This window comes from Ramlibacter sp. bp-362 (assembly GCF_054956735.1).
Genome location: NZ_JBUDXE010000005.1, coordinates 1 through 56442, shown reverse-complemented (window position 1 = coordinate 56442; position 56442 = coordinate 1). Strand labels below are relative to the sequence as shown.

The 56442-nt window shown below is 69.2% G+C and carries 48 protein-coding genes (1 of these 48 only partly in view); 22 read left to right on the top strand and 26 right to left on the bottom strand.

Going from position 1 to position 56442, the window contains the following annotated elements; translation table 11 throughout:
- On the bottom strand, nt 1-807 hold the 5' portion of the coding sequence (locus ACY0MJ_RS08100) for an AAA family ATPase (RefSeq protein WP_462637855.1). It extends 114 nt beyond the left edge of the window; 807 of the gene's 921 nt are visible here — the first part of the coding sequence; the start codon lies at nt 805-807; its stop codon lies off the left edge, out of view.
- Nucleotides 808-851: 44 nt separating this feature from the next.
- On the opposite strand from ACY0MJ_RS08100, the gene ACY0MJ_RS08095 reads away from it, so the two are divergent.
- Genes ACY0MJ_RS08095 through ACY0MJ_RS08085 form a run of 3 tightly spaced genes read left to right on the top strand, consistent with a single transcriptional unit; the run spans nt 852 to nt 3875 of the window.
- Nucleotides 852-1805 (top strand): histone deacetylase family protein, encoded by a 954-nt coding sequence (locus ACY0MJ_RS08095; protein ID WP_462637854.1) that lies wholly within the window; start codon nt 852-854, stop codon nt 1803-1805.
- A gap of 40 nt (nt 1806-1845) precedes the next feature.
- On the top strand, nt 1846-2631 hold the full coding sequence (locus ACY0MJ_RS08090; protein WP_462637853.1) for an enoyl-CoA hydratase: 786 nt from the start codon (nt 1846-1848) through the stop codon (nt 2629-2631).
- The gene (locus ACY0MJ_RS08085; protein WP_462637852.1) at nt 2628-3875 is read left to right on the top strand and encodes a mechanosensitive ion channel family protein; all 1248 of its coding nucleotides are present in this window, start codon (nt 2628-2630) and stop codon (nt 3873-3875) included. Before ACY0MJ_RS08090 ends, ACY0MJ_RS08085 begins: the two co-directional genes overlap by 4 nt.
- A 142-nt stretch (nt 3876-4017) precedes the next feature.
- Here the strand turns inward: ACY0MJ_RS08085 and ACY0MJ_RS08080 are convergent, their stop codons facing one another.
- The 3 genes from ACY0MJ_RS08080 to ACY0MJ_RS08070 all read right to left on the bottom strand — a co-directional run bounded on the left by ACY0MJ_RS08080 (nt 4018) and on the right by ACY0MJ_RS08070 (nt 6908).
- Nucleotides 4018-5310 carry a TRAP transporter large permease gene (locus ACY0MJ_RS08080; protein ID WP_462637851.1) on the bottom strand — a complete coding sequence of 431 codons (1293 nt, stop codon included), beginning with the start codon at nt 5308-5310 and terminating at the stop codon, nt 4018-4020.
- On the bottom strand, nt 5307-5795 hold the full coding sequence (locus ACY0MJ_RS08075; RefSeq protein ID WP_462637850.1) for a TRAP transporter small permease: 489 nt from the start codon (nt 5793-5795) through the stop codon (nt 5307-5309). Before ACY0MJ_RS08075 ends, ACY0MJ_RS08080 begins: the two co-directional genes overlap by 4 nt.
- 96 nt (nt 5796-5891) lie before the next feature.
- The gene (locus ACY0MJ_RS08070; RefSeq protein ID WP_462637849.1) at nt 5892-6908 is read right to left on the bottom strand and encodes a TRAP transporter substrate-binding protein; all 1017 of its coding nucleotides are present in this window, start codon (nt 6906-6908) and stop codon (nt 5892-5894) included.
- Nucleotides 6909-7154: 246 nt separating this feature from the next.
- On the opposite strand from ACY0MJ_RS08070, the gene ACY0MJ_RS08065 reads away from it, so the two are divergent.
- Genes ACY0MJ_RS08065 through ACY0MJ_RS08050 form a run of 4 tightly spaced genes read left to right on the top strand, consistent with a single transcriptional unit; the run spans nt 7155 to nt 11610 of the window.
- Nucleotides 7155-7904 (top strand): electron transfer flavoprotein subunit beta/FixA family protein, encoded by a 750-nt coding sequence (locus ACY0MJ_RS08065; RefSeq protein ID WP_462637848.1) that lies wholly within the window; start codon nt 7155-7157, stop codon nt 7902-7904.
- Nucleotides 7905-8837 (top strand): electron transfer flavoprotein subunit alpha/FixB family protein, encoded by a 933-nt coding sequence (locus ACY0MJ_RS08060; RefSeq protein WP_462637847.1) that lies wholly within the window; start codon nt 7905-7907, stop codon nt 8835-8837.
- Nucleotides 8838-8839: 2 nt separating this feature from the next.
- Entirely contained in the window at nt 8840-10630 is a 1791-nt protein-coding gene (locus tag ACY0MJ_RS08055; protein ID WP_462637846.1) for an acyl-CoA dehydrogenase, read from the top strand.
- Nucleotides 10630-11610: an NAD(P)H-dependent flavin oxidoreductase gene (locus tag ACY0MJ_RS08050; RefSeq protein WP_462637845.1), complete on the top strand. Its 981-nt coding sequence runs from the start codon at nt 10630-10632 to the stop codon at nt 11608-11610. The genes ACY0MJ_RS08055 and ACY0MJ_RS08050 overlap by 1 nt, the downstream gene beginning before the upstream one ends.
- On the opposite strand, the gene ACY0MJ_RS08045 is transcribed toward ACY0MJ_RS08050, so the two are convergent.
- Together ACY0MJ_RS08045 and ACY0MJ_RS08040 are read right to left on the bottom strand one after the other, a co-directional pair.
- Nucleotides 11588-12601, bottom strand: a complete 1014-nt coding sequence (locus tag ACY0MJ_RS08045; RefSeq protein WP_462637844.1) for a cytochrome d ubiquinol oxidase subunit II — start codon at nt 12599-12601, stop codon at nt 11588-11590. The two genes, ACY0MJ_RS08050 and ACY0MJ_RS08045, sit on opposite strands and share 23 nt — an antisense overlap.
- 10 nt (nt 12602-12611) lie before the next feature.
- The gene (locus ACY0MJ_RS08040) at nt 12612-14000 is read right to left on the bottom strand and encodes a cytochrome ubiquinol oxidase subunit I (protein WP_462637843.1); all 1389 of its coding nucleotides are present in this window, start codon (nt 13998-14000) and stop codon (nt 12612-12614) included.
- Nucleotides 14001-14078: 78 nt separating this feature from the next.
- Between ACY0MJ_RS08040 and ACY0MJ_RS08035 the strand changes: the two genes are divergently transcribed.
- A complete protein-coding gene (locus ACY0MJ_RS08035) occupies nt 14079-15191 on the top strand; it encodes a PA0069 family radical SAM protein (RefSeq protein ID WP_462637841.1) in 1113 nt (370 codons plus the stop codon).
- 46 nt (nt 15192-15237) lie between these two features.
- On the opposite strand, the gene ACY0MJ_RS08030 is transcribed toward ACY0MJ_RS08035, so the two are convergent.
- From ACY0MJ_RS08030 to ACY0MJ_RS07955, 16 genes are all read right to left on the bottom strand, one after another.
- Nucleotides 15238-15786, bottom strand: coding sequence for a hypothetical protein (locus ACY0MJ_RS08030; protein ID WP_462637840.1), 549 nt, complete (start codon nt 15784-15786; stop codon nt 15238-15240).
- A 75-nt stretch (nt 15787-15861) separates the two neighbouring features.
- Complete coding sequence (gene dnaJ, locus ACY0MJ_RS08025; RefSeq protein ID WP_462637839.1) at nt 15862-17001, bottom strand: molecular chaperone DnaJ; 1140 nt, start codon at nt 16999-17001, stop codon at nt 15862-15864.
- A gap of 57 nt (nt 17002-17058) precedes the next feature.
- Nucleotides 17059-18999 carry a molecular chaperone DnaK gene (dnaK, locus tag ACY0MJ_RS08020; protein WP_462637838.1) on the bottom strand — a complete coding sequence of 647 codons (1941 nt, stop codon included), beginning with the start codon at nt 18997-18999 and terminating at the stop codon, nt 17059-17061.
- Nucleotides 19000-19107: 108 nt separating this feature from the next.
- The gene (gene grpE / locus ACY0MJ_RS08015) at nt 19108-19650 is read right to left on the bottom strand and encodes a nucleotide exchange factor GrpE (RefSeq protein WP_462637837.1); all 543 of its coding nucleotides are present in this window, start codon (nt 19648-19650) and stop codon (nt 19108-19110) included.
- 192 nt (nt 19651-19842) lie between these two features.
- A complete protein-coding gene (locus ACY0MJ_RS08010) occupies nt 19843-20193 on the bottom strand; it encodes an FKBP-type peptidyl-prolyl cis-trans isomerase (RefSeq protein ID WP_462637836.1) in 351 nt (116 codons plus the stop codon).
- 20 nt (nt 20194-20213) lie between these two features.
- On the bottom strand, nt 20214-21380 hold the full coding sequence (locus tag ACY0MJ_RS08005; RefSeq protein WP_462637835.1) for a fumarylacetoacetate hydrolase family protein: 1167 nt from the start codon (nt 21378-21380) through the stop codon (nt 20214-20216).
- Entirely contained in the window at nt 21380-21697 is a 318-nt protein-coding gene (locus ACY0MJ_RS08000; protein WP_462637834.1) for a winged helix-turn-helix transcriptional regulator, read from the bottom strand. The genes ACY0MJ_RS08005 and ACY0MJ_RS08000 overlap by 1 nt, the downstream gene beginning before the upstream one ends.
- 87 nt (nt 21698-21784) lie before the next feature.
- On the bottom strand, nt 21785-22264 hold the full coding sequence (locus ACY0MJ_RS07995) for a MarR family winged helix-turn-helix transcriptional regulator (RefSeq protein WP_462637833.1): 480 nt from the start codon (nt 22262-22264) through the stop codon (nt 21785-21787).
- Between the two features lie 2 nt (nt 22265-22266).
- Nucleotides 22267-23994, bottom strand: a complete 1728-nt coding sequence (locus ACY0MJ_RS07990; protein WP_462637832.1) for an acyl-CoA dehydrogenase family protein — start codon at nt 23992-23994, stop codon at nt 22267-22269.
- Nucleotides 23994-24740 (bottom strand): ABC transporter ATP-binding protein, encoded by a 747-nt coding sequence (locus ACY0MJ_RS07985; protein WP_462637831.1) that lies wholly within the window; start codon nt 24738-24740, stop codon nt 23994-23996. The genes ACY0MJ_RS07990 and ACY0MJ_RS07985 overlap by 1 nt, the downstream gene beginning before the upstream one ends.
- Entirely contained in the window at nt 24740-26509 is a 1770-nt protein-coding gene (locus ACY0MJ_RS07980; RefSeq protein WP_462637830.1) for a branched-chain amino acid ABC transporter ATP-binding protein/permease, read from the bottom strand. Before ACY0MJ_RS07980 ends, ACY0MJ_RS07985 begins: the two co-directional genes overlap by 1 nt.
- Entirely contained in the window at nt 26509-27546 is a 1038-nt protein-coding gene (locus tag ACY0MJ_RS07975) for a branched-chain amino acid ABC transporter permease (protein WP_462637829.1), read from the bottom strand. The genes ACY0MJ_RS07980 and ACY0MJ_RS07975 overlap by 1 nt, the downstream gene beginning before the upstream one ends.
- A gap of 157 nt (nt 27547-27703) precedes the next feature.
- A complete protein-coding gene (locus tag ACY0MJ_RS07970; protein WP_462637828.1) occupies nt 27704-28840 on the bottom strand; it encodes an ABC transporter substrate-binding protein in 1137 nt (378 codons plus the stop codon).
- Between the two features lie 35 nt (nt 28841-28875).
- Complete coding sequence (locus ACY0MJ_RS07965; RefSeq protein ID WP_462637827.1) at nt 28876-29640, bottom strand: SDR family NAD(P)-dependent oxidoreductase; 765 nt, start codon at nt 29638-29640, stop codon at nt 28876-28878.
- Nucleotides 29637-31517 carry a feruloyl-CoA synthase gene (locus ACY0MJ_RS07960; RefSeq protein ID WP_462637826.1) on the bottom strand — a complete coding sequence of 627 codons (1881 nt, stop codon included), beginning with the start codon at nt 31515-31517 and terminating at the stop codon, nt 29637-29639. Before ACY0MJ_RS07960 ends, ACY0MJ_RS07965 begins: the two co-directional genes overlap by 4 nt.
- On the bottom strand, nt 31514-32290 hold the full coding sequence (locus ACY0MJ_RS07955) for a crotonase/enoyl-CoA hydratase family protein (protein ID WP_462637825.1): 777 nt from the start codon (nt 32288-32290) through the stop codon (nt 31514-31516). The genes ACY0MJ_RS07960 and ACY0MJ_RS07955 overlap by 4 nt, the downstream gene beginning before the upstream one ends.
- A gap of 104 nt (nt 32291-32394) precedes the next feature.
- Between ACY0MJ_RS07955 and ACY0MJ_RS07950 the strand changes: the two genes are divergently transcribed.
- A complete protein-coding gene (locus tag ACY0MJ_RS07950; protein ID WP_462637824.1) occupies nt 32395-33258 on the top strand; it encodes an amidohydrolase family protein in 864 nt (287 codons plus the stop codon).
- Nucleotides 33255-35075, top strand: coding sequence for an AMP-binding protein (locus ACY0MJ_RS07945; protein WP_462637822.1), 1821 nt, complete (start codon nt 33255-33257; stop codon nt 35073-35075). The genes ACY0MJ_RS07950 and ACY0MJ_RS07945 overlap by 4 nt, the downstream gene beginning before the upstream one ends.
- A 118-nt stretch (nt 35076-35193) precedes the next feature.
- On the opposite strand, the gene ACY0MJ_RS07940 is transcribed toward ACY0MJ_RS07945, so the two are convergent.
- The gene (locus tag ACY0MJ_RS07940; protein ID WP_462637821.1) at nt 35194-35802 is read right to left on the bottom strand and encodes a DsbA family protein; all 609 of its coding nucleotides are present in this window, start codon (nt 35800-35802) and stop codon (nt 35194-35196) included.
- Between the two features lie 152 nt (nt 35803-35954).
- On the opposite strand from ACY0MJ_RS07940, the gene ACY0MJ_RS07935 reads away from it, so the two are divergent.
- The 7 genes from ACY0MJ_RS07935 (at nt 35955) to ACY0MJ_RS07905 (ending at nt 44991) form a co-directional block, all read left to right on the top strand.
- A complete protein-coding gene (locus tag ACY0MJ_RS07935) occupies nt 35955-36842 on the top strand; it encodes a glucosamine kinase nucleotide-binding domain-containing protein (protein WP_462637820.1) in 888 nt (295 codons plus the stop codon).
- Entirely contained in the window at nt 36839-37972 is a 1134-nt protein-coding gene (gene nagA, locus ACY0MJ_RS07930; RefSeq protein WP_462637819.1) for an N-acetylglucosamine-6-phosphate deacetylase, read from the top strand. The genes ACY0MJ_RS07935 and nagA overlap by 4 nt, the downstream gene beginning before the upstream one ends.
- Nucleotides 37962-38972, top strand: coding sequence for an SIS domain-containing protein (locus tag ACY0MJ_RS07925; protein WP_462638179.1), 1011 nt, complete (start codon nt 37962-37964; stop codon nt 38970-38972). The genes nagA and ACY0MJ_RS07925 overlap by 11 nt, the downstream gene beginning before the upstream one ends.
- A gap of 192 nt (nt 38973-39164) precedes the next feature.
- Complete coding sequence (locus ACY0MJ_RS07920; RefSeq protein WP_462637818.1) at nt 39165-41087, top strand: PrkA family serine protein kinase; 1923 nt, start codon at nt 39165-39167, stop codon at nt 41085-41087.
- A 70-nt stretch (nt 41088-41157) separates the two neighbouring features.
- The gene (locus ACY0MJ_RS07915; RefSeq protein ID WP_462638178.1) at nt 41158-42435 is read left to right on the top strand and encodes a YeaH/YhbH family protein; all 1278 of its coding nucleotides are present in this window, start codon (nt 41158-41160) and stop codon (nt 42433-42435) included.
- Entirely contained in the window at nt 42435-43979 is a 1545-nt protein-coding gene (locus ACY0MJ_RS07910; protein WP_462637817.1) for a SpoVR family protein, read from the top strand. Before ACY0MJ_RS07915 ends, ACY0MJ_RS07910 begins: the two co-directional genes overlap by 1 nt.
- Nucleotides 43980-44115: 136 nt before the next feature.
- Nucleotides 44116-44991, top strand: a complete 876-nt coding sequence (locus ACY0MJ_RS07905; RefSeq protein WP_462637816.1) for a DMT family transporter — start codon at nt 44116-44118, stop codon at nt 44989-44991.
- Between the two features lie 27 nt (nt 44992-45018).
- Here the strand turns inward: ACY0MJ_RS07905 and ACY0MJ_RS07900 are convergent, their stop codons facing one another.
- Nucleotides 45019-46452 (bottom strand): UDP-glucose dehydrogenase family protein, encoded by a 1434-nt coding sequence (locus ACY0MJ_RS07900; RefSeq protein WP_462637815.1) that lies wholly within the window; start codon nt 46450-46452, stop codon nt 45019-45021.
- A gap of 151 nt (nt 46453-46603) precedes the next feature.
- Between ACY0MJ_RS07900 and ACY0MJ_RS07895 the strand changes: the two genes are divergently transcribed.
- A complete protein-coding gene (locus ACY0MJ_RS07895) occupies nt 46604-48043 on the top strand; it encodes an HlyD family efflux transporter periplasmic adaptor subunit (RefSeq protein ID WP_462637814.1) in 1440 nt (479 codons plus the stop codon).
- On the top strand, nt 48040-50733 hold the full coding sequence (locus tag ACY0MJ_RS07890; protein WP_462637813.1) for a glycosyltransferase: 2694 nt from the start codon (nt 48040-48042) through the stop codon (nt 50731-50733). Before ACY0MJ_RS07895 ends, ACY0MJ_RS07890 begins: the two co-directional genes overlap by 4 nt.
- Here ACY0MJ_RS07890 and ACY0MJ_RS07885 read toward each other — a convergent pair.
- Nucleotides 50669-51976, bottom strand: a complete 1308-nt coding sequence (locus ACY0MJ_RS07885) for a hypothetical protein (RefSeq protein WP_462637812.1) — start codon at nt 51974-51976, stop codon at nt 50669-50671. The genes ACY0MJ_RS07890 and ACY0MJ_RS07885 overlap by 65 nt on opposite strands.
- A gap of 157 nt (nt 51977-52133) precedes the next feature.
- Here ACY0MJ_RS07885 and ACY0MJ_RS07880 point away from each other — a divergent pair, with 157 nt between their 5' ends.
- Complete coding sequence (locus ACY0MJ_RS07880) at nt 52134-53036, top strand: SDR family oxidoreductase (RefSeq protein WP_462637811.1); 903 nt, start codon at nt 52134-52136, stop codon at nt 53034-53036.
- 88 nt (nt 53037-53124) lie between these two features.
- Here the strand turns inward: ACY0MJ_RS07880 and ACY0MJ_RS07875 are convergent, their stop codons facing one another.
- Nucleotides 53125-54240, bottom strand: a complete 1116-nt coding sequence (locus ACY0MJ_RS07875) for an integron integrase (RefSeq protein ID WP_462637810.1) — start codon at nt 54238-54240, stop codon at nt 53125-53127.
- 292 nt (nt 54241-54532) lie between these two features.
- On the opposite strand from ACY0MJ_RS07875, the gene ACY0MJ_RS07870 reads away from it, so the two are divergent.
- Together ACY0MJ_RS07870 and ACY0MJ_RS07865 are read left to right on the top strand one after the other, a co-directional pair.
- Nucleotides 54533-55324, top strand: coding sequence for a serine protease family protein (locus tag ACY0MJ_RS07870; protein WP_462637809.1), 792 nt, complete (start codon nt 54533-54535; stop codon nt 55322-55324).
- A gap of 88 nt (nt 55325-55412) precedes the next feature.
- Nucleotides 55413-56297 (top strand): DUF3825 domain-containing protein, encoded by an 885-nt coding sequence (locus ACY0MJ_RS07865; protein WP_462637808.1) that lies wholly within the window; start codon nt 55413-55415, stop codon nt 56295-56297.
- The last annotated feature ends 145 nt before the right edge of the window (nt 56298-56442 follow it).

The window sequence follows — 56442 nt, the reverse complement described above, 5'->3', positions numbered from 1 at the left end:
GTCGTCGGGGGCGACGTAGTCGCGGCCCGACAACAGGGCCTGGGCCTTGGCCGCGCGGATCACGGCGATGCCGGCCCGGGGGCTCAGGCCTTGCAGGAACCAGCGGCCGGAGCGGGTGGCCGCCACGAGGTCCTGCACGTAATCGAGCAGCGGGTCGGCCGCGTGCACCTGCAGCACCTGCTGCTGCAGCGCCTGCAGCTCGAGCGGCGACAAGGTGTTGTCCAGCCGCTCCACCATCTCGCGCCGGTCCGCGCCGGCGAAGAGGTCGCGCTCCGCGGCGCGGTCCGGGTAGCCCAGCGAGATCCGCATCAGGAAGCGGTCCAGCTGCGACTCGGGCAGGGCGAAGGTGCCCAGCTGGTCGTGCGGGTTCTGGGTGGCGATCACGAAGAAGGGCGAAGGCAGGGCCCGCGTCTCGCCTTCCACCGTCACCTGCTTTTCCTCCATGGCTTCCAGCAGCGCGCTCTGGGTCTTGGGGCTGGCGCGGTTGATCTCGTCGGCCAGCAGCACCTGGGCGAAGATGGGGCCCGGATGGAAGACGAAGGTCTCCTTCCCGCGCTCCCACACGGAGACGCCGGAGAGGTCGCTGGGCATCAGGTCGGCGGTGAACTGCACGCGGGAGAACTGCAGGCCGAAGGCGCGCGCCAGCGCGTGCGCCAGGGTCGTCTTGCCCACCCCCGGGACGTCTTCGATCAGCAGGTGCCCGCCCGCGAGCAGGCAGGCCACGCAGTCCCGGACCTGCGCGGGCTTGCCGACGATCACCGTGTTAAGCTGGTCGAGGAGCGTTTTGAGTTTTTGTCGTGCTTCCATGAAGCACGACCTTATCCGAAATTTCGGCGAGTCCGAGGCGAGCGATGCACAAGACCGGCTATTTCACGCATCCGGATTGCAGGAAGCACGACATGGGCCGCGGCCATCCCGAGTGCCCGGAGCGGCTGGATGCGATCGAGGACCGGATGATCGCCTCGCGCCTGGCCGACGCCGTGGACCGGCGGGAGGCGCCGCTGGCCAGCCCCGACCTGCTGGAGCTGGCGCACAGCCGCATGCACGTCGCCTCCATCCTGGGCTTGGCCGAGGAGCTGGAGGCGCAGGAGGCAGCGGGCGGCCGCGACCTGATGCAGATCGATCCCGACACGGCCATGAACCGCCACAGCTGGAACGCGATGCTGCGCGCGGCCGGCGCCGCCATCGCCGCGACCGACGCCGTCATGGCCGGCGAGCTGGAGAACGCCTTCTGCGCCGTGCGCCCGCCGGGCCACCATGCCTGCCGCGAGCGCGCCATGGGCTTCTGCGTCTTCAACAACGTGGCGATCGCCGCGCGCTACGCGCTGGAACGCCACGGCCTGAAGCGCGTCGCGGTGGTCGATTTCGACGTGCACCACGGCAACGGCACCGAGGACATCCTCTCGGGCGACGAGCGCGTGCTGATGGTGGGCATCTTCCAGCACCCGTTCTACCCCTACAGCGGCTTCGGCGCGCACGCGGACAACATGGTCAACCTGCCCGTGCCCGCGTACACCAAGGGCCCGCAGATCCGCGAGCTGATCGAGAAGCACTGGCTGCCGCGGCTGGAGGAATTCAAGCCCGAGATGCTCTTCGTGAGCGCCGGCTTCGACGCCCACCGCGAGGACGACCTCGGCCAGCTGGGGCTGGTGGAGGCGGACTACACCTGGATCACCGAGCGGCTCAAGGACGTGGCGCAGCGCCACGCGCAGGGCCGCATCGTGTCCTGCCTGGAAGGCGGGTACAACCTCGACGCGCTGGGACGCAGCGTCGAGGCGCACGTGCGCGCCCTGGCCGGCGTCTGAGCGCCGCGCGAAGAACACGGGAAGACGGAGAGGAGCCGAGATGGAGGAGCCGCTGATCGAGGCGCGCGACGGCCGCGGCGTGGTCACGCTGACCATGAACCGGCCGGCGAGCTTCAACGCGCTGAGCGAGGAGATGCTGGCCGCCCTGCAGGCCGCGCTGGACCGGCTGGCCGGCGACGCATCGCTGCGCGCCGTGGTGCTGGCCGGCGCTGGCAAGGCGTTCTGCGCCGGGCACCACCTGAAGGAGATGATCGCCGAGCCGCGGCTGGACTACTACCAGGCGCTGTTCGCGCAGTGCAGCCGCATGATGCTGGCGATCCAGGCGCTGCCCGTGCCGGTGATCGCGCGCGTGCACGGCATCGCCACCGCCGCCGGCTGCCAGCTGGTCGCGCAGTGCGACCTGGCGGTCGCGTCCACGGAGGCGCGCTTCGCGGTGAGCGGCGTCAACTACGGCCTGTTCTGCTCCACGCCCAGCGTGCCGCTGCTGCGCAACGTGGCGCCCAAGCAGGCGATGGAGATGCTGGTGACCGGCGAGTTCATCTCGGCGCAGGAGGCGCAGGAGCGCGCGCTGGTGAACCGCGCGGTGGCGCCGGAGCAGCTCGACGCGGAGATCGAGCGCCTGCTCGCGAGCATCCTCGCCAAGCCGCGCGTCGCGCTCGCCATGGGCAAGGAGCTGTTCTACCGCCAGCGCGAGATGGGCATCGCCGCCGCCTACCAGCTGGCCGCGCAGACCATGGCCGCGAACATGATGGACGGCTGCGCGCTGGAAGGCGTCACCGCGTTCACCGAGAAGCGCAAACCCGGTTGGGCGGCCGCCGGGAAATGAGGGACTTCGAACAGCTCCTCGACAACCTGGGACACCGCGGCATCGGCTGGGAAGCGTTCACGCTCCTGGCCTGCTTGGCCGCCGCCTACGGTATCTGCTGGCTGACGGGCCGGCGCAAGGCGGAGGACTCGGTGCTGTTCGGCCGCCACCTCGTCGACGGCGTGCTGTTCCCGCTGCTGGCGCTGGCCTTCACCTATTCCGCGCGCGTCGCGCTCGGCGGGCTGCAGCTCGTGCCGCTGCTGCGCCTGGCCGTGCCCGTGCTGGTCACGGTGGCCGTGATCCGCCTGGTGGCCCGCGTGATGCCGCTCGTGTTCCCGCGCTGGAAGCCGGCCCGCCGGCTGGAGCAGGGCGTGTCGTGGCTGGTCGGCATCGGCGCGGTGCTGTGGATCCTGGGCCTGTTGCCGCCGGTGCTGGCGGAGATGGAGGCCATCCGCTTCAACTTCGGCAAGACGCGCATCAGCCTGCTCTCGATCGTGCAGGGCCTGCTGTCCTCCGGGCTGGTGATGGTGCTGGTGCTGTGGATCTCCGCGGCGCTGGAGCGCAACGTGCTGCGCGACGCGGTGACCGACCTGTCCCTGCGCAAGGTGGCGGGCAACGCCGTGCGCGCCGTGCTGCTCACCGTCGGCTTCCTGTTCGCGCTCTCGGCCGCCGGCGTGGACCTGACGGCGCTGTCGGTGCTGGGCGGCGCGCTGGGCGTGGGCATCGGCTTCGGCCTGCAGAAGCTGGCCGCCAACTACGTCAGCGGCTTCGTGATCCTGGCGGAGCGCAGCCTGCGCATCGGCGACACCGTGAAGGTGGACGGCTTCGAGGGCGTGGTGGCGGACATCAAGACCCGCTACACGCTGATCCGCGCCGGCGACGGCCGGGCGGCCGTGGTGCCGAACGAGAAGCTGATCTCCGAGCGGGTGGAGAACCTCTCCATCGCCGACCCGCGCATGGTGATCGGCACCGACGTGACCGTGGGCTACGAGAGCGACGTCGACCAGGTGCAGCGCCTGCTGACCGACGCGGCGCTCGGCACGCGGCGCGTCCTGGCCGACCCGCCACCCTCGGCGCGCCTGGTGAAGCTGGGGGCCGACGGACTGGAGTACCGCCTGCTGTTCTGGATCGACGACCCGCAGAACGGCCAGCTGAACGTCAAGTCGGACGTGAACCTGCGGGTGCTGAAGGCCTTGCGGGAGGCGGGGGTGGACATTCCGTATCCGCAGAGGGTGGTGCGGATCGTCGGCGAGGAGCAGCGCTGACCGAGGCTGCGGCGGGCGCCCAGGGAGAACGCAGAGGACGCAGAAGTTTCGCAGAGGGCGCAGAGGAAAAACGAATCAGGAAATTCTCTGCGTTCTCTGCGTAACCTTTGCGCCCTCTGCGTTCTCCTCTGCGCGATCCGGCCTACTTCATCAACGACGGCAACCAGAGACTCAGCTGCGGGAACGCGATCAGCACCGCCAGCATGACCACCATCACCAGCACGAAGGGCCAGCAGCCGCGGAAGATCCTGGCGAGGCCGACGCCCGGGAGCAGGGCGTTGATCACGAAGAGGTTCATGCCCACGGGCGGGGAGATCAGGCCGATCTGCACGATCATCACGATCAGCACGCCGAACCAGATCGGGTCGAAGCCCAGCGAGGTGACGATGGGGAAGAACAGCGGGATGGTCAGCAGCACCATCGTCAGTTCCTCCATCACCGTGCCCAGCACCACGTAGATCGCCATCATCGCCACGATGATCATCGTGGGCGACAGGCCCAGGTGCGTGATCCAGTCCTTCAGGTCCATCGGCAGGGTCGTGAAGTTCACGAAGTTGGCGAAGAGCGTCGCGGCGATCAGCAGCGTGAACAGCATGGCCGTCGTCCGCGCCGATTCCACCAGCACCTGGTACAGCACGCGCCAGGACAGCCGGCCGCGCAGCAGCGCGAACAGGAAGGCGCCGAAGGCCCCGAAGCCGGCGCCCTCGGTGGCCGTGAAGAAGCCGCCGTAGATGCCGCCCAGCACCACGACCACCAGCACGAGCACGCCCCAGATGCCGCGCAGGGCGCGCCAGCGTTCCGGCCAGGGCGTGAACACGCCCGGCGGCGCGTGTTCGGGGTCGCGCGAGGTGACGACCACGATCGCGAGCATCAGCATGGCCGCGCTCAGCACGCCCGGGATCACGCCGGCGGCGAACAGCTTGCCGATGTTGGTCTCGGTGATGATCCCGTAGATCACCATGATGGTGGACGGCGGGATCATGATGCCCAGCGTGCCGCCCGCGGCCATCGCGCCGGTGGAGAGCGAGTCGCTGTAGCCCAGCTTGCGCATGGACGGATAGGCCACCTTGCTCATGGTCGCCGCCGTCGCGATCGAGGAGCCGCAGATGGCCCCGAAGCCGGCGCAGGCCGCCACCGTCGCGTGCGCAAGGCCGCCGCGCACGTGGCCCAGGAAGGCGTAGGCCGCCTGGAACAGCTCGTGGGCGAGGCCCGCGCGGGCGACGAAGTTGCCCATCAGGATGAACAGCGGGATCACTGACAGCGTGTAGGCGAAGCCGGTCTCGTGCACGACCTGCGCGGTGCTGGCGAGCGCCGGCACCCAGCCGCGCGTGAGGCCGATGCCCACGAAGCCGACCAGGCCCATGGCGAAGGCCAGCGGCACCCGCAGGATCGCGAGGCCGAAGATGGCGGCGAATCCGATCAGTGCTTCGGTCACAGCGCCACCCCCTCGCCCTCGGCGCGTTCGACGGGTTTCCTGCCCACGAGCGCCAGGTGCACCAGCCCGGTGATGCCGCAGAGCACCGCCATGCCGTAGATGAAGGGCGCCTTCAGGATGGTGAGCTGCGCCGTCGTCTCGCCGGTTTCCATGAACTGGCCGCCGGTGCGCCACATCAGCCAGGCCAGGCCCAGCAGCATCACCGCGCACAGCAGGTTCACCAGCACGGATTGCGCGCGGCGCACCCAGGCGGGCAGGTAGGGGTCGAGCGAGTCGAACTCGACGTGCTCACCGCGGCGCGAGACCAGCGGCAGCGCGCCGAAGATCACCACCACCATCAGCAGCTCGGTGACCTCCAGCGAGCCGGTGATCGAGTGCGAGAGCAGCTTGCGCCCCAGCACGTCGAAAAAGGTCAGGGTCATGATCGCGAACAGCGCGATCCCGGACAGGAGCCCGCAGAGCAGGTCCAGCAGCTTGTAGATCAATCTCGGTCCTTCTTGTCTTCAGGGGTGCCCATGGCAAAAGCGGCACCCCGGGGACCTCCCCGGTTGCCGCCTTTGTACCAGAAGGGCGAAAAGGACTTACTTCGACTGCTTCGCGATCTCGGCGCGCAGGTCGGCGAGCACCTTGGCGGCGTTCTTCAGGCCCTTGGCCTCGGCTTCCTTCTCCCAGCGCGCTTCCAGCGGGGCGGTCCTGGCCTTGACGTCGGCGACGAACTTCGCATCGGCCTTGGTCACCTGCACGTTGTTCGCCTGCATGAGCGCGAAGGCGCGGCGGTCCACCTTGTCCCAGTGGCGGCCGATGATGCGCGCGGCCACCTCGCCCGAGGCGGCGTCGATCACCTTCTTCTCGTCGGGGCTCAGGCTGTTGTACTTGGCCGGGTTCATCATGAACACGAAGCTGGTGTTGTACAGGCCGCCGGGGAAGGTGGTCGCGTACTTGATCAGCTTGTCGAGCTTGAAGGACTCGATCGACTCGGACGGGAACAGCGTGCCGTCCATGACGCCGCCGGACAGCAGCTCGTAGGACTCGGGGGCGGGCTTGAGCGTCACGTTCATGCCCAGCGCCTTGGAGATCTCGTTGACCATGCCGCCGCCCACGCGCCACTTCATGCCCTGCAGGTCTTCCAGCTTGGTCACGGGGCGCTTGGTGTTGAACACGATGCCGGGGCCGTGCGTGAAGAAGGCCAGCACGTGCACGCCCTCGTGCTCCTTCAGGAACTCGGGGTGCTGCATCGCCACCTTGTTGAAGGCGACGGACAGCGGCTCGGCGGCGTCGCCGAGGAAGGGGAATTCCGCCATCTGCGTCAGCACGAAGCGGCCGGGCGTGTAGCCGTGCACGGTGAAGGACACGTCGGCGAGGCCGTTCTTGATGGCGTCGAAGGTGCCGGGGGGGCCGGCCACGGCGCGCGGGAGCTGGTTGCAGCGGATCTTGCCCTTGCTGTTCTTCGTGACCAGGTCGCACCACTCCTTCTGCGCGAGCGTCAGGGCGTGCGTGGGCGGCACCCAGCTGGAGGTGGTGAGGACGGTGTCCGCGCGCACGGGCGCGGCAGCGCAGAGCAGCGTGGTGGCGGCGAGCCAGGCGAGAGAGTGTTTCATGCCAACGAACTCCTGATTTTTCGGTGCGCCGACTGTACGACCGGCTGAGCCACGCGCCGGTCCTGAGTTACCCGCATGAATCGGCGGGAACTTCGCCGCGCCGGTCCCTCGCGAACCCTATAATCGAAAAGCGAACGGTCGTTCTTTTTTGCCCCGACCCCGGGCGAACCCGAGGGGGCCCGGCGCCCCCGCATAGAATTTCCCGTTTACGTACACGTCAATTCGATAACTCCAGGAGTGCCCAGCATGAAGGTCCTTGTCCCGGTGAAGCGGGTGGTGGACTACAACGTGAAGGTCCGCGTCAAGTCGGACCAGAGCGGTGTGGACATCGCGAACGTCAAGATGAGCATGAACCCCTTCGACGAGATCGCGGTGGAAGAGGCCGTGCGCCTGAAGGAAAAGGGCGTGGCCACCGAGGTGATCGCCGTGTCCTGCGGCGTGCAGCAGTGCCAGGAGACCCTGCGCACGGCGATGGCGATCGGCGCCGACCGCGCGATCCTGGTGCAGACCGACGAGGAACTGCAGCCGCTGGCCGTGGCCAAGCTGCTGAAGGCGCTGGTGGACAAGGAGCAGCCGGGGCTGGTGATCCTGGGCAAGCAGGCGATCGACGACGACTGCAACCAGACCGGCCAGATGCTGGCGGCGCTGGCCGACCTGCCGCAGGCGACCTTCGCGAGCAAGGTCGAAGTGGCCGACGGCCAGGCCAGGGTCACGCGCGAAGTCGACGGCGGCCTGGAGACCATCTCCGTGAAGCTGCCGGCGGTGGTGACGACCGACCTGCGCCTGAACGAGCCGCGCTACGTGACGCTGCCCAACATCATGAAGGCCAAGAAGAAGCAGCTGGACACGGTGAAGCCCGAGGACCTGGGCGTGGACGTCAAGCCGCGCCTGAAGACCCTCAAGGTCACCGAGCCGCCCAAGCGCGGTGCCGGCGTGAAGGTGCCCGACGTGGCGACCCTGGTGCAGAAACTCAAGACCGAAGCGAAGGTGATCTAAGTGGCAGCGCTCGTCATTGCAGAACACGACAACGCGGGCATCAAGCCCGCGACCCTGAACACCGTGACGGCCGCTGCGGCCTGCGGTGGTGAAGTCCACGTGCTGGTGGCCGGCGCGAACAGCGGCGAAGCGGCCAAGGCCGCCGCGCAGGTCGCCGGCGTGGCCAAGGTGATCCACGCCGACGGCGCGCAGTTCGAGCACGGCCTGGCCGAGAACGTGGCCGCCCAGGTGCTGGCCATCGCCGGCAACTACAGCCACATCCTGTTCCCGGCCACGGCCAGCGGCAAGAACGTCGCCCCGCGCGTCGCCGCGAAGCTCGACGTCGCCCAGGTCTCCGACATCACCAAGGTCGACAGCCCCGACACCTTCGAGCGGCCGATCTACGCCGGCAACGCCATCGCCACCGTGCAGAGCGCGGACGCGGTGAAGGTGATCACGGTGCGCACGACCGCCTTCGACCCGGCGGCCGCCACGGGCGGCAGCGCCGCCGTCGAGAGCGCGAGCGCGGTGGGCGACAGCGGCAAGAGCAGCTTCGTGGGCCAGGAGATCGCCGCGAGCGACCGCCCCGAGCTCACCGCCGCCAAGATCATCGTCTCGGGCGGCCGCGCGCTGGGCTCCAGCGAGAAGTTCCAGGAAGTCCTGGAGCCGCTGGCCGACAAGCTGGGCGCCGCCATCGGCGCCTCGCGCGCCGCGGTGGACGCGGGCTACGCGCCCAACGACCTGCAGGTGGGACAGACCGGCAAGATCGTCGCGCCGCAGCTGTACATCGCACTGGGCATCTCCGGGGCCATCCAGCACCTGGCCGGCATGAAGGATTCCAAGGTGATCGTCGCGATCAACAAGGATCCCGAGGCGCCGATCTTCAGCGTGGCAGACTACGGGCTGGAAGCGGACCTGTTCCAGGCCGTGCCGGAACTGGTGAAGGCGCTGTAGCCATGACCTACCGCGCTCCCGTCAAGGACATGCTGTTCGACATCGAGCACCTCGCCGGCATCGAACGCATCGCGCAGATGCCCGGCTTCGAGGAAGCCGGGCTCGAGACGGCGCGGGCCGTGCTGGAGGAATGCGCGCGCTTCAACGAGCAGGTGGTGGCGCCGCTCAACGTCGAAGGCGACCGCAACCCCTCCAGCTGGCAGGACGGGCGCGTGGCGACCACGCCCGGCTTCAAGGAGGCGTACGCGCAGTACGCCCAGGGCGGCTGGCAGGGCCTGCAGCACCCGGTGGAGTTCGGCGGCCAGGGCCTGCCCAAGACCATCGGCGCCGCCTGCGGCGAGATGCTCAACTCCGCCAACTTGAGCTTCGCGCTGTGCCCGCTGCTCACCGACGGCGCCATCGAGGCGCTGCTGACGGCGGGCTCGGACCAGCTGAAGTCGGTCTACCTGGAGAAGCTGGTCACCGGCGAGTGGACCGGCACCATGAACCTGACCGAGCCGCAGGCCGGCAGCGACCTCGCGCTGGTGCGCAGCCGCGCCGAGCCGCAGCCGGACGGCAGCTACAAGGTCTTCGGCACCAAGATCTTCATCACCTACGGCGAGCACGACATGGCGGACAACATCGTCCACCTGGTGCTCGCGCGCATCCCCGGCGCGCCCGAGGGCGTGAAGGGCATCAGCCTGTTCGTCGTGCCCAAGTTCCTGGTCGACGCCGACGGCACGCGCGGCGCGCGCAACGACGTGCAGTGCGTGAGCATCGAGCACAAGCTGGGCATCAAGGCCTCGCCGACGGCGGTGCTGCAGTACGGCGACCGGGGAGGCGCGACCGGCTACCTCGTGGGCGAGGAGAACCGGGGCCTCGAGTACATGTTCATCATGATGAACGCCGCGCGCTACGCCGTGGGCGTGCAGGGCATCGCGGTGGCCGAGCGGGCCTACCAGAAGGCGGTGGCGTACGCGCGCGAGCGCGTGCAGTCGCGCCCCGTGGACGGCTCCGTCGCCGGTCCCGCGGCCATCATCCACCACCCCGACGTGCGCCGCATGCTGATGTCCATGCGCGCGCAGACGGAGGGCTGCCGCGCGATGGCGACGGTCGCCGCCGCCGCCTACGACGCGGCGCACCACCATCCCGACGCCTCGGCGCGCAAGGAGAACCAGGCCTTCTACGAATTCCTGGTGCCGCTGGTCAAGGGCTGCAGCACCGAGATGAGCGTGGAGGTCACCTCGCTGGGCGTGCAGGTGCACGGCGGCATGGGCTTCATCGAGGAGACCGGCGCGGCGCAGTACTACCGCGACGCCCGCATCCTCACCATCTACGAAGGCACGACGGCGATCCAGGCCAACGACCTCGTGGGCCGCAAGACGGCGCGCGACGGCGGCCAGGTGGCGCGCGCGATCGCCGCCCAGGTGGAGCGCACGGAGCGCGAGCTGGCCGAGCGCGGCAGCGACGACGCCCGGGCCGTCGCGAAGCGCCTGGGCGCCGCGCGCCAGGCCTTCCTCGACGTCGTCGACTTCATCGTGCAGCAGGGCAAGGCCTCGCCGAACGCCGTGTTCGCCGGCTCCGTGCCCTACCTGCTGCTGGCGGGCAACCTGGTGGCCGGCTGGCAGCTGGCGCGCTCGCTCGCCGTGGCGGAAGACCTGCTGAAGAAGGGCGAGGACGCCGAATTCATGCGCGCGAAGATCGCCACCGCCCGCTTCTACGCGGACCACGTCCTCGCGCGCGCGCCCGGCGTGCGCGACAGCATCGTCGAGGGCGCCGACAGCGTCACGGCGCTGGCGCTGGAGGCGTTCTGATGCGCGCTTCGAAGCTGCCCCCGGTGCTCGCGCAGCTGCGCTTCCCGGTGATCGCCTCGCCGATGTTCATCGTCAGCAACCCGAAGCTGGTGATCGAGCAGTGCAAGGCCGGCGTCGTCGGCTCCATGCCGGCGCTGAACGCGCGACCCGCGGCGCAGCTGGACGAGTGGCTGCACGAGATCGAGGAAACGCTCGCGGCGCACGACCGCGCCCACCCCGACCGGCCGGCCGCGCCCTACGCGATCAACCAGATCGTGCACAAGAGCAACGACCGGCTGGAGCACGACATGGAAGTGGTCGTGCGCCGCAAGGTGCCGATCGTCATCACCTCGCTGGGCGCGCGGCCCGACGTCAACGAGGCGATCCACTCCTACGGCGGCATCGTGCTGCACGACATCATCAACAACACCTTCGCGCGCAAGGCGGTCGAGAAGGGCGCCGACGGCCTGATCGCCGTGGCGGCCGGGGCCGGCGGCCATGCGGGCATCAAGAGCCCGTTCGCCCTGGTGCAGGAGATCCGCGAGTGGTTCGACGGGCCGATCGCGCTGTCGGGCGCCATCGCCAACGGCGGCGCCGTGCTCGCGGCGCAGGCGCTGGGCGCGGACTTCGCCTACGTCGGCTCGGCCTTCATCGCCACCGAGGAGGCGCGCGCCAGCGAGGGCTACAAGCAGGCGATCGTCGAGGGCAGTTCCGACGACATCGTCTACTCGAACCTGTTCACCGGCGTGCACGGCAACTACCTGAAGGCGAGCATCCGCGCGGCGGGCCTCGACCCGGACAACCTGCCGGAAAGCGATCCCAGCAAGATGAGCTTCGGGGGGGACGGTGCCAGGAAGGCCTGGAAGGACATCTGGGGTTCGGGCCAGGGCATCGGCGCCGTGAAGGGCGTGGTGCGCACCGCCGACCTCGTCGCGCGGCTGCAGCGCGAATACGACGAGGCGCGCGAGCGCCTGGGGCTCACGAGCCCGGTCCGTAGCTGAGCGCCGAGGCCTTGCCCCAGAACACGCGGTACATGAAGACCGTGTAGGCGATGATGGCCGGCAGCGTCACGGCCAGGCCGACGAAGATCACCACCAGCGAGTCGTGCGCGGCGGCCGCCTGCCACACGGTCATGCGGTCGATCACGATGTAGGGGTAGATGCTGTAGGCCAGTCCCAGGAAGGACAGCACGAAGATCAGCACCGTCGCCGCGAACACCACCCAGCCGTAGCCGGCGCGCACGACGTTCTCGTGCGTGGCGACGTGGAAGATCGCGAAGAAGGCGGCCGCGCAGGCCACCGGGATCGGCAGCAGGCCGATCAGCTGCGGCAGCGCGAACCAGCGCTCGAACACGTTCGGGCTCACCATCGGCGTCGCGAGCGAAATGCCGACCAGCGCCAGCCCCATGGGCCACAGCACCCAGCGCGCCCAGCGCACGGCGCGGGACTGCAGCTCGCCCTCGGTCTTCATGATCAACCAGCCCGCGCCCAGCAGCGCGTAGCCGGTCGGCAGCGTCACGGCGATCCCCAGCGCGAACAGCTGCGGCCAGGCGCCGCGGTCGAAGCCGGTGAGATAGCTCCCCAGCATCCAGCCCTGCGCGGCGGCCGCCATCAGCGAGCCGGCGGAGAACAGCCAGTTCCACATCGTCTTGTGCACGTCCCGCGCCTTCACGCGGAAGTCGAAGGACACGCCGCGCAGCACCAGGCCGACCAGCATCACCGCCACCGGCAGGTACAGCGCCGACAGCACCACGCCGTGCGCATAGGGAAAGGCGATCAGCAGCACGCCGATGCCCAGCACCAGCCAGGTCTCGTTGGCGTCCCAGAACGGCCCCACGCTGGAGACCATCACGTCCTTCTGCGCCTCGTCGGCCAGCGGCAGCAGCAGGCCGACGCCGAGGTCGTAGCCGTCGAGCACCACGTAGGCGAGCAGCGCCAGGCCCATGATGGCCATGAACACGAGCGGCAGCAGGCGGGTCCAGTCCAGTTCCATCGGTCCTTCCTCAGGCCGGCCCGCCGACCGGCTCGCCCGGCTTGGGCAGGTGCGGCGCGTCCTGCGTGGGCATGGCCGGGTGCTGCGACATGTACATCAGCACGCCGACGTAGGCGATCAGCAGGAAGACGTAGAGCGCGATGTAGGCGACCAGCGTGGACAGCACCAGCCCCGGCGCGTGGTCGCCCACCAGCTCCGAGGTGCGCAGCAGGCCGTACACCAGGAAGGGCTGGCGGCCGATCTCGGTGACGCACCAGCCGGCGATGGTGGCCACCCAGCCGGAGAATGTCATGAGCATCAGCACCTGCAGGTGGCGCCGCGGCCAGGGCGTGCCGTCGTGCGCGCCCGCGCGGCGCCGGCCATGCAGCGTCCACGCCGACCACCAGGCGACGGCCAGCATCAGCAGCCCCATGCCGACCATGATGCGGAAGGCCCAGAACACGGGCGCGACCGGCGGGTGCGCGTCGGGGAATTCGTCCAGGCCCTTGAGCTCCGCGTTCCAGTCGTGCGCCAGGATCAGGCTCGCGAGCTTGGGCACCTGCACGGCGTAGTCGGTGCGCTTCTCCTTCTCGTTCGGCCAGCCGAACAGCGTGAGCGGCGCGCTCTTCTCCGTGTGCCAGATGCCCTCGATCGCGGCGATCTTGGCCGGCTGGTGCTCCAGCGTGTTGAGGCCGTGCAGGTCGCCGGCGAAGATCTGCAGGGGCACCGCGACCGCCGCCGTGAGGATGCCCGCGCGCAGCGCCTTGTGCGTGCCGCCGTTGGCCGTGCCGCGCAGCAGCTGCCACGCCGACAGGCCCGCGATCAGGAAGGACGTGGTGACGGCGGAAGCCAGCAGCTTGTGCGCCAGCCGGTAGGGGAAGGAGGGATTGAACAGGATCGCGATCCAGTCCTGCGCGTGGTAGACGCCGTCCACGACCGTGTAGCCCACCGGCGTCTGCATCCAGGAGTTGAGGCTCAGGATCCAGAAGGCCGAGACCGTGGTGCCGGTGGCGACCATCAGCGTCGCGAACAGGTGCACGCGGTCGGACACGCGCGAGCGGCCGAACAGCATGATCCCCAGGAAGGTCGCCTCCAGGAAGAAGGCGGTGAGCACCTCGTAGCCCAGCAGCGGCCCGGCGATGTTGCCCACGTGCTCCATGTAGCCCGGCCAGTTGGTGCCGAACTGGAAGTGCATGGACACGCCCGTGACCACGCCCACGGCGAAGGTCAGGGCGAAGATCTTGGTCCACAGGTAGTACGCCTCTTCCCACTCCTGCGCCTGCTGCGTGCCCCGCACCCGGTCGTGCCGGAAGCGGAAGTACAGCAGGAACCACGACAGCGCGATGTTGATCGTCGGGAAGAGGATGTGGAAGCCGATGTTCGCGGCGAACTGGATGCGCGACAGCATCAAGGTGTCCATGGCCGCGATTCTGGGCGGATCGCGGGATTTCGGGGTGGCCGTCTACCGCCCCGGCCGGAATTGCGCGATACTGGATGGATGGACAGTATCGACCGCAGCACGGACACCCGGGTGGCCGAGCAGCGCATCCCCCTGGAGGCCATCAAGGGCCGGGGCAGCGCGACGCGGCTGGCGCACCGCTTCGAGCGCGACGCCCGCGAGGACTTCGACGACGGCTGGGAGCGCAGCGAGGAGGAAGCCGCCGCGATCCCGCAGACCGAGGTGATCTGGGAGACCGCCCGCAGCGTCATCGCCCGCAACGACTCGCCTGACATCCATTTCGACCGCTCCATCAACCCCTATCGCGGCTGCGAGCACGGCTGCATCTACTGCTACGCCCGGCCGACCCACAGCTACCTGAACCTCTCGCCCGGGCTGGACTTCGAGACCAAGATCATCGCGAAGCGCAACGCGGTGGAGCTGCTGCGCACGGAATTGGGCCGGAAGGCCTACGAGCCGGCCATGATCGCCATCGGCACCGCCACCGACTGCTACCAGCCGGTGGAGCGCGAGCTGCGCCTGACGCGCGGGATCATCGAGGTGCTGCAGGAAGCGCGCCATCCCTTCGCGCTGGTCACCAAGTCGAGCGGGGTGGAACGCGACCTCGACCTGATCGCGCCGATGGCGCAGCAGGGGCTGGCCGCCGTCTACGTGACCATCACCACGCTGGACGCCGAGCTCGCGCGCCGGCTGGAGCCGCGCGCCGCGGCGCCGCACCGGCGCCTGCGCATCCTGCGCACGCTGGCCGAGCACGGCGTGCCCTGCGGCGTGAGCCTGGCGCCGCAGATCCCCTTCCTGAACGACGACATGGAGCAGGTGCTGGAAGCCGCCTGGGACGCCGGCGCGCGCGAGGCCTTCTACCACGTGCTGCGCCTGCCCTGGGAGGTGGCGCCGCTGTTCCGGCAGTGGCTGGAACTGCACTATCCGCAGCGGGCGCAGCGCGTGATGCACCGCATCCAGGAGATGCGCGGCGGCAAGGACTACGACAGTGACTTCGCCACGCGCATGAAGGGCTCGGGGACCTGGGCCGTGCTGCTCAAGCAGCGCTTCGACAAGACCGCGAGGCGCCTGGGCTTCAACGGCAAGCGGCTGCACTTCCGCACCGACCTGTTCCGCCCGCCGGGCGCGGCCGGCCAGGGCGCCTTGTTCTAGCTGGCTTGATCCCTCTCCCGCTCGCGGGAGAGGCCGGGGTGAGGGCTCAGGCGAGCAGCAGCAAGCCCGCACCGAACACCAGCGCCGCGAGAAAGGCGCCCCACAGGTTCGCCCTCAGCTGCGCCGGCCCCGTCAGCCGGCGCACCTGCATGTTCCACACGGCGACGATGGGCACGACCGCGAGCACCGCGACCAGCACCAGCGGCTGCCAGCGCATGAAGCTGGTCCAGGCCGGCATCCAGGTGCGGGGCGGCCCCTGCCACAGCGTCTCCACGGGCAGCTGCTGGCTCCAGAGGCCGGCCGCGAACAGGCCGGCGCCGATCAGCGCCAGCGTGATGACCGGCTTGAGCGTGCGCCGCCAGCCGAGCAGGCTGAAGACCAGGCCGCTCGCGCCGGCGATGACCAGGATGGAGGCCAGGGCGCCGCGCACGTCGCTGCTGGCGCCGGTGAGCAGGCGCCACAAGCCCACGTTGCAGGCCAGCGCGAGCCACAGGCTGGCCAGGACCACCAGCCGCGCCGGATGCGGGCGCACCCGGGCTTCGCCCGGCATGAGCAGGGTCGAGTAACCGGTGGTCCGGAACAGCCGCAGGGCCATGTCGGGATTGTCGCGCTGGCGCTGGCCGGGGCCTAGCGCGGGGCGGGGCAGTGTTCCCCGCCCACCACACCCGGGTCAGGCCGAGAAGAAGCCTTTCAGCTTGTCGGCCCAGGATTCCTCGTTCGGCGAATGGCGGGGACCGCCCTTCTTCAGCGAGTCGTCCAGCTCCTTCAGCAGCTTGCGCTGGTGCTCGGTGAGCTTCACCGGCGTTTCCACGGCGATGTGGCAGTACAGGTCGCCGGGGTAGCTGGATCGCACGCCCTTGATGCCCTTGCCGCGCAGGCGGAACTGCTTGCCGGCCTGCGTGCCCTCGGGGATGTCGATGGCCGCCTTGCCGTCCAGCGTGGGCACCTCGATCTCGCCGCCGAGGGCGGCGCGCGCGATGCTGACCGGCACCACGCAGTGCAGGTCGTCGCCGTCGCGCTCGAAGATGGGGTGCTTCTTGAGCCGGATCTCGATGAACAGGTCGCCGGGCGGGCCGCCGTTGGTGCCCGGCTCGCCGTTGCCGGCGCTGCGGATGCGCATGCCGTCGTCGATGCCGGCGGGGATGCGCACTTCCAGCGTCTTCTGGCGCTTCACCTTGCCCTGGCCGTGGCAGGTCTGGCAGGGCTCCGGAATGATCTTGCCCGTGCCGCGGCAGTGCGGACACGTCTGCTGCACGCTGAAGAAGCCCTGGCGCATCTGCACGACGCCGGCGCCATGGCAGGTGGAGCAGGTCTTGGCCTGCGTGCCCGGCTTGGCGCCGCTGCCGTGGCAGGTCTCGCATTCGTCCCAGGACGGGATGCGGATCTGCGCATCCTTGCCCTTGGCCGCATCCTCCAGGCTGATCTCCATCGCGTACGACAGGTCGCTGCCGCGATAGACCTGCCGGCCGCCGCGGCCGCCGCCGCGCGCCTGGCCGAAGATGTCGCCGAAGATGTCGCCGAAGGCCTCCGCGAAGCCGCCGAAGCCTTCCGCGCCCGGGCCTCCGCGCATGTTCGGGTCGACGCCCGCATGGCCGAACTGGTCGTAGGCCCCGCGCTTCTCCGGGTCCGAGAGCATCTCGTAGGCTTCCTTGGCCTCCTTGAACCGCGCCTCGGCGTCCTTGGCCGTGTCCCCCTGGTTGCGGTCAGGGTGGTACTTCATCGCCAGCTTGCGATAAGCCTTCTTGATCTCCTCCTCGGACGCGTTCTTGGGAACGCCCAGGACTTCGTAGTAATCGCGTTTCGTGGCCATGTGTTCTTTTGAAAAGGGACCAGGGGCCGTCGTGGCCCCTGGTCCCCCGGCTATCCCTTAGCCCTTCTTGACTTCCTTGACTTCCGCGTCCACGACGTTGTCGTCGTTCGCCGGTCCGGACGAAGCACCCGCCTGGGCTTCCGCGCCCGGCGCGGCGCCGGCGCCGCCGGCGGCTTCCTGGGCCTTGTACATCTGCTCGCCCAGCTTCTGGCTGGCGGCCATCAGCGCGTTGGTCTTGGCCTCGATCTGCTCCTTGTCCTCGGACTTGAGCGTCTCTTCCAGCTCCTTCGCGGCGGCCTCGATCTTCGACTTCTCGGACGCGTCGATCTTGTCGCCGTACTCCGCCAGGCTCTTGCGCACGCTGTGCACCATCGCCTCGCCCTGGTTGCGGGCCTGCACCAGCTCCAGCTTCTTCTTGTCCTCGGCGGCGTTCTGCTCGGCGTCCTTCACCATCTTCTCGATCTCGCCTTCGGTCAGGCCCGAGTTCGCCTTGATGGTGATCTTGTTCTCCTTGCCCGTGCCCTTGTCCTTGGCGGACACGTGCAGGATGCCGTTGGCGTCGATGTCGAAGGTGACCTCGATCTGCGGCAGGCCGCGCGGCGCCGGCGGGATGCCTTCGAGGTTGAACTCGCCCAGCAGCTTGTTGCCGGACGCCATGTCCCGCTCGCCCTGGTAGACCTTGATCGTCACCGCCGGCTGGTTGTCGTCGGCCGTCGAGAAGGTCTGCGCGAACTTGGTCGGGATCGTGGTGTTCTTCTTGATCATCTTCGTCATCACGCCGCCCAGGGTCTCGATGCCCAGCGACAGCGGGGTGACGTCCAGCAGCAGCACGTCCTTGCGCTCGCCCGAGAGCACCTGCCCCTGGATGGCGGCGCCGACGGCGACGGCCTCGTCGGGGTTGACGTCCTTGCGCGGCTCCTTGCCGAAGAACTCCTTGACCTTCTCCTGCACCTTGGGCATCCGCGACATGCCGCCGACCAGGATCACGTCGTTGATGTCGTTGACCGACACGCCGGCGTCCTTGATCGCGGTGCGGCAGGGCTCGATCGTGCGGGCGATCAGTTCGTCGACCAGCGCTTCGAGCTTGGCGCGCGTCAGCTTGATGTTCAGGTGCTTGGGACCGGACGCGTCCGCCGTGATGTACGGCAGGTTGATGTCGGTCTGCGTGCTGTTGGACAGCTCGATCTTCGCCTTCTCGGCGGCTTCCTTCAGGCGCTGCAGGGCGAGCACGTCCTTGGACAGGTCCACGCCCTGTTCCTTCTTGAACTCGCCGATGATGTAGTCGATCACGCGCTGGTCGAAGTCCTCGCCGCCCAGGAAGGTGTCGCCGTTGGTGGAGAGCACCTCGAACTGCTTCTCGCCCTCGACGTCGGCGATCTCGATGATCGAGATGTCGAAGGTGCCGCCGCCCAGGTCATAGACGGCGATCTTGCGGTCGCCCTTGCCGTGCTTGTCCAGGCCGAAGGCCAGGGCTGCGGCGGTAGGCTCGTTGATGATCCGCTTGACGTCCAGGCCCGCGATGCGGCCGGCGTCCTTGGTGGCCTGGCGCTGCGAGTCGTTGAAGTACGCGGGCACCGTGATCACGGCCTCGGTGACCTCTTCGCCCAGGTAGTCCTCGGCGGTCTTCTTCATCTTGCGCAGCACCTCGGCGGAGATCTGCGGCGGCGCCAGCTTGCGGCCGCGCTCCTCGACCCAGGCGTCGCCGTTGTCGGCCGCGACGATCTTGTAGGGCATCAGGTCGATGTCCTTCTGCACTTCCTTCTCGGTGAACTTGCGGCCGATCAGGCGCTTCACCGCGTAGAAGGTGTGCTTGGGGTTGGTGACCGCCTGGCGCTTGGCCGAAGCGCCCACCAGGATCTCGCCGTCTTCCTGGTACGCGACGATCGAAGGCGTGGTGCGCGCGCCCTCGGAGTTCTCGATGACCTTGACGTTGTTGCCTTCCATGATGGCAACGCACGAGTTGGTCGTGCCCAGGTCGATGCCGATGATCTTTGCCATATCTCTCTCCTTGTCTGTCTCTGTCTCGTTCCGCCCTCGAAAGGCTGTGAACCGTCTGTGCGTCAGTTGTGGATAAGTTCCATCGATTCAAGGCCGCGCTTCCGCGCCTCAGCGCGGGGCGGACACCGTCACGAGGGCCGGGCGCAGGATGCGGTCGGCGATGGAGTAGCCCTTTTGCAGCACCGTCACGACGGTGTTGGGCTCCTGCTCGGCGGGCACCACGGAGATCGCCTGGTGCTGGTGCGGATCGAAACGCTCGCCGGCGGCCGGGTTGATCTCGACGACCTTGTTGCGCTCCAGGGCCTGCTTCAGCTGGCGCAGGGTGGCCTCGGCGCCGGCGCGGATCTGCTCCGCCGTCTGGTCAGCGTGGGCCAGGCCGGCCTCGAGGCTGTCGCAGACCGGCAGCAGGCTTTCCGCGAAGCCTTCCACGGCGTACTTGCGGGCCTTCGCCAGCTCCTCCTCGGAGCGGCGGCGCACGTTCTGGATCTCGGCCTGGGAACGCAGGTACTGGTCGGCCAGCTCGGCGTTCTTCGCACTGAGGCTGGCGACCTGGGCCTGCCAGTCCTGCTCGCCGGTGTCGTTCGCGGCGGCGTCCTGGACGGGAGCGGTCTCCTGCGGCTGGTCGCTGTCGGTGGGCACTTCGTTGGACATGGGCAATAGGGGGGCTTCGTGTTCTCTGGGGGACGCGCTGGAGCTTGGGGCGGGGAGGGGGTTTTCAAGCCGGGGGCTTGAAAAATACCGGGTTGCGGTGGGGTTCGCTGCGCTCACCGCCACCCTACGAACTGCCGGCAACAGGACCCCCGTAGGGTGGCGGTGAGCACAGCGAACCCCACCGCCGACGAATCACCGCGTTTCGAGCAGCTCGACGTCGAACTTCAACGTGGCGTTCGGCGGGATCACCCCGCCCGCGCCGCGGGCGCCGTAGCCCAGTTGCGGCGGGATCAGCAGCGTGCGCTTGCCGCCCACCTTCATGCCGGCCACGCCTTCGTCCCAGCCACGGATCACCATGCCGGCGCCCAGCGAGAACGAGAAGGGGTCGTTGCGGTCGCGGCTGGAATCGAACTTCGCGCCCTGCACGCCGTTGTTCCAGAGCCAGCCCGTGTAGTGCACGCGCACGTCCTGGCCGGACTTCGCCTCGGGGCCGCTGCCCACCAGTTCGTCTTCGTATTGCAGGCCGCTGGGAGTGGTGATCATGTGTGTTCTCGCTGGAGGGTTCAGAGGAGGCCGCGGCGGGCCAGGTCGCGCATCAGCGCGAGCGCGCCGTAACGCCAGGGCTCGATGCGGTCGCTGGTGTTGACGCGGTTCACGAGTGTACCGAGCCCCGGGGTGGAGATGGCCACGAGGTCGCCCACGGCGTGCGTGAAGCCCTGGCCCGGGCCGAAGCGGTCCTGCGTCGGCGCGAACATGGTGCCCAGGAAGAGCACCAGCCCGTCCGGGTACTGGTGGTTGGGGCCGATCGCGTGCTCGACCAGTTCCAGCGGGTCGCGGCTGATCATCGACAGGCTGCTCGCGCCGTCCATGGTGAAGCCCTCCGGCCCCACGACCTTCATCGCGAGTTCGGCGCGGCGCACGTCGGCGATGCCGAAGTGCGCGTCGAACAGGCGGACGAAGGGGCCGATGGCGCAGCTGGCGTTGTTGTCCTTGGCCTTGCCGAGCAGCAGGGCGCTGCGGCCCTCGAAGTCGCGCAGGTTGACGTCGTTGCCGAGCGTCGCGCCCACGGTCTCGCCGCGGCTGTTGACCACCAGCACGATCTCGGGCTCGGGGTTGTTCCACGCGCTCTTCGGGTGGATGCCGATCTCGGCGCCGGTGCCCACCGCGCTCATGGGCTGCGCCTTCGTGAAGATCTCCGCGTCGGGGCCGATGCCGACCTCCAGGTACTGCGACCACAGGTTCTTCGCCAGCAGCACCTGCTTCAGTTGCGCCGCCTCCGGCGAGCCGGGACGCACCTTGGAGAGGTCCTCGCCGATCACGGCGACCACTTCCTTGCGCACGGCCTCGGCCAGCGCCGGGTTGCCGCGCGCCTGCTCCTCGATCACGCGCTCGAGCATCGAGGCGACGAAGGTCACGCCCGAGGCCTTGATGGCCTGCAGGTCGCAGGGCGCGAGCAGCCAGGGCGTCTCGTCCACGCGCGCGTCGGCGCTGCTGTTGGCCAGCACCTCGGCGGTCGCGGCGAGCCGCCGGCCGCGGTGCGCCCGCACGGCCGCGGCCGGGTCGGGCAGTTCCATCAGCGCGCTGCTGGTCGGCGCGAGTTCGGAGAGATCGTGGATGCCGTCCGGGTCGACGCGCACCAGCACGGCACCCTGGGAGGGCATCCACACGCGACCGACGAGGGTCGCCTGCTGCGCATCGGCGGGCAGCGTCGCCTGGAGGAAGGATCGCATCAGCCGGCCTGTTTCTTCTTCGCTTGGGCCGCCGCCCACCTGGCGGCGAAGGGCTGCAGGTCGGCCAGCCGTTTCAGCAGGTCGGCGCCGCTCGCGGTGACACTGTAGCCTTCGCCGTTGTGCTGCATCAGCCCGGCCTCGCGCAATTCCTTGATGCGCGTGTTCAGCGTGTTGGGCGTGATGCCGCCCACGCTGTCCTGCAGCAGGCGGAAGGTCTGCGGGTGGCCGTCGCGCAGGGCCCAGAGCACCCGCACGGCATACCGCGCCTCCAGCAGCGCGAGCAGCTGGTGGATGGCGGCATTCTCCCTGGTACTCATTCGCGCGGCACTCCTGGGGCGGGGCGGGACGGGGAGTTTAAGCGATCCTGCTACACAAAAAATAGCAGGCGTGACGCGGCCGCAACGTCAGGCGGGCTGGTACACCTTCTTCAGCAGGCCGATGAGCGTGCGCAGCTCCGCCGGGCTCAGGCGCGCCGCCACGTCGGCTTCCAGCGCGGCGGCCGTCTTCTCGGCGTCGCGCATCAGCTTCTGCCCGGCCGCGGTCAGGTGCAGGCCCATGGCGCGGCCGTCGCGGGGATGCGGGTGGCGGCGGATCAGCTCGCGCTTTTCCAGCGCGCCCACCATGCCGACCAGATTGGGCGGCAGGATGCCCAGCGTGGCGCACAGCTGGCGCGAGGTGATGCCCGGGTTGTGCGCCACCAGCGACAGCACCGAGAAGTCCACGGGCCGCAGCTGGTAGGGCGCCATGCGCTCCAGGAAGACGTCGATCACGGCCAGCGCGGCGCGCCGCGCGTTGTAGCCCAGGAGGGTTTCCAGGAAGCTGGTGTCGACCTCCTCGACGGACGCGGTGGGGGCGGTGCGGGAAGGCGTTGCGGTGCGGGCCATGATCAGGCGAAGGAGGGGCGCGCGTCCGGCGCGACGGCGGCGCGGCACTGCGCCTGCAGGATCTGCGAGCGCAGCTCGAACTCGGGCAGGATGCGCAGGCGGGCGGCGGCCGCCGGCGCGCGCCAGCGCGGAGCATCGGCGCCGGGCGCGGATTCGATCGCCCGCCAGGCCCAGGCGAACAGGGCCAGGCCCACGGCGCGCAGGTAGTCGTCGGCGGCCTCGTAGGGCAGGGTCGGATGGTCCTGCGCGGCCGCCACGAGCTCGCGCGTGAGCGAGCGCAGCGCGGCGAAGCGGGCGAGCAGCGGCGCGTCGCGCTGCGCGTCGAGCCCGTCGGCGAGCGTGTCCAGCAGCGCGCCCAGCGCCGCGCCGCCGTCGGGCAGCACCTTGCGCACCAGCAGGTCGATCGCCTGGATCTCGTTGGTGCCCTCGTAGATCATGGTCACGCGGGCGTCGCGCACGATCTGCTCGACGCCCCATTCGCGCACGTAGCCGTGGCCGCCGAACACCTGCAGGCAGCGGCTCGCGCCGCCGAAGCCCTGCTCGGTCGAAATGGCCTTGAGCACGGGCGTGACGAGGCTGCACCACTGCTGGGCCGCCGCGCGGCGCTCCGCGTCGGGATCGTGGCGGGCGCGATCCAGCTCGATGCCGGTGCGATAGGCGAGCACGCGCAGCCCGTCGACCCAGGCGCGTTCGGTGTCCAGGATGCGCTGCATCGCCGGGTGGCGGATGATCGGGTCCGCGGCGCCTTCGCCGCGCAGGGCGCCGGGCGCGCGCATCTGCGTGCGCTCCTGCGCGTAGGCATGGGCCTTCTGCCAGGCGGCGTCGAGCAGGCCGATGCCCTGCAGCGCGACGTGCAGCCGCGCCGCGTTCATCATCACGAACATCGCGTTCAGGCCGCGGCCCGGCTCGCCGACGCGCCAGCCGGTCGCGCCGTCGAAGCGCAGGACGCAGGTGGGGCTGCCGTGCAGGCCCATCTTTTCCTCGATGCGTTCGCAGGCGATCGCGTTGCGCCTGCCGTCGGGGAGGAACTTCGGCGCGAGGAAGAGCGAAAGCCCCTTCGGTCCGGGCGGCGCGCCCGGTTCGCGGGCGAGCACCAGGTGGACGATGTTGTCGGTGAGGTCGTGCTCGCCGCCGGAGATGAAGATCTTGGTGCCGCCGATCGCGTGGCTGCCGTCGGCCTGCGGCACGGCCTGCGTGCGCGCGAGGCCCAGGTCGCTGCCGGCGTGCGGTTCGGTGAGGCACATGGTCGCGAGCCACTCACCGCTGGCGATCTTCGCGAGCCAGGCTTCCTTCAGCGCGTCGCTGCCGTGGTGCTTCAGGCACTCGTAGGCGCCGTGCAGCAGGCCCGGCGCCATGGTCCAGCCGTGGTTGGCGGCGCTGAGCATCTCGTACAGCACGCCTTCCAGGACCCAGGGCAGCCCCTGGCCGCCGTCCTCGGGCGCGCAGGCGAGCGCCGGCCAGCCGGCTTGCCAGAAGGCGCGGTAGGCGTCGGCGAAGCCCGGCGGCGTGATGACGCGGCCGTCGACGAAACGGCAGCCGACGCTGTCGCCCGTCGCCTGCAGCGGGGCGACGACCTCGCCGACGAAGCGGCCCGCTTCCTCCAGTACCTGCGCGAGCAGGGCGTCGTCCGCTTCGGCGAAGGCCGGCAGCGCGCGCAGCGTCTCGCCGGCCTGCAGCACCTCCTGCAGCAGGAACAGGTGGTCGGCGGCATCGGGACGGTAGTCGGCCATCAGGCGTGTTCCTCCGGCCGGCTCGCGCGGTTCGCGCCCAGGTAGGTCTCGATGACGCGCGGATCGCCGGCCAGCTGCTGCGCCGGCCCCTGCATGCTGATCTCGCCGGTCTCCAGCACGTAGCCGTAGTCGGCCACCTGCAGCGCCGCGCGGGCGTTCTGTTCCACCAGCAGGATGGAGACGCCCTGCGCGCGCAGCCGTTCGATGATCGCGAAGATCTCGCGCACGACCAGCGGCGCGAGGCCCAGGCTCGGCTCGTCCAGCATCAGCAGCTTGGGCTGCGCCATCAGCGCGCGGCCCACCGCGAGCATCTGGCGCTCGCCGCCCGAGAGCGTGCCGGCCAGCTGCGTGCGCCTTTCCTTCAGGCGCGGGAACAGCTCGTACACGCGCTCCAGGCCGGCGCGCCAGTTCGGGATGCGCAGCTTCATGGGCCGGAAGCCGCCGAGGACCAGGTTGTCCTCCACGGGCATGGTGCCGAACAGCTCGCGCTTTTCCGGCACGAGGGCCAGGCCCAGCATCACGCGCTCTTCCAGCGTGCTGCCGGCGAGGTCCTCGCCGTCGAAGAGGATGCGGCCGCGCGAGGGCAGCTGCCCCATCAGCGCGTTGAGCGTCGTCGACTTGCCGGCGCCGTTGGGGCCGATGACCGTGACGACCTGGCCGGCGGCGAGCTCGAAGTTCAGGCCCGTCAGCACCTCGGCGCGGCCGTAGCCGGCGTGCAGTTCCTGCACCTGCAGCAAGGCGGCCATCAGTGCTCCGTTCCCAGGTAGGCGGCGCGCACCTGCGGGCTGGCCTGCACTTCGGCGGGCGTGCCTTCCATCAGGCGGGTGCCGAACTCCATGACCACGATGCGGTCGGTGAGTCCCATGACGAATTCCATGTCGTGTTCCACCAGCAGCAGGCTCATGCCTTCGCGCTTCAGCTGGCGCAGCACCTCGGCCAGCGCCTGCTTCTCCTTGTGGCGCAGGCCGGCCGCCGGTTCGTCCAGCAGCAGCAGGGCGGGGTCGGTGCACAGCGCGCGGGCGATCTCCATCAGGCGCTGCGGGCCCAGCGCCAGGTTGCCGGCGAGCTCGTGCATGCGGTCGGCCATGCCGATGCGGGCGAGCTGGCGCTCGGCCTCGGCGAACAGGCGCCGTTCCTCGTCGCGGTCCAGCCGCAGCATGGCCCGGGTGGTGCCGGAGGACGTGCGCATGTAGCCGCCCAGGGCGACGTTCTCCAGCACGGTCATCTCGGGAATCATCTTCACGTGCTGGAAGGTGCGCGAGATGCCGCGCCGCGCGATCTCGCGCGAGGGCAGGCCGCCGATGGGTTCGCCGCGCCAGCGCACCTGGCCGGCGGTGAGCGAAAGCACGCCCGTGATCAGGTTGAAGGTGGTGGACTTGCCCGCGCCGTTGGGGCCGATCAGGCCCACCAGGTCGCCGGCGCCCAGCTCGAAGCTCACGTCGTTCACGGCGGTGAGGCCGCCGAACTGCTTGCGCACCGCCTGCACCTGCAGCAGCGGCTCGCCGCGAGCCGGCTTCTGCCGCACCGGCAGCGGCTCGGCGTCGGCCCAGTCGCGCGGCCGGTCGGCGCGCGGCAGCTTGCGCACGACGAAGGTCCAGAGGCCGTCGGGCGCGTACTTCAGCACGATGACCAGCACGATGCCGAAGACGATGGTCTCGAAGTTGCCGCTGGTGCCGATCAGGCGCGGCAGCAGGACCTGCAGCTGGTCTTCCACCAGCTTCACGACGGCGGCGCCCGCGAAGGCGCCCCACACCTGCGAGATGCCGCCGAGCACCGCCATGAACAGGTACTCGATGCCCTTGCCGATGGAGAAGGGCGAGGGATTCACCGTGCGCTGGAAGAAGGCGAACAGCCAGCCCGAGACGGACGCCAGCACGGCTGCGAGCACGAACACCACCAGCTTGTAGCGGAAGGTGGAGATGCCCATCGCCTCGGCCATCGTCGCGCCGCTGCGCAGCGAGCGGATCGCCCGGCCCGGCCGCGAGTCGAGCAGGTTGGCGCAGCCCCAGGCCGCGAGCAGGGCGATCACCCAGATCAGCACGTGCAGCCCGCGGCCGGTGCCCAGGTCCATGCCGAAGATCTTGAGCGTCGGCACGCCCAGCAGGCCGTCGTATTTGCCCAGGAACTCCATGTTGCCCAGCGAGTAGTAGACGGCCAGGCCCCAGGCGATGGTGGCGAGCGGCAGGTAGTGGCCCGACATGCGCAGCGTGATCGCGCCCAGCACCAGGGCGACCAGGATGGCGAGCACGATGCCGACCGGCAGCGCCAGCCAGGGCGAGGCGGCGAGCTTCACCGTCATGTAGGCGGCGGTGTAGGCGCCGATGCCGACGAAGGCGGCCTGGCCGAAGGAGATCAGGCCGGCCACGCCGGTCAGCAGCACGAGGCCCAGCACGACCAGCGAATAGAGGCCGATGTAGTTGCTCTGGGTGATCCAGAAGTCCGGCACGGGCAGCGCCGGCAGCACCAGCATCGCGAGCGCGAACAGCGGGAAGGCGAACTTGCGCAGGCGCGGCATCAGTGCTCCTCCGCGTGCGGGTCGGCCAGCGAGCGCCACAGCAGCACCGGCAGGATGGCGGAGAAGACGATCACTTCCTTGAAGGCGCTGGCCCAGAAGGAGCCGAAGCTTTCCAGCAGGCCGACGGCGAGCGCGCCCACCAGCGCCAGCGGGTAGCTGGAGAGGCCGGCGAACACGGCGGCGACGAAGCCCTTCAGGCCGATCAGGAAGCCGCTGTCGTAGAAGACCGTGGTGGTCGGTCCGATCAGCAGGCCGGACAGCGCGCCGATCAGCGCCGCCATGGTGAAGGCGAGGCGGCCAGCGCCGGTCGAGGAGATGCCCATGAGGCGGGCGCCGGCCTGGTTCACGGCCGTGGCCCGCAGCGCCTTGCCGGTGAGCGTGCGCTCGAAGAACAGCCACAGCAGCACGATGAGCGCCACCGTCGCCAGGAAGATGATGACCGCCTGGCCCGAGAGCGCGACGGCGCCGGCGGAGAAGCGCGCATCCCAGAAGCTCGGGTTGCGGAAGCCCTCGGCGCCGAAGAAGAACAGGCCCAGGCCCACCAGCGCGAAGTGCACGCCGACCGAGACGATCAGCAGCACCAGCACCGAGGCCTCGGCGAGCGACTGGTACGCGAGGCGGTAGATCAGGAAGCCGAAGGGCGTGACGAGCGCCAGCGTGAGCAGCGCCTGCAACGGCAGCGGCAGGCCGCGTGGCGCGGCCCAGATGGCGACCGCGGAGGCGATCAGGGGCCACGCGAGGGTGCGCAGCACCTGCTTCGCGATGCGCCGGGCCGGCAGGCGCTGGCGCCAGCCGGTGACGAGGTCGGCCAGCGCGGCGGCGACGGCCAGCGCCAGCAGGAACCACACGGTGCCCGGCACCTTGCCGGTCTGGAACAGGGCCAGCGTCAGCGCGCCGAAGGCGACGAACTCGCCCTGCGGGATGAAGATCACGCGCGTGACGGCGAAGACGAGCACGGTCGCCAGCGCGAGCAGCGCATAGACGGCCCCGTTGGTGAGGCCGTCCAGCGCGAGGATGCCGGCGATGGAGAGGTCCATGGGAGGGATCGAATCGTTGTACTTGTCGTCATCCCCGCGAAGGCGGGGACCCAGGGCTTGCGGAAAAGGACGCGCGCCGCGCGTCCTCCCTGGGTCCCCGCCTCCGCGGGGATGACGGGGTGCGGGTTCCCGCCTTCGCGGGAACGACGCGAGGCGCTTACTTCTCGACGACGAACTTGCCGCCGCTGACCTTCAGCATCACGCCCGTTTCGTTCGTGTATCCCCAGTGGTCGTCCTTGGTCCAGTTCATCACGCCGTGGGCGAAGACGGTGCGGCCCATGGTTTCCATGGCGTCGCGCAGGGCGGCGCGGAACTCGGGCGTGCCGGGCTTGGCCTTCTTGAGGGCGACGGGGACGATCTTCTCCAGCACGATGGCCAGGTCGTAGGAGTGGCCGGCGAACTGGTTGCGCGAGCCGGGGCCGTAGGCCTTCTCGAACTTCGTCACGAAGTCGGTCGCGACCTTCTTGGACGGGTGGCTGTCGGGCAGCTGCTCGGCGACGACGGCCGGGCCGGAAACCACGTAGGTGCCTTCGACCTTGCTGCCGCCGATGCGCACCAGGTCGGGCGTGGCCGCGGCGTGCGTCTGGTAGATCTTGCCCTTGTAGCCGCGGTCGACGATGGCCATCTCCGGCATCGCGGCGCCGGAGCCGGAGGCCACGACGACCATCGCGTCCGGGTTGGCGGACACGAGCTTCAGTGCCTGCGGGGTGACGCTGGTGTCGGTACGGGCGAAGCGCTCCACGGCGACGATCTTCATGCCGTTCTTCTCGGCCAGGGGCGTCAGCGCCTTGAGCCACAGCTCGCCGTAGGCGTCGGTGTAGCCCAGGAAGCCGATGGTCTTCACGCCGTGGGCCTTCATGTGCTCCACGACCGCGTGCGCCATCACGTCGTTGCCCTGCGGCAGGCGGAACAGCCAGTGGTCCGCGCCGGGCGGCGTGCCCACCGGTGAGCCGGCGATCTGCAGCACCTTGGCCTCGGCCGTCACGGGCGCCATGGCGGCGGCCACGGGCGTCAGGCCCGAGCCGTAGATCAGGTCGACCTTGTCCTCGGTGATCAGGCGGCGGGTGTTGCTCACGCCCTTGCCCGGGTCGGAGGCGTCGTCGAGGACGATCAGGTTGACCTTCTCGCCGGCGATCTCCTTGGGGAACAGCTGCAGCTGCTTCTGCATCGGGATGCCCAGGCCGGAGCCCGGGCCGGTGAGCGGCAGGACCGCGCCGATGGTGATGTCGGCGAGGGCGGCGCCGGCGGCGGACAGCGCCACGGCGGCGGCGATCAGGGTGCGTGCGAGTTTCATGCTTGCGGTCTCCGGGGTCGTTGTGGTGAAAGGGTTCAGCGCGGCGCCATGCGCAGGGCGCCGTCGAGGCGGATCACCTCGCCATTGAGGTGGGTGTTCGTGACGATATGGCAGGCGAGCTCCGCGAACTCTCCGGGTTTGCCCAGGCGCTGCGGGAAGGGGATGGAGGCGGCCAGCGATTGCTGCACCGGCTCGGGCAGCTGCTGCATCAGCGGCGTGGCGAACAGGCCCGGGGCGATGGTGCAGGTGCGGATGCCGTGCTGGGCGAGGTCGCGCGCCATCGGCAGCGTCATGCCGACCAGCCCGCCCTTGGACGCGCTGTAGGCCTGCTGGCCCACCTGGCCGTCGAAGGCGGCGACCGAGGCGGTGAACAGGATCACGCCGCGCTCGTTGTCCTCCAGCGGCGCCAGCTTGGCGCAGGCGGCGGCGAACAGGCGGCTCATGTTGTAGGCGCCGATGAGGTTGACGTTCACCACGCGGGCGAAGTCCTCCAGCGGCGCCGGGCTGCCGTCCTTCTGCACCACGCGCTTGGCGGTGCCGATGCCGGCGATGTTCATCAGGATGCGCGCGGGACCGTTCTTCGCCGCGGCTTGCTCGATGGCGGCGGCGGCGCTGTCGGGGCTGGTGATGTCGCACTGGAAGGCCACGCCGCCGATGTCCGACGCGACCTTCTGCGCCTGCGCCAGGTTGACGTCGAGCACGGCGACCTTGGCGCCCAGGCGCGCGAGCTCGCGCGCCGTCGCCTCGCCGAGGCCGGAAGCGCCGCCGGTCACCAGCGCGGCCTGTCCCTGGATCTTCATGCCTTCTCCTTCGGCTTGAGCGTGAAGGGCAGGCGATCCTCGTGGAAGGCCTGCACCATGGCGTCGCGCTCCTTGAGCACGGCGCGCTGGTTGATCGAACCCTTGTCGGTGACCTCGCCCTTGTCGATGTCGGGCGGCTCGTGCATCAGGTGCAGGCGCGCGACGCGGTTGGCGCTCCCGGTGGCCTGTGCCGCCAGCTGGTCGACGACGCGCTGGAAGTGCTGCTGCACCGGCGCGCTTTCCAGCACGTCCTTCAGCGAGGCGCTCTCGGGCAGGTCGGCCAGCTGGCGGATCTTGGGCGTGGGCAGCAGCAGGGCGCCGACCTCGTTGCGGTTCAGGCCGGTGATGACGGCGTCCTGCACGTAGGGCGCGCCGGCGGCGATGATCTTCGCGCGCAGCGGGCCGACGCTCACGAAGGTGCCGGTCGCGAGCTTGAAGTCCTCGGCGATGCGGCCGTCGAACTTGAGGCCCTTGTTCGGGTCCTTCTCGTCGATCCACAGCACGGCGTCGCCGGTGCGGAAGAAGCCTTCCTCGTCGAAGCACTCGGCCGTGGCTTCCGGGTTGCGCCAGTAGCCGGGCGTGACGTTGGGGCCCTTGTAGCGGACCTCGGTCTTGCCGTCGACGGGCACGAGCTTGAGCTCCATGCCGGCCGTGGGCAGGCCCAGGTAGCCGGACTTCACTTCCGGGCTGGTGACGAACACCGCGAAGGGCGAGGACTCGGTCATGCCCAGGCCCGTGCCCATGACGATGCGCTCGCCGATCTCGGCCTCCTGCACCTCGTGCAGCAGGTCCCACACGGGCTGGGCCAGCGCCGCGCCGGAGTAGAAGAACATGCGCACCCGCGACAGCAGGTTCCTGCGCAGCACCGCATCGGACTTCATCGCGTGGGCGATGGCCTCGAAGCCGGTCGGCACGTTGAAGTAGATGGTGGGGGCGACCTCGCGCAGGTTGCGCAGCGTCTCGCCCATCAGCGCCGGCGTCGGCTTGCCGTCGTCGATGTACAGCGTGCCGCCGTTGTAGATCGTCAGGCCGACGTTGTGGTTGCCGCCGAAGGTGTGGTTCCAGGGCAGCCAGTCCACCAGCACCGGCGGCTCCTCGGCCAGCACCGGCATGGACTGCCGCATCTGCTGCTGGTTGGCGCACCACATGGCGTGCGTGTTGATCACCGCCTTGGGCAGCTTGGTCGAGCCGGAGGTGAAGAGGAACTTGGTGATCGTCTCCGGGCCCACGGCGGCCATCGCCTTCTCGACGGCAGCGGTGGGCCGGGTCGCGCGCATCTCCGACCAGCGGGTCGTCTTGCGGCCTTCGATCTCGCCCTCGGCCAGCACGACTTCCACGTCCGCCGGCACGCTCACCTGGATCGCCTTGCCGTAGCGTGCCGCGTCGGTGGTGAACACCAGGCCTGGCGTGAGCGTCTTCAGCACGTGGCGCAGCTTGTCGTAGTCCTGGCTGATGGTGGAGTAGGCGGCGGACACGGGCGAGTAGGGGACGCCCACGTAGAGGCAGCCCAGCGCCAGCTCGGCGTGCTCGAGGCTGTTCTCGCACAGGATGGCCACGGGCCGCTCGGGGCCGAGGCCGCGATCGAGCAGCGCCTGGCCGACGCGGCGCGCCGTCTCCAGGGCCTCGCGGTAGGTGATCTTCTTCCAGTCGCCGGTGCTGCCGTCGGCGTTGCGCTCGCGGCGGGCCATGAAGATCCGGTCGGGAACGGTCTCGGCCCAGTGCACCAGCCGGTCCGTCATGCGGCGCGCGTGCTCCTGCAGGTCCTGGTCGGAGCGCAGGTACACGGTGCCGCCCGTGCCCTGGCGCACGATGCCGCGGGTGATGCCGAAGCGAAGCGGGCGGTAGCGCGGCGAGGCTGCGGTGCTCACGGGGCTCACTCCTTGCCCACCTTGGCGGCGCGGCCTTCGAGGAAATCGCGCACGCGCTGCTTGGCCTCGGGCGCGCTCTGCGCGATGGCCGCCATCAGCGCCTCGGTCAGGAAGCCCTGGTCGGCCGGCTGTTCGGCGATGCGCGGCAGCGCGTGCATCAGCGCGTAGTTGGTCAGTGGCGCGTTCTGCGCCACCCGCTTCGCCAGCTCCAGCGCCTTGGTGAAGGCCTGGCCGGCCGGCACGAGGTACTGCGCGAAGCCGGCGCGCTCGCCTTCCTCGGCCTGGTAGACGCGGCCGGTGAGCATCATGTCGGCCATGCGCGCGGCGCCGATCAGGCGCGGGATGCGCACGGCGCCGCCGCCGCCCACGAAGATGCCGCGCGCGCCCTCGGGCAGCGCGTAGAAGGTGGTGGCGTCGGCCACGCGGATGTGGCAGGCCGCGGCGAGCTCCAGGCCGCCGCCGACGACGGCGCCGTGCAGCGCCGCGACGACGGGCACCGGGCCGTACTGCACTTCCTCCAGCGCGCCGTGCCACATGCGCGAGTGGTGCAGGCCGGCGCCGGCGTCGCGCTCCTTCAGTTCGGAGAGGTCGAGGCCGGCGCAGAAGTGCTCGCCCGCGCCGTCGAGGACGGCCGCGCGCACGGTGGAGGGCAGGTTCTGGAAGGTGTCGCGGACGGCGAGCACCAGGCCGTCGGAGACGGCGTTGCGCTTGGCGGGGCGATTGAGTCGGACGATGGCGACGTCACCATCGATCTCGAGCTGGATGTCTTTGCTGGAGGTCATGAAGCGTTTGCGGAGTCCGGGGATTATTTGTTATAAACAATAACGAACTCAAGCACACCACCCTAGGGCTTACCCTAGGTCCCTCCCCGCCACCGCACACGCCCATGGACCACGCCAACCTCATCGCCATCGACGTGCACACGCACGCGGAAGTCAGCTGCTGGAACCCCTTCGACAACTACGGCGAGGAGTACGACCGCGCGGCCGACAAGTACTTCCGCAGCAGCCGCCGCCCGACGATCGCCGAGACCATCGCCTACTACCGCGAACGCAGGATCGGCCTCGTGATGTTCACCGTCGACAGCGAGTCCAAGCTGGGCCGCCGCCGCATCCCGAACGAGGAGATCGCGCAGGCCGCGCGCGAGAACAGCGACATGATGATGGCCTTCGCCAGCATCGACCCGCACAAGGGCAAGATGGGCGCGCGCGAGGCCGAGCGCCTGATCAGGGAAGAAGGGGTCAAGGGCTTCAAGTTCCACCCGACGGTGCAGGGCTACCACCCGTACGACCGCATGGCGTGGCCGATCTACGAGGTGATCAATGCGCACAAGATGCCGGCGATCTTCCACACCGGCCACAGCGGCATCGGTTCCGGCATGCGCTGCGGCGGCGGCCTGCGGCTGGAGTACAGCAACCCGATGCACCTGGACGACGTCGCCATCGACTTCCCCGACATGCAGATCGTGATGGCGCATCCCAGCTTTCCCTGGCAGGACGAGGCGCTCTCGGTGGCGACGCACAAGCCGAACGTGTGGATCGACCTCTCGGGCTGGAGCCCGAAGTACTTCCCGAAGCAGCTGGTGCGGTACGCCAACACGCTGCTGAAGGACCGCATCCTGTTCGGCAGCGACTACCCGCTGATCACGCCCGAGCGCTGGATGAAGGACTTCGAGGAAGCCGGCTTCAAGCCCGAGGTGATGCCCGGCATCCTCAAGGGCAATGCCGTGCGGCTGCTGGGGCTGGCGTGAGCGCGCCCTCGTTCTTCCGCGGCCTCGCCGACATCGAGGCGCTGGAGCGCACGCCCTACGAGCAGGCGACCCCGGCCCGCACCACGTACGGGCTGATCGCGCGGGCGGCGGAGCGTTTTGCGCAACGCACGGCGTTCACGTACCTGCCCGACGGCGAGCTCGCGACGGCGCCCGAGCGCATCACGTATGCGCAGCTGCTCGCGAACATCCACCGCGCGGCCAACCTGTTCCGCCGCCAGGGCGTCGGGCCGGATGACGCGGTGGCGATCCTCGCGCCCAACATCCCGTCCACGCAGTACGCGCTGTGGGGCGCCCAGCTCGCGGGCCGCGCCTGCCCGATCAACTTCATGCTGCAGCCCGAGCACGTCGGCGCGCTGCTGGAAGCGAGCGGCGCCAAGGTCGTCGTCGCGCTGGGGCCCAACCCGGAGCTGGACGTCTGGTCGGCCGTGCAGAAGGTGCCGGGGCTCGCCGGCCGCACGGTGCTGCGCATCGGCGACGGTTTCGAGGAGGCGCTCGCGCAGGAGCCCGACACGCTGCAGTTCGATCCGCAGCTGGCGCCGGAGCGCATCGCGGCGCTGTTCCACACCGGCGGCACGACCGGCGCGCCCAAGCTGGTGCAGCACACGCACGGCAACGAGGCGCACACGAGCTGGTTCGCGCACCGCTTCTACGGCTTCGACGAGCACACGGTGGAGATCAACGGCTTTCCGCTGTTCCACGTCGCCGGCGCCTTCGTTTACGGCCTTGCGCTGCTGGCGATCGGCGCGATGCAGGTCCTTCCCACCGTCACCGGCATGCGCAACGCCGCGTTCCTGCGCCACTACTGGAAGTTCTGCGAGCGCGAGGGCGTGACGGCGCTCGCCTGCGTCCCCACCATCCTTGCGAACCTGTGCAACCTGCCCGTGGACGCGGACATCTCGCGCGTGCAGGTGGCCTACACCGGCGGCTCGCCGCTGCCGACCGAGCTGGCCGTGCGCTTCGAGAAGACGCTGGGCATCGCGGTGCGCAACATCCTGGGCATGACCGAGTGCGCGGGGCTGGTCTCCATCGAGCCTTTCCACGCCCCGCGCGTGCCGGGTTCGGCCGGGCTGCGGCTGCCGTACACGGAGGTGAAGATCGCGCCCTGGCAGGGCGAGGTGCAGCTCGATGGCGAATGCGCGACCGGCGACACCGGCGTGCTCGTGCTGCGCGGGCCGCACATGAGCCCGGGCTACACCGATGCGGCGCGCAACGCCGGCATGTTCGAGCAGGGCTGGCTGGTCTCGGGCGACCTGGGCCATGCCGACGCTCAGGGCTACCTGCACGTCACCGGCCGCGCCAAGGACGTGATCATCCGTGGCTCGCACAACATCGACCCGGGCCTGGTGGAGGATGCCTTCCTCGCGCATCCGGCCGTGGCGATGTGCGCCGTCGTCGCCGAGCCGGACCCGCATTCCGGCGAGGTGCCGGCGGCCTTCGTCACGCTGAAGCCGGGCGTGCAGGCGGGCGGCGAGGCCGTGCTCGCCGAGGTCGCGCCCAAGGTGTACGAGCGTCCCGCCGTCCCCAAGCGCGTGGTCGTGCTGGACGCGCTGCCGACCACGGCGGTCGGCAAGGTCTACAAGCCGGCGCTGCGGCTGCGCGCGACCGAGCTGAAGCTGCAGGAAGTGCTGGTCGCGGCGGCCCCGGGGGTGGCGCTGGAGGTCAGCGCGAGCGAGAAGGGCGCGGCGTGCGTGGCCGAGGTGAAGGTCGAAGCGGCGCGTGATGCGGCGCTCGAGCAGCGACTGCGCAATGCGCTCGGGGCGATCGCCACCGAAACGACGTTCCGGTTCAGCGCCTGAACCGTCGTCATCCCCGCGCAGGCGGGGACCCAGGGCTTTGAAAACTGCGCGCGCAGCGCGCAGCCGGATGCGGGAGCCCTGGGTCCTCGCCTTCGCGAGGATGACGAGAGAAAGCGCGTTACCAGCCCCCTGTCGTCAGCCACGCATCCACGTCCCCCAGCCGGTCCGCCCCCCAGAACGGCTCCCCGTCCACCACGACCGTGGGCGAGCCGAAGATGCCCGCCTCGATGGATGCGCCGACCGCATTGCGCAGCAGCGTCGCCGCTTCGTCGCTCGCCGCGCCCGCGACCACCTCGGCTGCCGACAGCCCGGAGGGCAGGGCGATCGCGCCCACCGCTTCCGGCGTGGACAGGTCGCGCCCCTCGGCCCAGAAGGCGTGGTACAGCGCGTGTGCCATTGCCGGCGCAAGTTCCGGGTAGTGCTTGCGCACCCAGTAGAAGGCGCGCGCCGGCGGCAGGGGATTGCCGACCGAGGCGTTCAGGTCGCGCCCCAGCGGGATACCGTGCCGCCGCGCATGGCGCAGCACGTCGCGCCGGATGTAGTCGCCCTTCAGCGGCGTGTCGAGCAGGGGCTTCAGGCCCATCACCTTGAGCACGGCCACGCCCAGCAGCATGGGCCGCCAGTCGACGGTGCGGCCATGGCGCGCCGCCAGCTCCTCGATGCGCAGGCTGGCGAAGTAGCCGTAGGGCGAGATGAAGTCGAAATGGAACGCGAGCGGGGCTGCCATGGCCCCGAGCTTAGCCCGGTGCTCGTCCATGCGCATGGGGACTACGCGGCGAAGCGCTGCGCGCCGACCACCCCCGCTGCAACTCGCGGCGCGCGGCGCGGTCCAACCGCCATGGAACAGCTGAAAGCCGGCGGAGGGAGGGGTCCTTCCTGATGGCGGAGTACCTCATCGGCGTGGACGGCGGTGGCAGCGGCACCCGTGCGCTGGTCCACCGCGTCCGCGGCGACGTGGTGGCCGCCGGCGAAGCCGGGCCGTCGGCGCTGCAGCAAGGCGTGCCGCAGGCCTGGCAGAACGTGCTGCTGGCGATCCGCCGCGCGTTCGAGGCCGGCGGTGTCGCGCCGCCGCCGTGGCAGCGCTGCGTGCTCGCAGCGGGACTGTCCGGCGTGAGCCATGCGCCCTGGCGCGAAGCCTTCCTGTCGCGCAACCCGGGCTTCGCCCGGCTGGAGGCGGAAACCGATTCCTACACGATGCTGCTCGGCGCGCACGGGGGCCAGCCGGGCGCGATCCTCATCGCCGGCACCGGCAGCGTCGCCGAAGCCCTCCGCGCGGACGGGAGCCGCGCTACAGTGGGCGGATGGGGGTTCCGCGTGGACGATGAAGGCAGCGGCGGCTGGCTCGGGCTGCAGGCCGTGCGCCACGGTTTGGCCGCCTTCGACGGGCGCGCCAACCCGGGCCCGCTCGCGCGCCGGGTGTGGATGCATTGCGGCGACGAGCGCGCCACGCTGCAGGAATGGTGCGGCCGCGCCGGCCAGTTCGAATTCGCCCAGCTCGCGCGCGCCGTGTTCGATTGCGAAGGCAGCGACCCCGTGGCCGCCGGCCTGCTCGCGCAGGCCACCGCGGCGCTGGAGGAACTGGCGCTGGCCATCGACCCGCGGGGGCGCCTGCCGCTGGCCGTGCACGGCAGCATCGGCGAGCGCCTCGTGCCGCGCATGCGGCCTTTCGTCCGCAGCCGCATCGTCGCGGCGCAGGCCGGCGCCGCCGAAGGCGCGCTGATGCTGGCGCGCCGGGCGCTGCAGGAAGAGCCGGAAGCCGCCCTGTGACGCGCAGCCTGAAAGGACGCATCCTCACCCCCGCGGGCCTGGTCGAAGGCACGCTGGCCTTCGCCGCCGACGGCCGCATCGCCGCCATCGAGGGCACGCCCGTCGACGCCGAACGCGCCCGCGAAGCCGGCGCCCCGCTGCTGCTGCCCGGCTTCATCGACCTGCACGTGCACGGCGCGGCCGGCCGCGACATCATGGAAGGCGGCGACGCCGCGCTGCAGGTGGCGCGCAAGCACGCGGAACACGGTACGACGGCGCTGCTGGCCACCACGATGACGGCGCCGATGGACGACCTGCGCGCCTCGCTCGCGCCGATCGGCGAGCTGTGCCGCGCCGGCGCGCCGGGCGCCGCCCGCGTGCTGGGCATGCACCTCGAGGGCCCCTACATCAACGCCGGCAAGCTGGGCGCCCAGCCCGACTTCGCCCGTCCCGTCTCGCTGGCCGAGCTGCGCGAACTGCACGCGCTCGCGCCGATCCGGCTGCTGACGCTGGCGCCCGAAGTCCCCGGCAACCTCGATGCGATCCCGCAGCTGGTGGCCGCCGGTTTCCGCGTGCAGGTCGGCCACACGCTGGGCACCTACGAGGACGGCGTGCAGGCGCTGGAGCGCGGCGCCCGCGGCTTCACCCACCTGTTCAACGCCATGACGCCGCTGCACCACCGCATGCCGGGCATGGTGGGCGCCGCGCTGGCGCACGCGCGCTTCGCCGAGATCATCCCCGACCTGCTGCACGTGCACCCGGGCGCGATCCGCGCCGCGCTGCGCAGCATTCCCGGCCTGTACTGCGTCACCGATTCGACGGCCGCCACCGGCATGCCCGACGGCGAATACAGGCTGGGGCGGCAGGCCGTCACCAAGTGCCTGGGCGGCGTGCGGCTGGCCGACGGCACGCTGGCCGGCTCGACGCTCACCATGGACCGCGCGCTGCGCAACCTGGTGGACGTCGTCGGCCTGCCGCTGGAAGACGCCGCGCGCCGCGTCGCCACCCATGCGGCCGATTTCCTGGAACTGGCGGACCGCGGGCGGCTGGCGGTGGGCGCCTGGGCCGACGTGGTGGTGCTCGACCGCGACCTGCAGGTGCAGGAGGTCCTGATCGAAGGAGGAGGCATCGATGTCGCGCATGCTCGATGAGGCCCGCGAGGCGCCGGAGGCCGTCGCCCGCCAGCTGGCGCAGGACGGCGAGCGCTGGCGCGCCTTCGGCGAACGCCTGCGGCAGGACCCGCCCGCCTCGCTGCTCACGCTGGCGCGCGGCAGTTCCGACCATGCGGCCCACTACGCAGCGTACCTGGTGATGGCGCGCCTGGGCCGGCTGGTGACCTCGATGCCGATGTCGCTGCTGACGCTGTACCAGTCGGAGATCCGCTGCGACGGCCTCGCGTCCTTCGCCTTCTCGCAATCCGGCCAGAGCCCCGACCTGGTGACGCCGACGCAGTACTTCCGGCAATGCCGCGCGCTCACCTGCGCCTTCGTGAACGACCCCGACTCGCCGCTCGCGCGCGCGGCGGAGTGGCTCTTCCCCCTGCACGCCGGAGCGGAGCGCAGCGTGGCGGCCACCAAGAGCTTCATCGCGCAGCTGGTCGCGGGCGCGCGGCTGGTGGCGTCCTGGCAGGATGATGCCGCACTCGCGGCCGCGCTGGAAGACCTGCCGGACGCACTGCAGCGTGCAGTCCACACCGACTGGTCGCCGGCGGTGGAGGTGCTGCGCGACGCCGACCGGCTGTTCGTCGTCGGCCGCGGCCTCGGGCTGCCGGCGGCGATGGAGGCCGCGCTGAAGTTCAAGGAGACCTGCGGCATCCAGGCCGAGGCCTTCTCGGGCGCCGAGATCCAGCACGGCCCGATGGCGCTGATCGACGAGGGCTATCCGCTGCTGGTGTTCGCGCCGCGCGGGCCGGCGCAGGCCGGGCTGCTGCAGCTCGCCGAGGCGATGCGCACCCGCGGTGCACGCGTGCTGCTGGCGGCGCCGGCGGGCACGCCGCAGGCCAACCTGGCATTGGTGGAATCCCGCGTCGCGGAACTCGACACGGTCTGCGCGATCCAGAGTTTCTACCCGATGGTGGAAGCGCTGGCGCGCGCGCGCGGCAACGACCCGGACAGCCCGCCGCACCTGAAGAAGGTGACGCGAACGAGCTGAGTGCGGCGACCCTGGTCGACACATGTCTGCCGCTCGCAACGCGCCGATTTCAGTGCTTGGTTTTTACCTAGCGTTCACCTACAGTGAAGTCGGCGCTTGACCTACATGGCACGTTGAGTCAGAAGGCCGGTGTCGGAGTACAGTGAACAACGCACTGCAGACACCGCGCGGTGCGCAAACGAAGGAGGCTTCATGGACGTGGTCCGCAATTTCCTCACGCGCTACGAGACCAAGCGCGAGGAAGAGTTGTCGATCGAGGAGTACCTCGACCTCTGCAAGCGCGATCCGCTGACGTACGCGACAGCCGCGGAACGCATGCTTGCCGCGATCGGCGAGCCCGAGATGGTCGACACCCGGCACGACCCCCGCCTGTCCCGGATCTTCGGCAACAAGGTGATCCGGGTCTACCCTGCCTTCAAGGACTTCTACGGGCTGGAGGAGCCGATCGAGCAGGTCGTCTCGCACTTCCGCCACGCCGCGCAGGGGCTGGAAGAGAAGAAGCAGATCCTCTACCTGCTGGGCCCGGTGGGCGGCGGCAAGTCCTCGATCGCCGAGCGCCTGAAGCAGCTGATGGAGCAGGTGCCGTTCTACGCGCTCAAGGGCTCGCCGGTGAACGAGTCGCCGCTGGGCCTGTTCAGCAACGACGAGGACGCCCCCCTGCTGGAGCAGCAGTACGGCATCGCCCGGCGCTACACGCAGCGCATCATGTCGCCCTGGGCCGTGAAGCGCCTGGAGGAATACGGCGGCGACATCCGCAAGTTCAAGGTCGTCAAGCGCTACCCGTCCATCCTCAAGCAGATCGGCATCGCCAAGACGGAGCCGGGCGACGAGAACAACCAGGACATCTCCTCGCTGGTCGGCAAGATCGACATCCGCAAGCTCGAGACCTTCGCCCAGGACGACCCGGACGCCTACAGCTATTCCGGGGGCCTGTGCCTCGCGAACCAGGGCCTGCTGGAATTCGTGGAGATGTTCAAGGCGCCGATCAAGGTGCTGCACCCGCTGCTGACGGCCACCCAGGAAGGCAACTTCAAGGGCACCGAAGGCTTCGGCGCGATCCCCTTCGACGGCATCGTGATGGCCCACTCGAACGAGAGCGAGTGGAAGGCCTTCAAGAACAACAAGAACAACGAAGCCTTCCTGGACCGCATCTACGTGGTCAAGGTGCCGTACTGCCTGCGCGTCACCGAGGAAGTGAAGATCTACGAGAAGCTGATCCAGAACTCCTCGCTGAAGGACGCCGTCTGCGCGCCCGGCACGCTGAAGATGATGGCGCAGTTCTCGGTGCTCACCCGCCTGAAGGAGCCGGAGAACTCCAGCATCTTCTCCAAGATGCTGGTCTACGATGGCGAGAACCTGAAGGACACCGACCCCAAGGCCAAGAGCTACCAGGAATACCGCGACTACGCCGGCGTCGACGAGGGCATGACGGGCATCTCCACCCGCTTCGCCTTCAAGATCCTGTCGAAGGTGTTCAACTTCGGCTCGGACGAGGTCGCCGCCAACCCCGTGCACCTGATGTACGTGCTCGAACAGCAGATCGAGCGCGAGCAGTTCCCGGCCGAGACCGAGCAGAAGTACCTGGCCTACATCAAGGAACACCTGGCCGCCCGCTACGCGGAATTCATCGGCAAGGAGATCCAGACGGCCTACCTCGAGTCCTACTCGGAATACGGCCAGAACATCTTCGACCGCTACGTCACCTACGCCGACTTCTGGATCCAGGACCAGGAATACCGCGACACCGACACCGGCGAGATCTTCGACCGCGCCGCGCTGAACGCGGAACTGGAGAAGATCGAGAAGCCCGCCGGCCTGTCCAACCCCAAGGACTTCCGCAACGAGATCGTCAACTTCGTGCTGCGGGCCCGGGCCAACAACGCCGGCAAGAACCCGGTGTGGACCAGCTACGAGAAGCTGCGCACGGTCATCGAGAAGAAGATGTTCTCCAACACCGAGGAGCTGCTCCCGGTGATCAGCTTCAACGCCAAGGCCAGCGCCGACGAGCAGAAGAAGCACGAGGACTTCGTCAATCGCATGGTCGAGAAGGGCTACACGCGCCGGCAGGTCCGCCTGCTGTGCGAGTGGTACCTCCGCGTCCGGAAGAGTTCTTGACAGACAGCGGCAGTTCGACCAACAGAGGAGGGGCCGCCCAGTGAGCAACAGCAGCGGTGGCGAGCGGTCCATGCTCCACCAGGTGATCGACCGCCGCCTCTCGGGCAAGAACAAGTCGATCGGCAACCGCGAGCGCTTCCTTCGGCGCTACCGGGAGCAGATCAAGGAAGCCGTGCGCAAGGCCGTCGGCGACCGCAGCATCACCGACATGGAAGAGGGCGCCGACATCACGCTGCCCAAGCGTGACGTGTCCGAGCCCGTCTTCGGCCACGCGCCGGGCGGCAGCCGCGAGCTGGTCCACCCCGGCAACGAGGAATACGTCCGCGGCGACCGCATCCAGCGGCCGCAGGGCGGCGGTGGCGGCGGCTCGGGCGGCAGCGGCGCTTCGCCGGACGGGCAGGGGGAAGACGATTTCGTCTTCCGGATCTCGCGCGAAGAGTTCATGAACTACTTCTTCGACGACCTCGCCCTGCCGCGCATGATCCGCACGCAGCTGCTGGCCGACGTGCCGGAATGGAAGCTGCGCCGCGCCGGCTTCATCTCCGAAGGCAACCCGACCAGCCTGCACGTGGTGCGCTCGATGCGCGTCGGCCTGGCCCGGCGCATTGCCATGGGCGGCGACGCGCGGCTGGAACTCAAGCGCGCCGAGGAGCAGCTGGAAGACCTGGAGCGCCGGCCGGATGCCGCGCCGCCGGAAGTGGAGATGCTGCGCAAGCGCATCGTCGAACTGCGCGAGCGCCTGAAGCGGGTCCCCTTCCTCGACCCGTTCGATCTGCGCTACCGCAATCGCGTGCGGGAGCCCAAGCCGACCAGCAAGGCGGTGATGTTCTGCCTGATGGACGTCTCCGGCTCGATGGACGAATCGCGCAAGGACCTCGCCAAGCGCTTCTTCATCCTGCTGTACCTGTTCCTCTCGCGCCACTACGAGAAGACCGAGGTCGTGTTCATCCGCCACCACACGCAGGCCGCGGAAGTGACCGAGGACGAGTTCTTCCACGCCACCGAAAGCGGCGGCACGGTGGTCTCGAGCGCGCTCACGCTGATGAACGACATCATCCGCCAGCGCTACATGGGCAGCGAGTGGAACATCTACGGCGCGCAGGCGTCCGACGGCGACAACTGGCAGCAGGACTCGTCCAAGTGCCGGGAGCTGCTGGACAACAAGATCCTGCCGCTGGTGCGCTACTACGCGTACGTGCAGGTGGCCGACGAGGACCAGAACCTGTGGGAGGAGTACACGCGCGTGCGCGACTCCAACCCGCACTTCGCGATGCAGAAGATCTGCACGCCCTCGCAGATCTTCCCGGTGTTCCGGGACCTGTTCAAGAAGACACCCCAGGCGGCATGATGGAAGAAGCACTCCTGACCCCTTCCGACGCGGCGCGCGGCGAAGGCAAGCGCCTGCCCAATCCCTCGGACTGGACGTTCGAGCTGATCGAGACCTACTTCCAGGCGATCCGCCGCACGGCGGAGCGCTTCGGCCTGGACACCTACCCGACGCAGCTGGAGGTGATCACGGCCGAACAGATGCTGGACGCCTACGCCTCCGTGGGCATGCCGGTGAACTACCGGCACTGGTCCTACGGCAAGCACTTCATCCAGAGCGAGAAGAGCTACCGGCGCGGCCACATGGGGCTGGCGTACGAGATCGTGATCAACTCCGATCCCTGCATCGCCTACCTCATGGAGGAGAACACGATGCCGATGCAGGCGCTGGTGATGGCGCACGCCTGCTTCGGGCACAACTCCTTCTTCAAGGGCAACTACCTGTTCCGCATGTGGACGGATGCCAGCTCGATCATCGACTACCTGGTCTATGCCAAGAGCTACATCGCCGAATGCGAGGAACGCCACGGCATCGACGCCGTGGAGGCGACGCTCGACGCCTGCCACGCGCTCATGAACTACGGCGTGGACCGCTACCGCCGGCCGCAGAAGATCTCGATGGTGGAGGAGGAGAACCGGCGCAAGGAGCGCGAGGCCTACCTCCAGCAGCAGGTCAACGACCTCTGGCGCACGCTGCCCACCAAGGCGGGCAAGCAGGCCAAGAAGGAGAACAAGCGCTTCCCCGAGGAGCCGCAGGAGAACATCCTGTACTTCATCGAGAAGCACGCCCCGTTGCTGGAGCCCTGGCAGCGCGAGATCGTGCGCATCGTGCGCAAGGTCGCGCAGTACTTCTACCCGCAGCGGCAGACACAGGTGATGAACGAGGGCTGGGCCACGTTCTGGCACTACACGCTGCTGAACACCATGTACGACGAGGGCATGCTCTCGGACGGCTACATGATGGAGATCCTGAGCTCCCACACCAACGTGGTGTTCCAGCCGCCGGTGACGCACCCGGCCTACAGCGGCATCAACCCCTATGCCCTGGGCTTCGCGATGTTCAGCGACATCCGCCGCATCTGCGAGAACCCCACCGACGAGGACCGCGAGTGGTTCCCCGACATCGCGGGCACCGACTGGATCAAGTCGCTCGACTACGCGATGCGCCACTTCAAGGACGAAAGCTTCATCGGCCAGTACCTGTCGCCCAAGCTGATGCGCGACCTGCGCCTGTTCGCCGTGCTCGACGACGCGGCGCAATCGGAGCTGGAAGTCTCGGCCATCCACGATGAGCAGGGCTACCGGCGGCTGCGCGAGTCGCTGTCGCGGCAGCACGACCTCGGCTGGCGCGAGCCGAACATCCAGGTGTGGAACGTCAATGCCCGCGGCGACCGGTCGCTGACGCTGCGGCACATCCGCCACAGCGACCGGCCGCTGGACAACAGCGCGGAGGAAGTCGTGAAGCACGTCGCCCGCCTCTGGGGCTTCCGCGTGCGCCTGGAAAGCGTGGACGCCCACGACCGCGTGATGCAGCACTGGGAAGTGACGCCGGCGCAGCACCACTGAAGCGGGGGGGCGGCGCGCCACCGTGGATTGCGGGTCAAGCCCGCAATGACATTCAAAGCTTGTCATCCCGGGCTTGACCCGGGATCCATGGATGCGTGGCAGGGCCTGCCCCACGCCCCGCTATCATCCCGGCTCCATGCCCCGCAGCGCGGCCGCCAAGGCGCTTCCCCTCGTCGTCGTGCTCACGCTCGTGTGGGGCACCACCTGGGCGCTCTTCCCGCTGGCCGTCCGTGAGCTTTCCGTCTGGACCTTCCGCGCGGTGAGCCTCACTGGCGCCGGCCTGCTGCTCCTGGCCTTCGCCCGCGCCCGCAACATCCCGACAGCCATCCCACGCCGCCACTGGGGCGCGGTAACGGCTGCGGCCATCATCTACCTGGCGGTCTGGAACGTCGCGAGCACCTATGCGGCCATCCTCATCCCCTCGGGCCAGGCGGCGATCCTGGGCTTCACCATGCCGCTGTGGACGGTGCTGGTGGTGTGGATCCTGCACCGCGAGAAGCCCGCGCCGCGCATGCTGCTCGCGATCGTGCTCGCCGCGATCGGGGTCGGCCTGCTGGCCGCCGCCGGCCGCGACGCCTACCGGAACGCGCCGGCCGGCTTCGTCCTCGGGCTGGTCGCGGCGATCGGCTGGGCATTGGGCACGGTGCTGCTGAAGCGCGCGGCGGTGCCGGTGCCCGCGCTGGTGCTCACGGCGTGGCAGCTGCTGGTGGCGGCCGTGCCGCTGTGGATCGCCGCGGTCGCGATGGCGCACGAAGGGCTGTTCCTGCCGTCCTGGCAGACCGTGCTCGTGGTCGGCTACATCACGATCGTGCCGATGGCCGTGGGCAACGTCGCCTGGTTCTCCATCGTGGGCCTGCTGCCGCCGAGCGTGGCGGGGCTGTCCTCGGTGATGGTGCCGATCGTGGCGATGGTGACCGGCGCGATCGCGCTGGGCGAGCCGCTCGGGCCGTACCAGCTCGCCGCGATGGCGTGCTGCGCGAGCGGGTTGGCGCTGGCCCTCTACCGGCGGTAGCCGGGGTTCGCTGCGCTCACCGCCAGGCTACGACGTGGTGGCCCGTTCGGAAGCAGCAAGCTTCGGCATCACCCGGTCCTCCGGCCGCAGCAGCGACAGGTTGTTGCGCCCGATGCCCAGGTAGGTGAGTCCCGCCGCCGCCATCGCATGCGGTTCGTACAGGTTGCGGCCGTCCAGCACCAGCGGCGTGCGCATCGCGTCCTTCAGCGCCCGCAGGTTGGGGCTCTTGTAGTTCTTCCACTCGGTCAGCACGACCAGCGCGTCCGCATCGCGCACGGCGTCCATCGGCTTGGCGACGAAGGTGATGTTGCGCAGCAATTCCGGCGCGTCCTGCAGGTCGCCGGCCAGCGCGCGCGCCGCCTGTTCCTGCGCCACCGGATCGTGCGCGCGCACCTTGGCGCCGGCGCGCAGCAGGGCCTCGATGACCAGGCGGCTCGGCGCCTCGCGCATGTCGTCGGTGCCCGGCTTGAAGGCCAGGCCCCAAAGCGCGAAGCTGCGCCCGGCCAGTGCGCGGCCGAAGTGCGCCCAGATCTTGTCCAGCAGCACCTGCTTCTGCGCGTGGTTCACGCGCTGCACGGCGTCCAGCACCTGCAGCGGCAGCCCGTGCTCCTGCGCCGTGCGGCACAGTGCGTCCACGTCCTTGGGGAAGCAGCTGCCGCCGTAGCCCGTGCCGGCGTAGAGGAAGCTGTAGCCGATGCGCGGATCGGAGCCGATGCCTTGCCGCACCAGCTCGATGTCGGCGCCGACGCGGTCCGCCAGGTTGGCCAGCTCGTTCATGAAGCTGATGCGGGTGGCCAGCATGGCGTTGGCCGCGTACTTGGTGAATTCGGCGCTGCGCACGTCCATCACGCGCGTGCGCTCGTGGTTGCGGTTGAAGGGCCGGTACAGCTCGCGCAGCATCGCCAGCGCGCGCTGTCCGTTCGCGTCCTCCTCCACGCCCAGCACGATGCGGTCGGGGCGCATGAAGTCCTCGATGGCCGCGCCTTCCTTCAGGAACTCGGGGTTGCTCGCGACGGAGAATTCCACGTCGCCGCGTCCGCGCTTCGCGAGTTCCTCGCGCACGGCCTTCGCGACCTTCTGCGCCGTGCCCACCGGCACGGTCGACTTGTCCACGATCACCTTGAAGCCCTCCATGTGCCGGCCGATCGCGCGGGCCGCGGCCAGCACGTACTTCAGGTCGGCGCTGCCGTCCTCGTCCGGCGGCGTGCCGACGGCGATGAACTGCAGGTCGGCGAAGGCGACGCTGGCGGCGACGTCCGAGGAGAACTGCAGCCGTCCCTCCTCGACGTTGCGCTGGATGATCTCCTCGAGCCCGGGCTCGTGGATCGGCATGCCGCCGGCGTTGAGCAGGTGGATCTTGGTCTGGTCGAGGTCCAGGCAGAAGACGTTGTTGCCGAGTTCGGCCAGGCAGGCGCCGGTGACGAGACCGACGTAGCCGGTGCCGACGATCGTGACGTTCATTGTTCGCGCTCCCTCCGCTGTTGCGGGCTGCGTGCAGCGTAGTGGCTCTGCGCTTCCGGCGTGCGGCTCGCGCCTCCCGTTCCCGCGTAGGTACTTTCCTACGTTTTCTCGGGGGGTTTACGCTGCCTCTCCAGATGTTGCAATCGTGACCATGGCTGCGCAGTACGAAACGAGGGCGCACACCATGATCTCGCGAGAAGCGAACCTGCCGCGCAAGGCGATGCGCGTGGCCATTCCCCTGTTCGTCGAGATCGCCGGCAGGACGTATCCGGCGCGCGACTGGTCCACCACCGGCGTGGGCCTGGCGGAACTCGATCCCGCGCCGCGCGAGGGCGAAGTGCTGCAGGCCAAGCTGAGTTTCCCCATGCTGGAGTCGACGCTGCTGATCCCGGCGCAGCTCGCCTACCGCAGCAGCCACGACGGCGTGCACGGCTTCGAGTTCCACGACCTTTCGCCGCGCAACCGCCGCATCCTGCGCCACTACATCGAGCTGTCGCTCGATGGCAAGCTGGGCGACGTCGAGGACATCGTGGCCGTCGCCGCGCTGCCCGCCACCGACGCGCCGGTGCAGGCGCCGCTGGCGCTCGGGAGCCCCTCGCCGCTGGTGCAGCAGCGCGGATCGCGCGCCGGCCGCATCGCCGGCAGCCTGCTGGCGGGCCTGGCGGTGCTGGGCGCGGCGGCCGGCATCCTGTACTACAACCTCACCTACCAGCTCGAAGGCACGGGGTTCGTGAGCGGGAGCATCGCACGCGTGACCGCCAACCACGACGGCCAGATGGGCCGCCTGCTGGTGGCGCAGGGCGCGACGGTGGAGCCGAACACGCCGCTGTTCTCGGTGGAGAACCCGTCGCTGCGCAACGAGATCGAGGCGCTGGAGCAGCACGTGGCGCAGCTCGCGGCGGAAGAGGGGCGGCTGGCCAGCGCACGGCGCCGCGCCGAGGCGGGCCTGCTGCAGTCGCTGCGCAGCGACTACGCCGCGCGGCAGCGGGAGCTGGAGAATGCCCGCCAGCTGTACGCCTCCGGCGCGATCACGCAGCGCGACCTGCTGATGGTGGCGAACCAGGCGCAGGACCTGCGCGTGAACTACCTGCGCCAGGTGGCCGAAGGCGCGACCCGCACGCAGACCCTGGACAACTCCGACGGCCTGCAGCGCCTGCGCCTGGAGCTCGCCGCCAAGAAGGTGCTGCTGGCGCGCGAGGAGGCCGAGCGCATCGTGCGCGCGCCGGTGCGCGGCAAGGTCTACCACGTCGACCGGCAGCCGGGCGAGTTCGTCTCGGCGCAGGACCCGGTGGTGCTGCTGGAAGCCGACGTGACGCCCAGCGTGCTGCTGCGCGTGCCCAACGACGACGCCGTGAAGCTCAAGATCGGCATGCCGGCGCAGGTCTACGTGCCCTTCGAGGACAGGAAGTACACGGCGCGCGTGTCCGCCGTCGGCCTGGCGTCCACCACCGCGTCCGCCGCCGTCCTGAACCAGGAGGTGGACCAGAGCGAGACGCTGGTGAAGCTGGACTTCCAGGACCGCAAGGTGCGGCTGCCCGCCAACGCGCGGGTCAACGTCTGGATCCGCAACCCGGCGCTGCCCTGGTCATGAGCTTTCGCCCGACCCGGGTGCAGGCGCTGTGCTCGGCGATCGCGCCCCTGCTGCTGTACGGCGGCGCCGCGCTCGCCGTGTTCATGTGGGGCCGCCACGCGCTGCACTCGATCCACCACCAGGTGCTGATCCTGATCAGCGCCTTCGCGTTCTGGCGCTACGGCTGGCAGATGCTGCACTACCTGCGCGCGGGCTGGTACGCGGGCTGGCACTACCCGCGCCTGCGCCACACGGCGCAGCAGGTGGCGCGCGACCGCGACTGGCCGGAGCGCATCTTCGTCGTCGTGCCCTCCTACCTGGAGGAAGCCTGGGTGAGCCACCAGGCGATGCAGGCGCTGATGACCAACCTGCTGTCCGTGCCCTGCCGCTCCACCATCATCGTGGCCGCGGGCAGCGACGAGGACGAGCAGGTGATCGCCACGGCCTGCCGGCCCTGGCTTTCCAGCGGCCGCATCGAACTGGTCTTCCAGCGGCAAAGCCAAGGCAAGCGCATCGCCATGGGCCATGCGCTGCGGGCGGTGGCCCGCCGCTACGAGGACGAACCCGACAGCATCACCATCTTCCTGGACGGGGACTCCTGGCTGGAGCCGCGGGCGATCGCGCGCGTGCTGCCCTTCTTCCTGGCCTTCCGCGACCTCGGGGCGGTGACGACCAACGAGGTGGCCTGCATCCCCAACGGCGGCGCCTGGTACCGCGACTGGTTCGACCTGAAGTTCGGCCAGCGCCAGGTGCTGTTCCAGTCGCACAGCCTGTCGCACCGGGTGCTGACGCTCACCGGCCGCTTCTCGGTGTTCCGCACGTCGATCGTGGTGTCCGAGGACTTCCTGCGGCTGATGGAGAACGACACCATCGACCACTGGCTGCATGGCAGGTTCCGCTTCCTGATGGGCGACGACAAGAGCTCCTGGTACCACCTGCTGCGCAGCGGCTGGAAGATGCTGTACCTGCCGGACGTGACCTGCGTCTCGCTGGAAAGCCGCAACGAGCCCTTCCTGAAGGCCAGCATCTCGCTGCCCTACCGCTGGTTCGGCAACACGCTGCGCAACAACCCGCGCGCGCTGGCGCTGGGGCCCGGGTGCACCGGCTGGTTCATCTGGCTGGTGCTGCTGGACCAGCGCATCTCGATGTGGACCTCGCTGGTGGGCATCGCCGGCGCCAGCGTGCTGGCGGCCACCAAGTCGGCGCTGTACCTGCCGATCTACCTGTCGTGGGCGGTGCTGGTGCGCAGCGTGCAGATGGGCGTGATCGCCTGGCACGGCCACCCGGTGTCCATGCGCACCATCCCCATCATGCTGTACACGCAGTGGGTGGGCGCCATCGTGAAGATCAAGGCCTGGCACCACCTGGCGGACCAGAACTGGAGCAAGGGCGAAGCCAGCCAGCGGGCGGACAGCGGGGGCGGCGTGCTGGCCCGGCTGGCGCCGACGGGGCGCATGCTGCTGGCCTACCTGGCCTTCGCGCTCGCGATCCTGCTGATGCACAGCGCCTTGCGCCTGCCCGGCACCGAGCTGCTGGCGGCGCAGCGGACGGCGGCGGCCGCGCCTTCGGCGCTGGACGCCACCGCCGAAGGCGTGGTGCCGGACGACGGCCGCGACGATGCCGCCGCCTTGCAGGCCTTGATCGACCAGGCGCCGCCGGGCCCGGTCACCATCCGCCTGCCGGCCGGCCAGGTCGATTTCGAGCAGCCGCTCGTGATCCGTCGCGACGGCGTCGCGCTCCTGGGCGCGGGGCGGGCGCGCACGCGCATCGTCTCGCACCTGCGCGCACCGGCGCCGGCCGTGATCCGCGTGCAGGGCGAGGCGGAGAAGCGCAAGCAGATCCTCGGCGCGTCGCTGGCTGCCGACGCAAAGCTGCTGCAGGTGCCGAGCGGCTTGCGGGCCGCGCCGGGCACGCTGCTGTGGCTGCGCCAGCCGAACGACGATGCCTTCCTGCGCGCGCTGGGCAGCCGGAAGTGGCACCGCGAGTATCCCTACCTGCGCCAGGCGCTGGTGCAGGTGGCGGGCGCCGACGCCGGCGGCGTGCGCCTGGACCAGCCGACCGGCGTGGCCTTCGACGCCGGCCGGGCCGAGCTGCGCGTCGTGCACCCGGTGCGCGGCCTGCACCTGGCGGATTTCAGCATCGAGCAGCGCGCCGGCGACCGTGACATCGCGTCGGTGCGGCACCGCTACGAGAACGCGCTGCCGCAGTTCGCCGTCGACGCGATCTCGCTGATGTGGACGCAGGACGCGGTGATCGAGCGGGTGGACGTGCGCAATGCGGGGAGGCACCCGGTCTCGTTCGAGCAGAGCCACGGTTTCGTGCTGCGCGACTGCCTGCTGGACGGCGCCTGGAACAAGGGGGACGGCGGCAGCGGCTACCTGCGCATCGCCCGCAGCTACCGCGGCACGGTGGAGGGCTGCCGGGTGCGCGGCATCCGCCACATCGCCCTGCAATGGAGCTCGGCCTTCAACACGCTGCGGGACATCGCGAGCGAAGTGGACGTGAATTTCCACGGCGGCTTCAGCCACGACAACACGGTGCGCGACGTGCGCTTCGCCATCCCGCCCGAGCACCCCTGGGGCCCGGTGTTCGTGACGCCCAAGGACGCGCGCTGGGCGCCGCCGGACGGGCCCGACAACGTGGTGCTCAATGCCTCGGAGCAGGCAGCGAGTAAAGCTCCTGCGGTGACCGCGGCTTCACCAGTGCGCTGATCTGCGTGAGCACCTCCAGCGCGTCCAGGCGCGCCGAGAGGATCTCGCGCTGCAGCTCGTAGAGGCGCAGCGTCTGCTCCTCGACGTCGCGGTCGGCGTCGGGCAGGGAAGTCACGGGGTGGTCCAGGCGATAGCAGGCCAGCTCCGCCTTCTGCCGCACCATGCGGTTTTCCGCCTGCAGCAGGCGCATGTCGTTCTGCTTCAGGCGCAGCCGCTGCGACAGCAGCGCGAGCTGCTGTCCCAGCGCCGCGCGCAGGGACTCCTTCTGCTCGCGGTACAGGCCGGCGCTGGATTCGGCGATGGCGTCGCGCACCTGGTCGTTGCCCAGGGGGATGCGCACGCGCACGCCGGCCGCGTGGTACGGACCGCGGTCGAGGTCCTTCTGGCGCTCCAGGTACAGCCGCACGGACGTCGTGTCCTTCACCGAGGGCAGGAAGGCGCTGCGCTCGGCCAGCAGGGCCTGCAGCTGGATCTCGGGCGAGCGCGCGGCGGCGCGCTCCAGCAGCTCGGAGTCCGGCTCCAGCTGCACGTCCTCGATGCGGTTGATCAGCTCCTGCGACTGCGGGTACACCAGCACGTCGCCCACGCCGGCGTAGTGGCTGCCGCGCAGCGCCGCGCGTTCTGCCTTGTATTCGATCTCCGCCAGGTCGGCGCGGGTGATGCGGCCGGCGGCCATGTCCTGGCGCTTGCGCTCCAGCACGGGGCGGATCGCGGCCGCCTCGCGCTGGTACAGCGTGGCCAGCAGCTTGTTGCGCATCTGCTCGATGGCCAGCAGGTTCTCCTGCAGGTGGCGGTCTTCCATGTCGCGCTGCAGCTGCACGTACTGCGTGCGGCCTTCCAGCTTCAGGCGCTCGAGGTTCTGGCGCGCCTCGCGCCGGCCTTCGTTGAACAGCTCCCACTCGAGGCCGAAGGCGTAGCGGCCGCCATGGTTCTCGCTGAAGGTCTGGTCGGCCATGCCGGTGGCGTAGAGGCCGCTGAACGGAACGAGACTGTCAAGGCGGTTGAAGTAGCTGTCGCGCTGCTGCTCCAGGCGCTGCGCCATCGCGGCCTGCACCGAGTTGCCCGGGCTCGCATCGGAGGCGAGTGGCGGGACCAGCTGGCTCTGCAGCGCCGCGCTCGTCATGCTCGTGCACAGGCTGTTGGCGCGCCGCAGCTGCACCGGCTGCGCGTGCGCGGCCAGCGCCGATGCGGCGGCCAGCGCGACGGCGCCGCGCGCGAGAACCAGTGGCCAGTGGTGGTGCATGACCCGGACGTCCTTCCCTGCTAGATTGGTGAGCGGCAAAAGCAAAGCCGAGGGACGGCGGTGTGCCCGCCGCCTTCCTCGGCTCCTCTGAAAAAATTGTAGCGAGACGCAGCGCCGCCGGGGGCGCGCGCGAGTGCAACCAGGCAAAGGAGACGCCATGTACGCAGCGCAACTGTTCACCGGGCAACGCATCCTGGTCACCGGCGGCGGCACCGGCCTGGGCCGGGCCATGGCCGAGCGCTTCCTGGCGCTGGGCGCCGACGTCGCGATCTGCGGCCGGCGCAAGGCCGTGTGCGACCAGACGGCCGACATCTGGCGCGAGCGCTTCCCCGAACGTCGCGTGGACACCTTCGGCGTGGACATCCGCGACGCTCAGGCGGTGGAGGAGATGGTGCATTCGCTGTGGGACGGCGGCGGCCTCACGGGCCTCGTCAACAACGCCGCGGGCAACTTCATCGCGCCGACCGAAAGCCTGTCGCCGCGCGGCTTCGACGCCGTGGCGAACATCGTCTTCCACGGCACCTTCTACGTGACGCAGGCCGTGGGCAAGCGCTGGGTGGCGCAGGCGAAGGACGGCGAGTGGACGCCCAAGCAGCCGTACCGCAGCGTGATGAGCATCGTGACGACCTGGGTCGACAACGGCAGCCCCTACGTGGTGCCCTCGGCCATGAGCAAGGCCGGCATCGACGTGATGACGAAGTCGCTCGCGGTGGAATGGGCGCGCTACGGCGTGCGCCTGAACGCGGTGGGCCCGGGCGAGATCCCGACGGAGGGCATGAGCAAGCGGCTCAACCCCGGCGAGCAGCCGGGCGAGCGCAGCCGCGCGCGCAACCCGATGGCGCGCACCGGAAAGATGGAGGAACTGCAGAACCTCGCCGCCTTCCTGATGGCGCCGGGACAGTGCGACTGGCTCACGGGCCAGAGCATCATGATGGACGGCGGCAACGCGCTGGCCACCGGCGGCAACTTCTACGAACTGCGCGAGTGGACCGACGCGGACTGGCGGGCTGCACGCGAGCGGATCGAGGCGCAGAACGCGAAGGACCGGGCGCAGCGCTGAGCGAAGGAACGACGATGGCCAGCGACGAAGAACAGATCCGCGACGCCGCAGGATGGGGCTGCGGCGATGGTGAGGGCGGGGTACACGCTCACGGTATTGCGCAAGCAGGGAGGGAGGTGATTGCTGGCGCGGGATGCGAATATGTTGGCGGCGACGGAGTAGCCGGTTGCGGATGGTCGCGCGCGGGTGTGGCCCCGGGCGCGGAGGGTTCTGCCGGGAGCTGGCTGTCCAGCGGACTCGCAGTGCCGCCGGCGGCGAGCTTCAGCACGTGGGTGTAGATCATGGTCGTGCTCACGTCGCTGTGGCCCAGCAACTCCTGCACGGTACGGATGTCGGTGCCGCGCTGCAGCAGGTGCGTGGCGAAGCTGTGGCGCAGTGTGTGCGCCGAAACGCGGCGATCCAAGCCGCTGGCCGCCACCGCGCGCTTGAGGGCGCGCTGCAGGCGTTCTTCGTGCAGGTGGTGGCGGCGTTCCTCCCCAGTGGCTGGATCGATGGAAAGCGTGGGGGAGGGGAACAGCCAGAACCAGCTCCAGGTCTGGCCGACGCGCGGATACTTGCGCTCGAGGGCATGCGGCACGTCGACTCCGGCGTGGCCGGTCTGGTGGTCCTGCTGCCAGTGCTTTCGCGCTTCGGCCAGTTGAAAATGCAAGGCGGAGGTCAGCGACTGTGGAAGCATCACGACGCGATCCTTGTTGCCCTTGGCTTGACGGACAACGATGACGTTGCGGTCGAAATCGACATCCTTCACCCGCAGGCGCAAAGCTTCCATCAGCCGCATGCCCGTGCCGTAGAGGAGCCGAGCCACGAGGCTGGTCACGCCGTCGAGCGCGGAAAGGAGCGCCTGCACTTCGGCTGGAGTGAGCACGGTGGGGATGCGGCGGGCGTACCCGGGACGTTGCAGGTCCTCCATCCAGGGAAGCTCGGTGCCCAGCACCTGGCGGTACAGAAAGAGGATGGCGCTCAGCGCCTGGTTGTGCGTGGACGCGGAGACGTGTCGCTGCGTGGCCAGCATGGTGAGGAACGCCTCGACCTGCGGCGCGCCCATGTCGCGTGGATGCCGCAGGCCATGCCATCGGATGAAGAAGCGGACCCAATACACATAGGCCTTTTCCGTCCGCTGGCTATAGTGCAAGTAGCGAGCCCGCTCGCGCACCTGCGCGAGCAAGCGCGTGGATTGCAGCGGGGGCAGGGCGGCCTGGGGCATCGCGTATTTATACTGTGAGTGCATACAGTATGTGGCGGAAAGGCGCTCTGCGCAAGGACCGTAGGGATGAGGGTGCCGGAGAACTGGGGTGCACCGATGATTTATCCCGCAGGGCGGCCAATTTGCAGGGATGCGGGATATGACTTGCGAAGTGGTCGCCTGTTTATCCGGCATGAATGGGAGGAAGTCCTTGATGGAGCTGGCTAAATCCGGAGTCGAGTCGATGGATGTATCGGGTGCGTGCGGGATAAGAGGTCTCGGCGTGCGGTCTACATTACGTTAGGCGGCACTCTTGAAGGACAGTGAGTTTTCGAAGGTCGTAGAAGAGGCGCTGGAGACCTTAGCTGCGTTCTCCGTCCCGATCTATCGGACGGATCACAACCGTCGGCCAATCTTGCATGGGACAGGATTCTTCGTGGCAAAGGGTGGCGGTCATTTCCTAGTGTCGGCAGCGCATGTCCTAGACGACGCAGCGGCGAAAGGACTCTTCTATTACGTTGAGCCCAGCGTCATTCGCAAGTTGTCTGGGCGACTGCTTCTCTGGCCTGCCGGCGGCGATCGCCTGAAAGACCAAATTGATGTCGGCGTACTCCGTCTTACGTCCGACAACACCCCGCCTTATCCGGCGGTGAACAAGCATCCGATGCTCCCGGAATACTTGCTCCCTGAATATCTTCCCCGCGCAGGCCGCAGCTATGTGTTTGTCGGTTTCCCCGGAACAAGGAGCAAGACGAGCGGAGCGAGTCTAACGGTGACTACCTCGCCGTACGCATTCAGGTGCAGTCCCATCAGCGACGACGACTATTCCAGAATGGGTCTGGAGCCGAAATCGCATGTTGCTCTCCGGCTCGACCTGAAGGAAGGTTATGACCCAAGTGGAAGCCGCACTGTGTTTCCCAAGCCGCAGGGGATGAGTGGCGCCCCGATCGTCGTCCTCTACAACCACGACGGGTCAAGCCACTCCAAGGTGTTCCCAGTAGTCGCGGTCGCCACCACCTATCGGGTGCACGACAAAGTTGTACTCGGAACTGACGTGAGCTATGTTCTTGACGCGATAGAGGGTGCCAGCGGAGTGGGGGAGTGATGCCTAACTGGTCGGTCGACTCGGACACGTTGCGGCAAGGGGCCGGTCACCTCTACGTTAGGCATCAAGAATTCAGGAGGAGACGTTTGTGAGGATTTTCGATTTCGCACTGGTCACTGAGTGGGAGTCTCGTTTGGACGACTTGGCGCGGCTTGCGGAGCCGGAGCGCTGGACGTACTTGCGCGTGCCCTCGGAATCACGCCTGCCCGTCTTGGATAGCTACATCAGACACACTTTCGCGCGTCTCTCTGAACAAGACAAGGTGCTGACGACTGCCACAACAGCGGCGTTCAACACTGGATTGCTGACGCCGTCGCAGGAGCAGATCTTCGGTGTGTTCAGTGTCGCAACGCGCTTCGACAACGCTCAGCCAACTGGCCCGGGCAACAAGAAATGGTTCCTGAAGGGATGGGCACGCGCTGGAGACAGGCTCTTGACGGGATTTGCGCAGCTTCCTCCACTTCCCACGTATTGGGACGATCCTGGCAATCTCATCTTCAACCCGGCCCTTCATGTCGAACTGAATCTTGATCACATTATCCGAGACAACCTTAATCGGTTCCCAGTGGAGCTCGGGGGGCAGCTGGGGCAAGATGGCGTTCCTGCAGCGGAAGACCTAGACCCCGATGAAGAGATCCGAGAGAACGCTAACGCGTCGGAAAATGTGAGGGTCCCGTTGGCGCTGCGAAATGCACTCGAAGGGGCCATGAAACACAGTATTCGCCTAGCCCAGCGAAGCTACCGGATCGCAGTTCCTCAATTTCATCGTGGTCATGTGCAACTGCTTCTGCCTCTCTACATGCGTGACTCCGATACCGTCGACCTTGCCTTGACGCTGGAGCGCCACGGGGAGTGGTACCGGGGGGCAACTGTCCTATACCCAGATTGGGCATACCGACATGCACGTTTATTGGCGCGCCCGAACAGTGAATGGCTGGGAGGCTTCCGGAAGGACCGGCCGCTTGATGCCTAACAGGTCGGTCGACTCGGACACGTTGCGGGGAGGGGGGGGGGGGGGGGGGGGGGGGGGGGGCCCCCCCCCCCCCCCTTCCTCCACATGTGTTTCTACCTTTCCTTGGGGGGCCAGGAACCCCGTAGGAAAAAATTTTGGGTGTTTT

Coding starts and splice junctions, on each gene's coding strand:
- ACY0MJ_RS08095 (WP_462637854.1), top strand. CDS start 852: ATGCACAAGACCGGCTATTTCACGCATCCGGATTGCAGGAAGCACGAC.
- ACY0MJ_RS08090 (WP_462637853.1), top strand. CDS start 1,846: ATGGAGGAGCCGCTGATCGAGGCGCGCGACGGCCGCGGCGTGGTCACG.
- ACY0MJ_RS08085 (WP_462637852.1), top strand. CDS start 2,628: ATGAGGGACTTCGAACAGCTCCTCGACAACCTGGGACACCGCGGCATC.
- ACY0MJ_RS08070 (WP_462637849.1), bottom strand. CDS start 6,908: ATGAAACACTCTCTCGCCTGGCTCGCCGCCACCACGCTGCTCTGCGCT.
- ACY0MJ_RS08065 (WP_462637848.1), top strand. CDS start 7,155: ATGAAGGTCCTTGTCCCGGTGAAGCGGGTGGTGGACTACAACGTGAAG.
- ACY0MJ_RS08055 (WP_462637846.1), top strand. CDS start 8,840: ATGACCTACCGCGCTCCCGTCAAGGACATGCTGTTCGACATCGAGCAC.
- ACY0MJ_RS08050 (WP_462637845.1), top strand. CDS start 10,630: ATGCGCGCTTCGAAGCTGCCCCCGGTGCTCGCGCAGCTGCGCTTCCCG.
- ACY0MJ_RS08045 (WP_462637844.1), bottom strand. CDS start 12,601: ATGGAACTGGACTGGACCCGCCTGCTGCCGCTCGTGTTCATGGCCATC.
- ACY0MJ_RS08040 (WP_462637843.1), bottom strand. CDS start 14,000: ATGGACACCTTGATGCTGTCGCGCATCCAGTTCGCCGCGAACATCGGC.
- ACY0MJ_RS08035 (WP_462637841.1), top strand. CDS start 14,079: ATGGACAGTATCGACCGCAGCACGGACACCCGGGTGGCCGAGCAGCGC.
- ACY0MJ_RS08030 (WP_462637840.1), bottom strand. CDS start 15,786: ATGGCCCTGCGGCTGTTCCGGACCACCGGTTACTCGACCCTGCTCATG.
- dnaJ (WP_462637839.1), bottom strand. CDS start 17,001: ATGGCCACGAAACGCGATTACTACGAAGTCCTGGGCGTTCCCAAGAAC.
- dnaK (WP_462637838.1), bottom strand. CDS start 18,999: ATGGCAAAGATCATCGGCATCGACCTGGGCACGACCAACTCGTGCGTT.
- grpE (WP_462637837.1), bottom strand. CDS start 19,650: ATGTCCAACGAAGTGCCCACCGACAGCGACCAGCCGCAGGAGACCGCT.
- ACY0MJ_RS08010 (WP_462637836.1), bottom strand. CDS start 20,193: ATGATCACCACTCCCAGCGGCCTGCAATACGAAGACGAACTGGTGGGC.
- ACY0MJ_RS08005 (WP_462637835.1), bottom strand. CDS start 21,380: ATGCGATCCTTCCTCCAGGCGACGCTGCCCGCCGATGCGCAGCAGGCG.
- ACY0MJ_RS08000 (WP_462637834.1), bottom strand. CDS start 21,697: ATGAGTACCAGGGAGAATGCCGCCATCCACCAGCTGCTCGCGCTGCTG.
- ACY0MJ_RS07995 (WP_462637833.1), bottom strand. CDS start 22,264: ATGGCCCGCACCGCAACGCCTTCCCGCACCGCCCCCACCGCGTCCGTC.
- ACY0MJ_RS07990 (WP_462637832.1), bottom strand. CDS start 23,994: ATGGCCGACTACCGTCCCGATGCCGCCGACCACCTGTTCCTGCTGCAG.
- ACY0MJ_RS07985 (WP_462637831.1), bottom strand. CDS start 24,740: ATGGCCGCCTTGCTGCAGGTGCAGGAACTGCACGCCGGCTACGGCCGC.
- ACY0MJ_RS07980 (WP_462637830.1), bottom strand. CDS start 26,509: ATGCCGCGCCTGCGCAAGTTCGCCTTCCCGCTGTTCGCGCTCGCGATG.
- ACY0MJ_RS07975 (WP_462637829.1), bottom strand. CDS start 27,546: ATGGACCTCTCCATCGCCGGCATCCTCGCGCTGGACGGCCTCACCAAC.
- ACY0MJ_RS07970 (WP_462637828.1), bottom strand. CDS start 28,840: ATGAAACTCGCACGCACCCTGATCGCCGCCGCCGTGGCGCTGTCCGCC.
- ACY0MJ_RS07965 (WP_462637827.1), bottom strand. CDS start 29,640: ATGAAGATCCAGGGACAGGCCGCGCTGGTGACCGGCGGCGCTTCCGGC.
- ACY0MJ_RS07955 (WP_462637825.1), bottom strand. CDS start 32,290: ATGACCTCCAGCAAAGACATCCAGCTCGAGATCGATGGTGACGTCGCC.
- ACY0MJ_RS07950 (WP_462637824.1), top strand. CDS start 32,395: ATGGACCACGCCAACCTCATCGCCATCGACGTGCACACGCACGCGGAA.
- ACY0MJ_RS07940 (WP_462637821.1), bottom strand. CDS start 35,802: ATGGCAGCCCCGCTCGCGTTCCATTTCGACTTCATCTCGCCCTACGGC.
- ACY0MJ_RS07935 (WP_462637820.1), top strand. CDS start 35,955: ATGGCGGAGTACCTCATCGGCGTGGACGGCGGTGGCAGCGGCACCCGT.
- ACY0MJ_RS07925 (WP_462638179.1), top strand. CDS start 37,962: ATGCTCGATGAGGCCCGCGAGGCGCCGGAGGCCGTCGCCCGCCAGCTG.
- ACY0MJ_RS07920 (WP_462637818.1), top strand. CDS start 39,165: ATGGACGTGGTCCGCAATTTCCTCACGCGCTACGAGACCAAGCGCGAG.
- ACY0MJ_RS07915 (WP_462638178.1), top strand. CDS start 41,158: ATGCTCCACCAGGTGATCGACCGCCGCCTCTCGGGCAAGAACAAGTCG.
- ACY0MJ_RS07910 (WP_462637817.1), top strand. CDS start 42,435: ATGGAAGAAGCACTCCTGACCCCTTCCGACGCGGCGCGCGGCGAAGGC.
- ACY0MJ_RS07905 (WP_462637816.1), top strand. CDS start 44,116: ATGCCCCGCAGCGCGGCCGCCAAGGCGCTTCCCCTCGTCGTCGTGCTC.
- ACY0MJ_RS07900 (WP_462637815.1), bottom strand. CDS start 46,452: ATGAACGTCACGATCGTCGGCACCGGCTACGTCGGTCTCGTCACCGGC.
- ACY0MJ_RS07895 (WP_462637814.1), top strand. CDS start 46,604: ATGGCTGCGCAGTACGAAACGAGGGCGCACACCATGATCTCGCGAGAA.
- ACY0MJ_RS07890 (WP_462637813.1), top strand. CDS start 48,040: ATGAGCTTTCGCCCGACCCGGGTGCAGGCGCTGTGCTCGGCGATCGCG.
- ACY0MJ_RS07885 (WP_462637812.1), bottom strand. CDS start 51,976: ATGCACCACCACTGGCCACTGGTTCTCGCGCGCGGCGCCGTCGCGCTG.
- ACY0MJ_RS07880 (WP_462637811.1), top strand. CDS start 52,134: ATGTACGCAGCGCAACTGTTCACCGGGCAACGCATCCTGGTCACCGGC.
- ACY0MJ_RS07875 (WP_462637810.1), bottom strand. CDS start 54,240: ATGCCCCAGGCCGCCCTGCCCCCGCTGCAATCCACGCGCTTGCTCGCG.